Source organism: Castellaniella sp., assembly GCF_049650445.1.
In the GTDB taxonomy this organism is placed as follows: domain Bacteria; phylum Pseudomonadota; class Gammaproteobacteria; order Burkholderiales; family Burkholderiaceae_B; genus Castellaniella.
The window spans coordinates 113,662-171,332 of sequence record NZ_JBASAD010000017.1 but is presented as its reverse complement, the minus strand read 5'-3'; the positions used below and the strand labels follow the sequence as shown (position 1 = coordinate 171,332).

The window sequence follows — 57,671 nt, the reverse complement described above, 5'->3', positions numbered from 1 at the left end:
GAACGTCACGGAAATCTCGACCCCCGGGATGAAACCCAGGCTCAGCTCGCGCGCCGCAGCGGCTGCCTCGGCCAGTCCGGAGGTCTCGTCGTGGTCGCTCAGCGCCCACCAGTCCACCCCCTGCGCATGGGCGCGGGCAGCCACCTGCGCAGGCGGCAGGACCCCGTCAGAGCAGGAGGAATGACTGTGCAGGTCGACGTTCAAAGGCATGGACTACCGGTACGCAGGCTGCCCGCCGGGTTCGTGCGGGCTCGACAATCAGGGCGCAAGCAGGAAATCGCGCACCATCGCGATCTGCGCCTCGTTGCGCAAGGTGGGCGCATGCCCCACGCCATCGAATTCGATCAGGCGGGTGCGCGTATTGCATTCCAGCATCCGCTGCGCGGTGGCCTGTGTCAACAGATCGGACTGCGCACCGCGCAGGATCAGGGACGGCACGGGCAGGTGGGTCCAGGCCTGCCACAACAGGGCTTCGGCGGCAACCGTGGCTTCGGGTGTCTGCAAGGCAAAGGGCTGGGCCAGGCGCAGATCGTAATGCTTGACCCAATGGCCGTCCTGTTCGTGGAACACGTGCTCGGTCAGCGCATTCCAGCCCTCGGCGTCGTGCGGCCCAAAACTGGCGGACACCGTCCGCACATAGTCCACCGCCTGCTCGTAGCGGTCAAAGCGCAGGTCCTGGCCGACGTACTCGCCGATCCGTGCCAGGCCGTCCGCATCCAGCGCGGGCCCGATGTCGTTGAACACCATGCGGCCCAGCGGCAGATCGGGCATGGAGCCCAGGCCCCACGCCCCCCGGGCGGGACGCAGGACGGGCGACACCGTCGCCATGCCCGCCAAGCCCAGTCCGATCAAGCCCCCCATGGAGGTCCCGACCCAGTCCAGCCGCGCCGGCCGCAGACGGGCGATCAGAGTCGTCAGATCCGCTACGTATTGAGGAATCACGTACGCCAGCGGATCGATCAGCCAGTCCGAGCGCCCCCGTCCGACGACGTCGGGGCAGACCACGCGGTATTCCTGGCTGAGCGCGCGCGCCAGCGGATCGAAATCCCGTCCGGTACGCGTCAGCCCGTGCACGCAGACCAGCACCCGGTCATTGTCCGGATCGCCCCATTCCCAGTACGCCATGCGGTGCAGGCCCGACGGACTGGCACAGGCGACAAAATCCAGGCGGGGCTCGTCGACCGGATCGAATTGAACGGCGGGGAAAGCGGAAGGCATGGAGCACCTCGAGTCGAACGGACTCCTTATTTAAACATGGTGCCGTCCGGACGCATGGAATCAGGCCGCGCCGCCGGTCCGGCGGCGCGGCCAGGGCTTCGGCTCGTCAGATATGCAGCGCCTGCCCCAGCGCCCGCAAGGCGGCTTCCTGGATCGCCTCGCCCTGGGTCGGATGGGCGTGGATCGTGTGGCCGACATCTTCCAGCCGCGCGCCCATCTCGATGGACTGGCCGAAGGCGGCGGCGAATTCCGACACGCCCCGCCCCACGGCCTGCCAGCCCAGGATCAGGTGGTTGTCGCGCCGCGCCACCACCCGCACGAAGCCGTCGGTGGACTCCAGCGTCATCGCCCGGCCGTTGGCTGCCAGCGGGAAGGACGCGTCGATGGCGTCGATGCCCGCCTGGGCCGCCTGCTGCGGCGACAAGCCCGCCGTGACGACCTCCGGGTCGGTGAAGCACACCGCCGGGATCGCCGCCGGCACGAAGCGCCGCGTATGGCCGGCGATCTGCTCGGCCACGCACTCGCCTTGTGCCATGGCGCGATGCGCCAGCATGGGCTCGCCCGTCAGGTCGCCAATGGCCCAGACCCCGCTCATGGAAGTGCGGCAACGGTCGTCCACACGCACCGCCAGACCGTCCATGTCGAGCATCAGGGAACTGAGCCCGAAGCCCCGGCTGCGGGGCTTGCGGCCGACGGCCACCAGTACTTGCTGCGCGGGCAGGACGCCTTCTGTCTTGCCCGACTGGACCCGCAGGCCCTTGACGTCCTCGGCCAGGCCCAGGACCTGGGTCTGCAAGTGCAGGCCGACGCCCAGGGATTTCAGCGCGGCATGCACCGGCCTGACCAGATCGGCATCGTAGACGGGCAGGATGCGGTCCTGGGCCTCGATCACATCGACCTTCACACCCAGCTTGCGGTAGACGATGCCCAGCTCCAGGCCGATGTAGCCCGCGCCGACGATGGCCAGGGATTTCGGCAATTTTTTGGGCGACAGGGCCTCGGTCGAGGAAATCACCGGGCCGCCGAAGGGCATGAAGGGCAGCGCAACGGGCTCCGAACCCGTGGCGAGCAGCAGGTGTTCGCAGCGGATGCGCTGGGGCGCGCCGGCCTTGCCCTTGACGACGGGATCGACATCCACGGTCTTGCCGTCGACGATGCGCGCCCAGCCCTGGACGACCGTGACCTTGTGCTTTTTCAGCAGCGCGCCCACGCCCGTGGTGAGTTTCTTGACGATGCCGTCCTTCCAGGCAACGCTGCGCGCCAGGTCGAGTTCCGGCGCCTGGGCGCGGATGCCCAGCGGCGAATCGCCGGCATAGCCTTGCAGAGCGTGGAACTGCTCGGCCACATGGATCAACGCCTTGGACGGGATGCAGCCGATGTTCAGGCAGGTGCCGCCCAGGGCGGCGCCTTCGACCAGCACGGTGGGAATGCCCAACTGGCCGGCGCGGATGGCGGCCACGTAGCCGCCGGGGCCGCCACCGATGATGAGCAAAGTCGTATTGATGGGATTGGACATGCTGCTTACTCCACGAACAAGAGCGCCGGGCACTCCAGATAACGCCGGATGCACTGGATGAACTCGGCGGCATGCATGCCGTCGACCACGCGGTGATCGAAAGACGAGGACAGGTTCATGAGCTTGCGCGCCACGACCCGGCCTTCCTGGAAGACCGGGCGTTCGACCACGCGGTTGACGCCGACGATGGCAACCTCCGGATGGTTGATGACGGGCGTGGACACGATGCCGCCCAAAGGCCCCAGGCTGGTCAGGGTGATGGTCGAACCCGTCAGTTCGTCGCGCGCCGCCTTGCCCTGTCGGGCAGCCTCGGCCAGGCGCGCGACTTCCGCCGCGCAAGACCAGAGATCCAGCGTCTCGGCATGATGCAGCACCGGCACCATCAGGCCCGACGGCGTCTGCGCCGCCACGCCCAGGTGCACCGCCCCATACTGGGTCACCACCCCCGCCTCATCATCGTAGCGGGCGTTGATCTGCGGGAATTCGCGCAGAGCCAGCACCATGGCGCGCGCCAGGAACGGCAGCAGGGTCAGCTTGCCGCGCCGGGTGCCGTGCAGGGCGTTCAGACGCGCGCGCAGCGATTCCAGTTCGGTCACGTCGATTTCCTCGACGTAGGTGAAATGCGGAATGCGTCGTTTGGATTCCTGCATCTTCTGGGCGATCTTGCGCCGCAGGCCGATGACGGGGACTTCGGTTTCCTCGTCGTGGGATGCGTAGAGCGCCCCGGTGGTGCGGTTCGAGGTCGCATTGCGATCGCGCGCCAGCCAGGCGTCCAGATCGCCGTGCGTGATCCGGCCGGCGGGGCCGGTGCCCGGCACGTACTGCAGGGTGATGCCCAGGTCCCAGGCACGGCGGCGCACGGCCGGTGAAGCCAGCGGACGCTGCCCTTCGGGCCGCGACGGAGCATGCGAGGCCGCATGCATGGCCTGACCGCCGCGCGCAACGGGCACCGAATCGGACTCATGTTCGGCCCCCGCCGGGGCCGACGCCCGATCTGCGGGACGGGACTCGACGAATTCAGGCCGGGGTTCGGGCCGGAATGCAGGCTCGGGTTGCGGCGCGGCGGGCGCCGAGGCTGCAACGGCCGCAGGCGCCGAGGCCGCCCGGGACGTCGCCCCGATCATGCCTTCATTGCCCTCGCCCTCGACCTCCAGGCGAATGAGTTCCGAACCCACCGCCATGACGTCGCCGACCTTGCCGCCCAGAGACACGACACGCCCATGCACCGGGGACGGCACCTGGACGGTGGCCTTGTCGGTCATGACGTCGGCCAGGATCTGGTCCTCGACCACGGCATCGCCCGCTTGGACGTGCCATTCAACCAGTTCGACTTCTGCGATGCCTTCGCCGATGTCCGGCATCTTGATGATGTGGATACCCATTATGCCTCCCGGAACACGCGCTTGAACGCCTCCGCGACCCGCTTGGGGCCGGGAAAATAAGCCCATTCGTGCGAATGGGGATATGGCGTGTCCCACCCCGTGATGCGTTCCACCGGGGCCTCCAGATGATAGAAACAATGCTCCTGGACCAGGGCGCACAGTTCGGCGCCGAAGCCGCTGGTGCGGGTGGCCTCGTGCAGCACCACGCAGCGGCCGGTCTTGCGCACCGAATTCAGGATCGCGTCCATGTCCAGCGGCCAGAGGCTGCGCAGGTCGAGGATGTCGGCCTCGATGCCGGCCTCGCGGGCGGCGACCTCGGCCACGTACACCATGGTGCCGTAGGTCAGCACGGTCAGTTCCCGGCCTTCGCGGTAGAGCGAGGCCACGTCCAGCGGCACGGTGTAGTAGCCCTCGGGGACATTGCCCAGCGGGTGCTTGGACCAGGGCACGACGGGCTGGTCGTGATGGCCGTCGAAGGGGCCGTTGTACAGGCGCTTGGGCTCCAGGAAGATGACCGGATCGTCATTTTCGATGGAGCTGATCAGCAGGCCCTTGGCGTCGTAGGGGTTGGACGGCATGACCGTGCGCAGGCCGGCGACGTGCGTGAACAGGGCCTCCGGACTCTGGCTGTGGGTCTGGCCGCCGAAGATCCCGCCGCCGCAGGGCATGCGGATCGTCAGCGGCGCGGTATAGCCGCCCGCCGAGCGGTAGCGCAGACGCGCCGCCTCGGAGAAGATCTGGTCGGCTGCCGGGTAGAAATAGTCGGCGAACTGGATCTCGACCACCGGCCGCAGGCCGTAGGCCCCCATGCCGATGGCCGCCGCCACGATGCCGCTTTCAGAAATGGGCGCGTCGAACACACGCGAAGAGCCGTACTTGGCCTGCAGGCCTTCGGTGCAGCGGAACACGCCGCCGAAATAGCCCACGTCCTCGCCGAAGACGACGACGTTGTCATCCCGTTCCAGCATCACGTCCATGGCCGAGCGCAAGGCCTGGATCATCGTCATGGGACGGGTCTTGCCCTTTTCCTGTGCCATGCTCATACCCCCAGTTCCTGGCGCTGCCGGCGCAGGTGCTCCGGCATGTCCTTGTAGATGTCCTCGAACATGGTCGCGACGCTGCTGGTGCGCCCCGTCGCCATCGTGCCATGGGCTTCGGCCCTTTTCTGTGCGGCGACGACCTCGGCCTCGCAGTCTTTCTGCAGCGCCTGGTGTTCCTGTTCAGACCAGATGCCGCGCTTGATCATGTATGCCTTCAAGCGCGTGATCGGGTCGCCCAGCGGGAAGCGCGACCAATCGTCGGCCGGCCGGTATTTGGACGGATCATCGGAGGTGGAGTGCGGCCCGGCCCGGTAGCTGACCCATTCGATCAACGTGGCGCCGTGGTTGTTGCGCGCCCGTTCGGCGGCCCAGCGGGACACGGCGTACACGGCCAGGAAATCGTTGCCATCCACCCGCAGCGAGGCCACGTTCGAGCCGATGCCGCGCGCCGCCAGGGTGATGCCCTCGCCGCCCGCGACGGACTGGAAGGTGGAGATGGCCCATTGGTTGTTGATCACGTTGAGGATCACCGGTGCCCGGTACACGTGTGCAAACAGCAGCGCCGTCTGGTAGTCGGATTCGGCCGTGGCGCCGTCACCGATCCAGCCGCAGGCGATGCGGGTGTCACCCTTGATCGCCGAGGCCATGGCCCAGCCGACCGCCTGGGGCATCTGCGTACCCAGATTGCCCGACAAGGTGAAAAAGCCTTTTTCCGGCACCGAATACAGCACCGGCAACTGGCGGCCTTTCAGCGGATCCTTGTCGTTGGAAAAGATCTGGCACAGCATGTCGAACAGGGGATAGTCCTGCGCGATGAGCAGGCCCTGCTGGCGATAGGACGGAAAATGCATGTCGCCGTCGCGCAGCGCCAGCGATTGGCCGATGGCGATGGCCTCCTCGCCCAGACACTGCATGTAGAACGAGGTCTTCTTCTGGCGCTGGGCGATGACCATGCGGGCATCGAAGATGCGCGTCTTGACCATGGCGCTCAAGCCCCGGCGCAGCAATTCGTCGTCCGGCGGGTCTTCGGCCCAGGGGCCCTGAGCCTCGTCCTGATCGTCGAGCACGCGGATCAGCCCCATGGCCAGGTCGCGGGTGTCGTAAGGGGTGATGTCGATGGGAGGTTTGCGCGCGGCCCCTGCAGGCTGCAGGCGCAGATAGGAAAAGTCGGTTTCCTGACCGGGACGCCCCGAGGGCTCGGGCACGTAGAACTTCAGAGGTGTCTGTGTCATGGTCGCAAAAATCTTTTGGATTTTTCACAAGCCCTTTGAACCCCCCTGGATGCCAGGCGTTTTCACAAGGACCACAGTCGTCTTATGGACGGCTGCCGGATCATCGCCGATCCCGCGCTCTCGCGCAAGACCGCGAAAACCACTAGGGATCCGTTCACGATATCCCTACGGGCGCCGTCCGTGCCAATAACGACGGGACGACTCCAGAACACTGTACATCGTCAAGCCGGTGCCGCGCGACCGGGCATTTACCCCGCCTTGCACATCCGTGCGCCAGAGGGCCGAACCGGATCGATGCCAGCGATCCAGCACGGCGGCGTCCGGATGACCGTGGCGGTTCCAGGCGCCCGCCTGGAAGATCACGTGCCGCGTCGCCACGGTATCGACGAAGGCGGCGGACGAGGACGTGCGCGAGCCGTGGTGCGCGGCCACGACCACGTCCACCGGCGTCAGGCCGCGTTCGACCAGGGCCATCTCGGTGCGCAGTTCGATGTCGCCGGTCAGCAGCACGCTGTGATGCGCGCCTCGCACCCGCAGCACACAGCTTCCGGCGTTGGCCTCGACACCCGTGCGGCGGGCGCGCACGTCCAGTGGCCAGAGAAATTCGAATTCGACTCCATCCATGCGCCAACGGTCACCGAAGCGGCACGGGACCGCCGCCTGAGGCAGTGGCGTGTGCTCCGCACCCAGCTTGCGGGTTTCGGCATTCAACCAGGGCTCCAGATCGAAGGAACTGAAGGCCTGCACCACGGGCACCGCCGCCAGTGCGCTGCGCACCCCGCCGGCATGGTCCAGGTCGGCGTGAGACACGACCAGCGCATCCAGGCGGCGCACCCCCAGGGCTTTCAGGGCCGGAACGATCGTACGGGCGCCCTCGTCGGCATCCCGCGCATGGCGCGCACCCGCGTCGAACAGCAGGGTGTGCCGCGCCGTACGGACCAGCAGCGCACTGCCCTGTCCGACGTCCAGCGCGTGCAGATCCCATTCCCCTTCACCGGGGCTGTCCTGCGGCCACAGCAGCATCGGCAGCAGCGCCATCCAGGCCCAGGCACGATGGCGGCCGCACAGGGCCATCCAAAACGACGCTGCCCGATGCCCGCCCCGCTTCCAGCCGACGAGGGCCGCCGCCCCGTGCCCGCCCCCTGGCCAGAGCGCCACCGCCACGCCGGCCATCGCCAGCGCATACACCCACGCAGGCCCGGCGGGCACGGGCCAGGCGGGCAAGGCGGCCAGCCATTCGGTCGGCCACATCATCAGGCTCAGCGCCCCATGCGCCAGCCAGGACAGGCCGGCGGCGACGGGCTCCAGGCCCGGTGCGAGCGCCACGGCGGCCAGCAGCAGCGACAGGGGCGTGACCAGCAACTCGATGACCGGAATGGCATAGGCATTGGTCAGCGGAGAAATCAGCGAGACTTCGTGAAAGGTCCAGGCCAGCAGCGGCGCCAGGGCCCAGGTGACCGCCCACTGCAAACGCGCCGCGAGTTTCAGGCCGCGCAACCAGCGATCGCGCCGCCGCTCGGGCCCGGGCGCAGGCTGCACCGCGTTTCCCGACGTGCCCTGCGCCGGATCGGCGCGGGCCGCCGCACCGGATTCGACCACCGCTTGCGCCCTCGCCCCAACCGCCAACAGCACGGCCACCGCCAGAAACGACAGCCAAAACCCGCCTGCCAGCACGGACCAGGGATCCGTTGCAACCACGGCCACGGCTGCCAGGGCCAGCACCCGCGAACCGCTGATGCGCAGTTGCAGTGCCTGGGCGCCCGCCACCACCGCCAGCATCATGAAGGTGCGCCGCGCGGGGACCCCCCAGCCCGCCAGCAGGCAATACAGCCAGGCGACCAGCAGCGCCGCAACGGCACCCGCCCGGCGGGCCGGCCAGCGCTCTGCCAGGCAACGGCCGCGCCAGCGCAGACGGCGCCACAGGGCCGACACCGCCAACGCACCCGCTCCGGCCAGCAGGGTGATGTGCGAACCGCTGATGGAAACCAGATGGGTGATGCCAGTGCGGTTGAAGACCGTCCAGTCGGCATCGTCCACGCCGTCCTGGTCGCCGATGGCCAGGGCCCGCAGCACCGGCCCGTAGCGCAGGTTCTCCAGGTAAGGGGCCATGGCCACGCGCACCGCATGGCGCGCGCGCCCGGCAACGACGGACAGGCCGGCCCAGTCTTCATCCCGCAGCCACTCCGGCGCACCCCGCACCGTGCCCTGCGCGCGAATACCGGCAGCGAAGGCATGGGCCTCGTAATCGAAAGCATGCAGATTCTGCGCGGCGCGCACTGGCCGCAGCACCAGGGCCATGCGCCAGACCTGGCCGGGGCGCACCTCGGGAAACGGCGGATCGGGCGGCCGCGCAGGCGCATAAGGACCGCGCCAGCCACCGGCCGGCCAGCGCACCCGGATACGCTCCGGGACACCACCAGGCCGGGCGTCCAGCACCACAGCCTCGAAAGCCAACTGGTCCGGCTGCAACCGGGGCAAGCTGTCGACGCGCAACGTCACGCGCGATACCCGGTCCACATTGCCATCGGCCAGCGTCTGATCCAGGCGCGCCTGGGCGCACCATACCGTCAACACGAAACCCGCCCAGGCGCTCAACAGGCACAGGATAGCCACACGCAGCAGGACGAATCCACGCGCTGGACCTGACCCGCTTTCTTCGACCGGCCCCGCCGGATCGATCCGGCGGCCGGCCACCCCCAGCCGCCCCGCTGCGCGGCGCCCTGCGCGCCACATCCCCCACGAGGCCAGCCCCAGCAGACCAGACACCAGTGCCAATGTGCCGCCACCCGGCAGATCGGCCAGACGGTGGGCACCGAGCACACCAGTCAGCCCCGCCGCCGCCATCGCGCGCCCAAGCATGCGATCCCCCCGAAACGAACCCTGCTTCAGCTTAGGGGGTGAACAGACCGCCGCGACGCCTCACGCGCATTGCTGTCCAGGCGGGAAACTACGCAGTGCCGGCTTCGCCCAGCACCATCGCCAGCCGGGGCAGTACCCGGCGGGCATTGGCGGCGCACTGCGCGGTCAATGCCTCGGCATCGAGGCCGCGCAACTCGGCCAGGACGCGGGCGATCCCGGCCACTTCCGCCGGTTCGTTGCGCGCCGGTTGCGGCCGACCATCCGGGCCGCGCCCCAACCAGGCGGGCGGGATGTCGGGCGCATCGGTCTCCAGCACCAGGGCCCCGGCGGGCAACTCAGTCGCCAGACGGCGGATCTGCAGGGCGCGCTCGAAGGTCATGGCACCACCCAGCCCCAGCGCGAAACCCAGCCCGAGGAACTGCCCGGCCTGCTGGAAACTGCCGTTGAAGGCATGGGCGATGCCGCCGATCTGCGGGCGGCGGCGCAAGTGCTTGAGCAAGGTGTCCTGGGACCGGCGCACGTGCAGCAGCACCGGCAGGCCGTGACGTTGCGCCAGGTCGAGCTGGCGTGTGTAGAACTGTTCCTGGCGCACGCGCAGCTCCGGCGTATTGACCGCCGCAACAAAAAAATCCAGCCCGATCTCGCCGATTGCCACCAGCTTGGGGTCGTCCCGCGCCGCCGCCAGCGCCGCGTCCAGCGCGTCCAGATCGTCCTCGCTGGCCCGATCGACGTACAGCGGGTGGATACCCAAGGCATAGCAGACGCCCGGCGTGGCATGCGCCAGGTCCCGCACGACCGTGAAGTTGGCGCGCATGACTGCCGGGACCACGATACCCCGGACACCCGCCCGCCGCGCCCGTTCGATCACGGCCGCCCGGTCCGCGTCGAATTCAGGGGCGTCCAGATGGCAGTGGGTATCGATCAGCATGGGAACTCCGTGTGAACAGCCCGCGCCCTACCCGGCCTCTGCCGTGTCTTCGGCGAGCCGCCCCGCCTCCATGTGGAAGCGCCGGTGCGCCAGGGCCGCCAGCGCCGGATCGTGGGTGACGATGACGAAGGCCGTACCCAGGTCCTGATTGATACGGGCCAGCAGATCGAACATGGCGGCGGCCGTATGGCGGTCCAGATTGCCGGTCGGTTCGTCGGCCAGCACGCAGGCCGGCTGCGTCACCAGCGCCCGCGCCAGGGCCACACGCTGGCGTTCACCGCCCGACAACTGGCCCGGGAAGTGCGCGGCCCGAGCGGACAGACCGACCTGATCGAGCATCGCGGCCGCCTGCTCCCGGGCCTCGGGGCGCGTGCAGCGACGCACGATCAGGGGCATGGCCACATTGTCCAGCGCGGTGAATTCCGGCAGCAGGTGGTGGAACTGATAGACGAAGCCCAGGGCCTGGTTGCGCAAGCGGCTGCGGCGACGCTCGTCCAGCCCCGTGGCGGCCTGGCCGGCAATCCACAAGCGCCCTTCGTCCGGCTCGTCCAGCAGGCCCAGCACGTGCAGCAGCGTGCTCTTGCCCGATCCCGAGGCCCCGATGACGGCGACCATTTCATGGGCATGGACGGCCAGGCTGACGTCCCGCAGGACCTCGACCCGTCCGGCGCCCTCGTCATAGGTCTTGGCCAGGCGCTCGGCGCGCAGCACGGCGTCGGCGACAACGGAATCAGTCATGGCGCAGCACTCGGGCGGGTTGCAGACGGGATGCCCGCCAGCTGGGGTACAGCGTGGCCAGCAGGGACAGGATCAGGGACGTGCCGCCGATCACGGCGATGTCGCCCAACTGGGGGTTGGACGGCAGTTCGCTGATGAAATAAATCTGCTGCGGCAGGAACTGGATGCCCAGCAGGCCCTCGATCCAGGGAACGATCACGTCCACGTTGTACGCAATCAGCGTGCCCAGGGCGACGCCCGCCAGTGTGCCCACCACACCGATCAGGGCGCCCTGGATCAGGAAGATGCGCGCGATCTCGGCCGGCGTGGCTCCCAGGGTACGCAGGATGGCGATGTCCGAACGCTTGTCCTTGACCGCCATCACCAGCGAGGACAGCAGATTGAAGGCCGCCACCGCCACGATCAGCGTCAGGATCAGGAACATCATGCGCTTCTCGGTCTGCACGGCGGCGAACCAGGTGCGGTTGTTCTGGGTCCAGTCCATGGCCCGCACGCCCGCCGGCATCCGGCCCAGCAGCGCATGCGCCACCTGGGGCGCGCGCTGCATGTCGGCGATGCGCAGGCGCACACCGCTGACGCCGCTGTCGCGGAACACCTTGGCGGCATCCTGCACGTCGACGAACACCAACGAGGCGTCATATTCGTAATAGCCCGAGGAAAAGATCCCCGACACGGTGAACTGGCGCATGCGCGGCGAAAAACCGGCCGGCGAGATCGAGCCCTGAGGCGCAAGCAGCAAAGCCGTGTCGCCGACGTTCAGGCCCAGGGACTGGGCGATCTGGCTGCCCACCACCATGTTGAAGGAACCCGGCGTCAGGCTCTTGAGCGTGCCTGTGCTCATCTGGCCGGCCAGATCGGACACCTCCGGCTCGATGGTCGGATCGATGCCACGCACCTGGACGCCGCTCAGGCCCTGTCCGCGCGCCAGCATGCCCTGGGCCGCGACGAACGGTGCCGCGCCCCGGACCGCCGGGTCCTGGCGGGCGGCGTTGGCCAGGTCGTGCCAATGTTCCAGCACCTGCTCGTGACCGGTGCCCGGCACGTACAGTTCGATGTGCGGCAGCACCGACAGCATGCGGTCGCGCACCTGGGTCTGAAAGCCGTTCATCACCGACAGGACGATGATCAGGGCCGCCACCCCCAGCCCAATGCCCGCCATGGAACTGGCCGCCACGAAGGACACGAAGCGGTCGCCCCGGCGTCCGCCCCGTCCCGCGCGGGCCAGGCCCGCGTAGCGCGCCCCTATCCACCATTCATACGCCATGCGTATCGTCATCCTTGTCCGATTGACCCTACAATTCCGCCATGCACATCGTGATACCCGGGGCCTTGCCCGAACCCGAGGTGGCCGCCGAGCTGGCGCCTCATCTGGCGCAACGCGCCCCCACCCTGGCCCGCTGGCTGGGCCTTGGCACGCCCCGATCGACGGCCTGTCCGGCCGCCGAATCCTGGTGTATGCCGCTGGAACACTGGCTGCTCCAGGCGCGCGGATTCGCGCCAGCACAAGAGGAGCATATTAGCGCAGGTCTGGGGCCGCTGCGCCTGTCCGGCACGGATGACGCACCGGTCTGGCTGGCGGAATTGATCCATATGGCGCCCTCGCGCGACGGCGCAGCCCTGCTGCCGGCCGACACACTGGCGATCACGGCCGAACAATCCGCCGCCCTGCTGGAATCGGCCCGCGAACTGATCGAGGACAGCGGCATCATCCTGACACCGGACACCCCCGACACCTGGCGGGTGCGCTGGCCCGAACCCATCCATCTGGCCTGCGCCAGTCCGGCGCTGGTCGCCGTCAGCGCCGTCAACGACTGGTGGCCGCAGGACCCGGTGGCACGGCCCTGGCGGCGCCTGGTCAACGGCCTGCAGATGGCCTGGTTCGAACATCCGGTCAACCAGCAGCGACAACAGGACGGTCTGGCCCCGATCAACAGCCTGTGGCTGTACGGCGGCGCGCGGCGCAGCCAGTTGAGCCGTCCGTTGCCGGACGATCTGAGGATCGAAACCGCGCTGCAGCCTTACGCCGCCGCCCAGGACTGGGGTGGCTGGATCGAGGCGCTGGCGAACCTGGAACAACACCGCTTCGCGCCCCTGGCCGGCACCGCACCGACCCTGGTGCTGACCGGACGCGAACAGACTGTGGAACTGGACACGCGCGCAGGCTGGCTGCGGCGCCTGCGTCCGCTCGACTGGAGGCGCTGGTGGTGCAACCGCTGATCCTTGCGCGTGCCGCCGATGCGGCCCGGACCCGGGCCCTGATGCAAGCCGGCGCCCATCCTCTGCTGGCTCGCCTATGGGCCGCCCGCGGGCTGGAGCAGGCCGGCCCGACCGAATGGGCCGCGCTGATTCCTCCGAACAGACTCAGTCATGTCGCCCAAGCCGGCGAACTGCTGGCCGACGCCATCCAGGCCGGACAACGGCTGCTGATCGTGGCCGACTACGACTGCGACGGCGCCACGGCCTGCGCCGTGGCCGTGCGCGCCCTGCGCGACATGGGCGCGCGGGTCGACTTCCTGGTCCCCAACCGCTTCGAGACCGGCTACGGCCTGTCCCCGGCCGTGGTTGAACTGGCCTGCCGCCATCCGGCCGGCAAGCCCGATCTGCTGGTGACGGTGGACAACGGCATCGCCAGCCTGGAAGGCGTCGCAGCGGCACGCGCCGCCGGGATCGAGGTCATCGTCACCGACCACCACCTGCCCGGTCCCGAACTGCCCGACGCCCTGGCCATCGTCAACCCCAACCAGACGGGCTGCGGCTTTCCCTCCAAGCATCTGGCGGGCGTGGGGGTGATCTTCTATGTCATGCTTTCCCTGCGCGCCGCGCTGCGCGCGCGCGGCGCCCTGCCGCCCAAGGGCGGACCCAGGCTCGAATCCTACGCCGACCTGGTGGCCCTGGGCACGGTGGCCGACGTGGTGCGCCTGGACGCCAACAACCGGCTGCTGGTCGGCCAGGGGCTGCGGCGTATCCGCCAGGGCCGGATGCAGGCCGGGCTGGCCGCGCTGTTCGAAGTCGCCGGCCGCGATCCGTCTCGGGCCGGCACGGACGATCTGGGCTTCGCCCTGGGGCCGCGCATCAACGCCGCCGGCCGCATGGCCGACATGAGCCTGGGTATTCACTGTCTGCTGGAAGACGACCCCGGCCGCGCGCTCGAACTGGCCCGGGCGCTGGACGAAATCAACCGCGAACGCAGAGTCCGGGAAACCGTCATGCGCGACGAGGCCCTGGCGCACCTGGACACGCACGCTCAGGAAACCCGCGCCGCCAGCGTCTGCGTCTGGCAACCCGGCTGGCACCCGGGCGTGATCGGCCTGGTGGCCTCGCGCCTGAAGGAAACCTACTGGCGCCCTGCACTGGCCTTCGCGCCGGACGATGGCGACACCCTGCGCGGCTCGGGCCGTTCGATCCCCGAGATCCATCTGCGCGACGTGCTGGACCTGGTCAGCAAACGCCTGCCGGGCGCCATCCTGCAATTCGGCGGCCACGCCATGGCGGCGGGCCTGACCCTCAAAGCTGCCGCCTTCGACGATTTTGCGCAGCAGTTCGATGAGGCCGTCCGCACTCTGGGCGGACGCGAATCCTTCGAACCGCGTCTGGACACCGACGGGTCGCTGGAACCGGACTACCTGACCGTGGAAACCGCCGGGCTGCTGGCCGACCAGATCTGGGGCGCCGGATTTCCGCCACCGTTATTCCAGGATCGTTTCCGTGTCCTGCATCAACGTCTGCTGAAGGACAAGCACCTGAAGCTGTTCCTGGAACGCGACGGCCTGCGCCTCGACGCCATCTGGTTCAATCACGCGGAACCCTTGCCGGACACCATCGAAGCCGTCTACCGGCTGGATTGCAACACCTGGGGGGGCCACAGCAGCGTGCAACTCCTGATCGAGGATGCCCGGGACGCGGCCTGACAAGGCCCGCCAGACCGTCGGCGGCCTGGCTCAGCCCGCCGCGCGCCCCGACTGCGCAGGCCAGGCGGCCAAGAGCAGACCCGCCAGGGCCAGGCCGAAGGCCAGGGCCTGCGGGCCGCCGAAAGGCTCGCCCAGCATCCAGACACCGACGCAGGCCGAACCGATTGGCAACATCACGGTGAACACCCCGGCCCGCGAGGCCTGCACCCGGCGCAGGCCCGTCATCCACAGCCAGACGGTCCAGCTCGACGCCAGACCGTAGAACAGCAACAGCCCCCACACCGCCCAGGACACCATGCCAAAATCGAAACGCCAGGCCGCCCAGGCGCCTGCCGGCAGCATCAGCACGAAGCCCCACAGATTCATCAAAGCGCTGATGCGCCGCGCCGACAACACGGCCGTCAGGCGCTTGCCGATCACGGCATAGCAGGCTTCGCACAAAACCGCACCGAACAGCAACGCATAGCCCAGCCAGTGTTCAGATCCGACACCTGGCCCCAGACTGTCTCCGGATTCGGGCCGGATCAAGGCCAGCAGTGCAATGCCCGACACTGCGCAAGCAATGGCCACCAGCACCCGGGGGCGGATCGCCTCGCGCAACACCACCCGGCTGAGCACCGCAATCGCGGCCGGGATGGCCGACATCACGACCCCGGCGGCCACGGCGCCGCTGTAGCTGACACCCAGCACCATGAAGACCGTGAACAGAAAGCTGCCGATGAAGGCTTCCAGAAACACCAGCAGACGCACACGCGGCGTGGGCGCAGGTTCGGCGGCCGGCCGGCGCAGCCAATGCAGCATGCTCGCGCCACCGATGCCGAAGCGCAGCCACCCCAGCAGGAAAACGGGAAACACCGCAGCCAAAGGTTTGCTCAGAGCCACGCAGGCACCGACCACGAACATGCTGGCCGCCAGGCAGCCGTAGGACAGCAGCGGCGCCCCTTCGCTCTCCCGGGCACTCACACTCATGCGCGCGGCTGCCGCGACGACAATACGATGCCGCCGATGATCAGGGCGAAGGCCAGCGCATGGAAAAGCCGGGGTGTTTCGCCCAGCAGGCTCAGCGACAACACGGCCGCGAACAAGGGCGTCAGGTTGTTGAAGAAGCCCGCCAGCGTCGGGCCGACGCGCTGCACCCCCGCGCCCCAGCAGCGAAAGGCGATGATGGCCGGGCCGATGGCGACGAAAGCCACGGTCAGCGCCAGGGGCCAGCCCCAGTCGATCCGCCAGTCCGTCAGCCCCCACTCCAGCACCGCGAACAGGCCCGACCAGACCGCGCCGTAGAGCACTTGTCCCAGCAGAAAGCCGGCCCAATGCGCCCGCACGGGCGCATCCGCCGGGACCCGGGTCAATTGCCAGCTATAAAAAGCCCAGATGATGGTGGCCAGCACCATCAGCAGATCCCCGGCCACGAAACGCAGCGCCAGCAACTGATTCCAATCGCCCTGGGACAGCACCACGGCGACCCCCACCAGAGACAGCGCCGATCCTGCCACCTGAGCCGGCCGGATCGCCACGCCGTGAAACACCCGGCCCACGATCAGCATCCACACGGGCATGCTGGCCGCCACCAGCGTCACGTTCATCGGCGTCGAGGTGTGCAAGGCCAGATATTGCAACGAGTTGTAGAGCCCCACCCCCAGCAGGCCCAGCACGGCGTAGCGCCGCCATTCCCGCCAGATGGTGCTGCCGGCGCGCAACACCTCATGGCCCAGGGGCAGGAGCAGCAGCAGCGCCAACGCCCAGCGCAGGAAGTTCAGGGTCAGCGGCGGCACCATCTCGGCCACCGCCCGGCCGACGACTGCGTTGCCCGCCCACAACAGGGGCGGAACCAGCAGCAAGGCCACCGTGCCGGGGCTCAATCGTTCGTTCATGCGGACTTGGAAAACAGAGGGTCAGCGGGAATTCTAACCGCACCGGTTCCCCGCACGACCGTACAGCCCCTGATTGAGTCCTGATTCAGTCCTGATTTCTTGACATGATGATGCTTCAAGCCTTATCATTAAGTGTTTGATAATCAGCGGTTTTCAATGCTGGCTTTTTCTTTTGCCAGTCTACGCGGGATTCATTCCGCCGTCCCCTCGGGGGGTTTCACCCCTGCCCGGATCTGATCGTCTTCAAGACCCCATCCGCATGCCACGCCTGGCCACCGGCGAAGCGCATGCCCGCTGATCTTTTGTCCCCTCACCGGAGCACACACAATGGCTAAAGAAGAACTGCTCGAAATGCACGGGTCCGTGACGGAAGTCCTGCCGGACTCCCGTTTCCGCGTGACCCTGGACAATGGGCATCCGGTCATCGCCTACACCGGCGGCAAGATGCGCAAGCACCACATCCGCATTCTGGCGGGCGACCAGGTCACCCTGGAAATGTCGCCCTACGACCTGACGAAAGGCCGCATCACCTTCCGTCACCTGAACCGCGGTCCCGGCACCGGCAACGCTCCGGCTCCCCGCCGCCGGTCCTGATCCATCGCCGGTCCTGATCCGGCGACACCCGGCGCGGCCGATCCAGGTCCGCGCCCTGCGCATACGGCGGCGCGTCAGCGTCCACCCGCTTTCCCAGAAAATTTCAGTGGCAGTCCGGCACCGTCTGGTCCAGGTAGACCTCGAAGGCGATGTCCCGGGCCTGCTGGCGCGCCAGTTCGCGCACGCGCTCGGCCGAGGTGGCCTGGCGCACGGCCGCCTTGCGCGGCGCCGACAGGTCGTCGCGCATCAGCCGCGTCAAGGCCTGAGTCCGATAAGGCGCCAGTTGCGCCGAAAACTTGCGCCACTCCGGAAACGTCAGCAACTGCTTCATGAAGTCTTCGTCCTGCACCGCCGCGTCGCACTGACCAACCCGCAGGGCCAGCAAGGCATCAGCCGCCGAAGCGTAGATCTGCTCGATCGCGCCAAAGCGCGCCGACAGTTCGCCGGACACACGGCCGTCCGCGCTCAGGCACACGGTCCGACCGCTCAGGTCGGACCAGGCATGAATATCGGTATCGGTACGCATGATCGCCATGGGGGCGGCCGACCAGGCCAGCCGCGTGGCGCGCACACCCTCTGGCGACGCGTCTTCATCGGGCCACACGCCCACCCAGGCATCCAGCGCACCATCGGCGAGTTGCTGCGCGGCTTGCGCCGCAGCCACCGCCTGCAGGGGCGCACCGCCCTGCCCCAGTTGCCCCGCCAGGACCTCGATACGGGCCGTGGTGCGGACCTTGGCGCCTGCCGCATGAGGCGCAGGCACCTCGGCCACGCCCAGACGCCAGCCATCGCCCGCGGCGGGCAGGGGCGCGGGATCCGTGGACGCCGCAGCGGCGGCCCCGGGCATCGCCAGCGTAGCGGCCACCAACCCGGCCAGCAGGCCGGACCTAAGAGATGAATGGGCTAAGTCCTTCATGACGTTGCACGCCCCGGCGGCCTGCCGGTCCTCACACGTATTGATAGCGCAGCACTTTGCGCTTGATGTTTTCCAGGAAGACCTGATCGATCAGCGTCGCCAGGATGGCGATGGTCAGGATGTTGGCCATCACGCCCACCATGTCCGCGGTTTCACCCGCGTAGGCCAGCGAACGCCCCAGTCCCTGACCGAAACCGATCAGCATTTCGGCCGAGATCAGCGCCCGCCAGGCGTTGCCAAAGGCCAGTTGGGCGCCGGTGATGAGTTCGGGCATGACGGCGGGCAGATAGACACGCCGCACCATGTCCCAGGGGTTGGCCCCCATGACGCGCGCAGCCGACACATGGGTCTGCAACACGCTCTCGGTCGCATTCATGACCGACAGGGCCGCCGGGAAGAACGCCGCCAGCGCAATCACGACGATGATGGGCACGTTGCCAAAACCCATCAAAATGAGGAACAACGGCACCCAGGCGATCGACGGAATCGATTGCAGGATGATGATGGCGGCCTTCAGAACCTCGCGGAAGAACAGCAGCAGCCCGCCGGCCAGGCCAAAGCCGATGCCGAACAGCAACGCAAAGCCGTAGCCCACGCCCAGCCGACCCATGCTGCCGGCCAAGGTGGCGCGGAACTCGGCGGTCTGGATGTCCTGCCACACGCGCTCCAGCACTTTGGGTACGCCCGGCATCAGAAAGTCCGGCAGGGTCCAGGCGGCCATCTGCCAGAACAACAGAATGGCTGCAATGGCGATCAGCATGGCCAGCTTGCGGGCAGCGGGAGAAAGACGTTGTTTTTTACTCATGGATTCCAGGCATGACATGGCCGGGTATCAGGGAATCCCTGACCCGGCCATCGGGATATTCAGGTCTGCTCACGCGCTGCTGCAAACGGCATGACGCGGACAAGACCCTGGTGGCGGGGTGCCATTATCGCACCCGGCCGCCCCACACATCACAGCTTGCGGGCCTGCTGCCAGTCCAGATCGACGATGGACTTCACCTCGTAGGGCTTGCCGTCCTGGGTCTTCAAGGCGCCCTGGGCCTGCATGATGTCAGCCACTTCCTGCATGCGCGACAGGTCCTGCGGTGTCAACGCAGCGTTGAAGGTCTGGGTCTGGATCGCCTTGCTGATGATCTGTTCGCGCGGCACCTCGCCGTGCTTCAGTGTCTTGAGCGTCGGCTCGGCGATGAAGTAACCGGCAATCAGCCTGGCGGCTTCATCGGGCTTTTTCTGCAGCAGATCGATGGCCTCGCGCTGGGCGTCCAGAGACTTCCAGACCAGATCCTTCTTGTTCTTCAGGGTCTCGCCAGAGGTGATCGTCACCATGCAGGGAAAGGGCCAGACTTCGCCGATCTCGTAAATCTGCTTCACCGGCGCGATCAGTTGGGCGATGCTGGCCTGGGGCTCGAACAGAAAGGCCGCATCCACGCGCTTGCCGACCAGGGACTGCACGGCCACCTGCGGGCTCACCCCCATGACCGTCACGTCTTCGGGTGTCAGACCCGCGTTCTTCAGCACCACGCCGCGCAGCACCGTATCGGCCGTGCTGCCTTCTTTCTGCGAGGCCAGGGTGTGGCCCTTCAGGCCGGCCACGTCCTGGATGCCCGTGTCTTCACGCACCACCAACGCATGAAAGCCCTGCTGCGCACCGCCCACGACCTTCAGATCCGCGCCACGCGAGGACCAGGAAGCCGCGTTGGTGAAGCCCAGCACGCCGGTGTCGAGCTGGCCGCCGACGATGGCCTTGATCAGGTCGGTGCCCGACTTGAACTCGACCAGTTGCACGTCCAGCCCCTGCTTTTCATAGAACTTGCCTTCGTAGGCAGCGATGGCCTGGGCGTCGTCCATGACACGGATGTAGCCGACCTTGAAGGGTTCGGCGGCCTGCGCCTGGGACGCCAGCGCCAGCGCAGCGGCCAGGGGAATCAGAAAACGATTCAGTTTCATGCTGCAAGTTCCTCGGGGATGAAAGTGGAGTGTCCGGTGTCGTCGACGATACCCAGCAGGCCCAGGATTTCCCGGCGCATGGCGGAAAAGTTCGACAGGTCGTGGGTCTTTTCAGCGTCCGACAGGTGAAATTCCTTCAGCACGCGCGACGGCCGGGCGCTGAAGACCAGGATACGGTCGGCCAGGAACAGCGCCTCGTCCACATCGTGGGTCACCAGCAGCACCGTGGGCCGGGTTTCACGGATCAAGGTGCGCAGCGCGTCCTGCAGCGTCATGCGGGTCAGCGCGTCCAGCGCGCCGAAAGGTTCGTCCAGCAACAGCACCTCGGGGTGCGTGATGAACGCACGCGCCAGGGCGCAGCGCTGACGCATGCCGCCCGAAACCTGATGCGGGAAATAATCCTCGAAGCCCTTGAGCCGCACCTTGTCGAGCCACAGCCGTGCCTGGCGCTGAGCCTCGGTCCGGCCCACCTTCTGCAATTCCAGCGCCATGGCGACGTTCTGGACCAGGGTCAGCCAGGGATACAGTGCGTTTTCCTGAAACATCAGCATGCGGCTGGGATCGGGCTTGCGCACCGGCTGGCCGTCGACCAGCACCTGGCCGGACGAAGGCTTTTCCAGGCCTGCCGCCATGTGCAACAGGGTGGACTTGCCGCACCCCGACGGGCCGACCAGCGCCACCAGTTCCCCCGGGGCGATCTCACGCTCGAAGCGTTCGACCACCCGCAGATCGCCGAAGTGCTTTTCAACCTGTTTGAAGGAAAGATTCATATGCAGAAAATCGCCGGAAAGGAAGCGGTTTAATAATGTTCGATACTTTAACGACCCACCTTAATGAGCAACAACGATTTGTTCACCATTTCATTATTCCTTATGGAAATATAAAGATTCGGGACCGAGCGGAATGAGTCCGGACACAGTGCCGTCCCTGCAAGAGCGCTACGATAAGGAACCCACACTCCGGAGGCCCCCAATGTCCAGCCCGTCCTCCCCGGACCCGATCGCCCGGTTGCTGGCCGTCCACGCCGAAACACGCACGCGTCTCCAGGCTCTCGCCGCCGGCGGCGCGGCCGTCCCGGCCGACTTCGCCGCCCTCGCCGCCTGGGTCGACGGTCCGGCGCACATCGCCCACGACATCCTGGAACAGCGCCTGTTTCCTGCGCTGATCGAATCCATGGCGGGATCGGACGCCGTCTGCCTGAAAGGCATGACCGGCGGCCTGGCTCAGAGCCGCACCGATCTGGACCGGCGCTGGCACCAGGCAGCCCGCCTGCTGGAGCGCACCGCCCCGGACGATCCAGCCAATCCGGCAGCCCGGGACGCTCTCGCCGCCTGGGCGGACGACACCCTGGCCTGGCTGAAACGCGCAGACGAGGAACTGCTGCCGATGGCGGACCGCCTGTTGGACGGCACCGCCCTGGCCGAACTGGCCGCTGATTGCGCCCGGCTCGATGACGGCGCATGAGGCCATCATGCGCAACCTGATCCTCATTCGACACATCAAGAAACAACCAGTCTTCCCGCGCTTATCCAGGCATGCCTGCCCCGAGAAGCGCGCTGTGCCTGAACATTTGAGGCCTCATCTTCCAAGCCCCTGTCTCCACGGCCTTGACCCGACACAAAGCAAGGTCACTTCTAATGGTTTGCCCGTGTCGACGGTGCCATTCGTTTCTGTCTATACTCCGCACGTTCAACTGCCGTTCAGTCAGTCGGCCATCAGCCAGACGCCATGAATTTTCAGCATGACGCATCCCAACCCCGGAGATATCCCCAATGAAATTTGCGACCACCCGCATCGCCACCGCTATCGGCCTGTCCCTGACCCTGGGACTGGCCGCCGCCACCGCTCACGCCGCCCCCATCGTCGTCAAGTTCAGCCACGTCGTCGCTGAAAACACCCCCAAGGGCCAGGGCGCGCTCAAGTTCAAGGAACTGGCGGAAGCCGCTCTGCCGGGCAAGGTCGAGGTGCAGGTGTTCTCCAACTCCCAGCTCTTTGGCGACGGCAAGGAAATGGAAGCCCTGCTGCTGGGCGACGTGCAGATCATCGCCCCCTCGCTGGCGAAATTCGACCGCTACACCAAGAAGATCCAGATCTTCGACCTGCCCTTCATGTTCGACGACATGGCTGCCCTGGACCGCTTCCAGAGCGGCCCCAAGGGTCAGGAACTGCTGGATTCGATGAAGTCCAAGGGCATCAAGGGCCTGGCCTACTGGCACAACGGCCTGAAGCAACTGTCCACCAACAAGGACAAGCTCACCCGCCCCGAAGACGTCAAGGGCCTGAAGTTCCGCATCCAGTCCTCCGACGTGCTCGAAGCCCAATTCCGCCAACTGGGCGCCAACCCCCAGAAGCTGGCCTTCTCCGAGGTCTACCAGGCGCTGCAGACCGGTGTGGTGGACGGCGCGGAAAATCCCTGGTCCAACATCTATTCGCAAAAGATGCATGAAGTCCAGAAGACCATCGCGGTCACCAACCACGGTGCGCTGGACTATATGGTGATCACCAACTCCGGCTGGTGGGACGGCCTGCCCGAAGACGTGCGCGCCGGCCTGCAAAAGGCCATGGCGGGCGCCACGGAACACGCCAACAAGCTGGCCGCCGACATCAACGACCGCGACCGCCAGCGCATCGCCGATGCCGGCAAGGCGAAAATCCAGGAACTGTCCAAGGAAGACGTCGCCGCCTGGCGAACCACCATGCGCCCGGTCTGGGACAAGTTCCAGGATCAGATCGGCAAGGACATCATCGACGCCGCCGTCGCCTCGAACCAGCAATAAGGCACGGGGATACACCCCTCGTCCATTCACGGCCGCTCTCCAGCGGCCGTTTCACGTCCACCTCGCCGCTTGCATGCGGCTCGGATTCGTCAGGCACCGGGCAGTCCGCAGGGACTACCCAGTGTCCGGACCCATCCTGAAAAGGAGATCCTTCCATGCTGAAAAAATGGCTGGAACACATCGAGGAAGGCCTGATCGCCTTCCTCCTGGCCGCGATGACCGTGGTGACCTTCGCCCAGGTCGTGGCCCGCTACGTCTTCAACTACAGCTTCGTCTGGGCGCTGGAACTGACCATGTTCTTCTTCGGCGCCCTGATCTTTCTGGGCATCTCCTACGGTGTGCGCGTGGGCGCGCACATCGGGGTCGACGCCCTGGTGCGCGCCCTGCCCGCCCGCGCCGCCCACAAGCTGGCCATCGTCAGCACCCTGCTGTGCATCCTGTACGCGGCCATCGTCATCTACGGCGGCTGGATCTACGTCGACAAGATCTACACCATCGGCATCATGGCGCAGGACCTGCCGATTCCCCAATGGGTGCCACGCGTCGTGCTGCCGCTGGGCTACGCCCTGCTCATCTGGCGCCTGGGCGAGGTGCTGTGGAATCTGTTGCGCGGGGGCAATGCCTCTCTGCTGGGCGACGAAGTCGCTGACGCCATGAAACTCCTCGACGAGAACGATTCCAAGGGAGACGCCGCATGACCACGCTAGCCCTTTTCATTCTGCTGTTCGTCTTCATGTTCATCGGCATGCCCGTGGCCGTGGCCCTGGGCCTGTCGTCCCTGTTGACCATCATGACCTTCGGCCACGACTCGCTGGCCTCGCTGTCTCTCAAGCTCTACGAGACCTCCGAACACTTCACCCTGATGGCCATCCCCTTCTTCATCCTGGCCGGCGCCTTCATGACCACCGGCGGCGTGGCCCGACGCATGATCCGCTTCGCCATCGCCACGGTCGGCCACCTGCACGGCGGCCTGGCAATCGCCTCGGTGATGGCCTGCGTGCTGTTCGCCGCGGTCTCGGGCTCATCGCCTGCCACCGTGGTGGCCGTGGGTTCGATCGTGATCGCCGGCATGGTGCGCGCCGGTTACTCGCAGTCCTTTGCTGCGGGGGTGATCTGCAATGCCGGCACCCTGGGCATCCTGATCCCGCCGTCCATCGTCATGGTGGTTTACGGCGCGGTCACGGAAACCTCGGTCGGCGCGCTGTTCATGGCCGGTGTGATCCCCGGGCTGCTGCTGGGCCTGGTGCTGATGGTGGCGATCTACATCGTCGCACGCGTGCGCAACATGCCACGCCAGCCGCGCGCCAGTCTGGGCGAGGTCCTGGTCGCCGGGCGCGACTCGATCTGGGGGCTGCTGCTGATCGTCATCATCCTGGGCGGCATCTACGGCGGGGTCTTCACCCCGACCGAGGCCGCCGCCGTGGCCGCCGTCTACGCCTTCGCCATCGCAGTGTTCGTCTACCGCGACATCGGCATGAAGCAGGTGCCCGAAGTCCTGATCGACGCGGCCAAGGTGACCATCATGCTGATGTTCATCATCGCCAACGCGCTGCTGTTCGCCCACGTGCTGACCACCGAACGCATCCCGCAGGCCATTGCCGAACAGATCATCGCCTGGAACATGAGCGACTGGCAGTTCCTGATCGTGGTCAACATCCTGCTGCTGGTGGCCGGCGCCTTCATGGAGCCGACCGGCATCATCCTGATCCTGGCGCCGATCCTGTTTCCCATCGCCATGCAACTGGGCATCGATCCGGTGCACCTGGGCATCATCATGGTGGTCAACCTGGAAATCGGCATGATCACCCCACCCGTGGGCTTGAACCTGTTCGTGACGGCGGGCATCACCAAAATGAGCATCGGCCAGGTCATCCGCGCCGCTCTGCCCTGGCTGATGATCCTGCTGGCCTACATGGTCTTCATCACCTACGTGCCGATCGTCAGCCTCTGGCTGCCGAATCTGCTGGGCTGAGCCCCCGGCCGCCCCGGTGGCCGACATACAACTGTCACACGCGACCGCCATAATCCCTGCGCAAGCCCGGGCCTCCAGGCCCGGGCGTCTCAATCAAAGGGATTTGTCCGCATGCGGTTTGCGTTCACACTCAAGACCCGTTTCATCCTGTTCATGACCGTGCTGGCGCTGTGCGCCGGCCTGGTCATGGGTGCCGTCACCCATCTGCGGCGCACGACCGACACCTTGCGCGACGCGGAGGCCGCGCGCTACCAGGCCAGCCAGTTGGCCGGCTGGTACCAGGCTCAGGCCGCCGCCCTGTCCCGGGACGCCGCCGCCTTCGTCGCCAGCGAGCAGCCGGAATTCGAACAGCGCTATCTGGACCACCTGGCCGTTCTGGAGGGCCGCGCACCCGACGCCCGAGGCGTCCAGGCCGATGCCCGCGCCCGCTTCCAGCAGGCCGGCCTCGACGGAGACGAACTGGCCCTGTTCGAAGACGCCCATGCGCGGCTGCTGGCTCTGGCCGCCACCCAGCGCGAAGCCATCGGCACCGCCAAGGGCGAATTGGACGATGGCCAGGGCGGCATCCGCATCGCCCTGCCCAACGCCCTGCTCGCCAAGGCACTGGTCTTCAGCCAGCAATATACCCAGGCGGAAGCAGACATCACCACCCTGATCGACGCCTTCGACACTCGACAGGCGCAGCGCATGGAACAACGGGTCGCCCGGGCCTCGGCCGACGGCGGCATGGCCGGGCGCATTGCCGTCGGCGCGGTGCTGGCGCTGCTGCTGTGCGGCATGCTGGCCCTGCGCAGCCTGTACCGCTCGGTCAAACGCCCCCTGGACCGGAGCGTGGCGCTGGCCGGCCATCTGGCGGCCGGCGATCTGTCCATCCCCATCGAAGGCGCAGGCCGCGACGAGATGGGACACCTGATGCACGCACTGGAAGGAATCCGTCAGGGCCTGAACCGCACGCTCTGCCGGGTCTCGGACCACTTCGCGCACGTCAATGCCGGTGTGGACGTCCTGTCCTCCGGCCAGGAAATGGCGCTCGGCGACAGCCACGACCAATGCGCCATGGCCGGACAGATGGCCTCGGCCATGGACAGCCTGGACGACACCGTCCGCCTCAACCACGACCGGGCGATCGAGGCCCGGAACCTGAGCGAGCAAGGCGACCGCGAGGCCCGGACGGGCGCCGAGACCGTCGCGCGGCTGGCGCAAGCCATGGACGGCATCGCACAAGGCGGTCTGCGCGTCGAGAAGGCCGCACGGCAGATCGGCGAGATCGCCTTCCAGACCAACATCCTTGCCTTGAACGCCGCCGTCGAGGCCGCCCACGCAGGCGCCCATGGGCGCGGCTTCGCCATCGTCGCGGCCGAGGTCCGCTCGCTGGCCCAGCGCTGCGACCAGACCGCCGGACTGATCCAGTCCACGATCGAGGAAGCCATCCGCGACAGCCGCCGGGGGGCCGATCTGGCCGCCGAAGCCCGCGCAGCCATGGACCGGGCCGTCCAGGCCACCGGTCGCGGCCGCCAGATCATGGACGAAGTCGCCGCCGCCACCGAATCCCAGGCCCAGGCCATTCACGAAACGGCGCAGGCGGCGCGTCGCCTGGAGGCCATCGGCGCACGCGGCGCGCGACAGGCCAAGGCCGCGTCGCAAGTGATGGCCGAACAGCAGTCCCGCGTCACGGATCTGCACCGGACGCTGACGCAATTCAGGCTGGAAGCGGCCGAGGCCCCCGCCAGACTGGCGGCCTGATTCAGGCCTGTGGCGCCCTCGGGGGCCTCAGGAGAGATCCGCTCGCCCGCACGCCCGGCGCAGCAGGCGGCGGACCATGGCCGCGAAGGTCAGGAGCCAGCCCAGCCAGGCGGCATACAGGAAGGTGTACGGCAGGAAATCCAGAAAGCCGAAACCCATCACATGATTCATCTGCCAGGTGCAGGCCGCGTACATGCCCAGCGGGAAGATCGCCCCCCAGTACAGCGGATCGTAGCGGAACGGAAAGCGCTGGAAACCGTAGCGCCAGACACCCAGCAGGAGCAGCATCGGAATCCACCAGGTCCCGGTGGCCCAGTAGAACACGGTGAACCCCTTCAGAAAGGGCAGCATGGACTCCAGGTACGGCGCCTGAGGCGCATTCAGGATCAGCAGCGAACCGGCCAGGGTGGAAATCGCCATGGCGCCCATCGTGATCCAGGTCGGCGGCAGCAAATCACCCGGCGACAGCGCAAAGAAACTGTAGCGGTAAAAGATCAGCGACATCATCCAGATGTACAGCATCCCGCCCCACAACCACATCGACAGCGCCACCAGATTCAGTTCCAGACGATAGGGTGGCCCGCTGTGCGCCGCCAGCAGTGCGCTGGACACCGCCAGCGCCTGGGTCGCCACCACCGCCAGCAGCCAGCCGCCGTTGATGCTGCGATCCAGCGACGGCTTTTCTTTCTTGACCGTGAAGGCGGTGAAGATCGTATAGGTCAGCCCCACCCACAACACCACGGCCAGCACCCACAGGGCAAAACCCACGGTCAGGTCACCACGCAGCAGGATGAACTGACTGGCCAGAATGCCGGTGGCTGCCACCAGCGTGAAATAACCCGGCCCCCGGGCATGGTCAATCATGTCACCGAAAAAGCGCCGGGGAAACCGCCCCGCGCGCCACAGATAGGCCAGCCACAAGACGAGGTACTGGACCGCGTTCAAGGCGAACAGGATCCGCGCCAGCAGCGGATGGCCCATCATGTCCGAGGCCAGCGAGACGATGCCGGTTGCCATCACCAGACCGAAATACGCCGGCGACAGTTCGCGCAGGGACGCGTGCCACCACGGCGGCACGACGGCTGCGGGGCTCAGACCCCGAGGGGGGGCGGGCGCGGGCACGCTGCGATCCGGTTCCGGTGCTTGCATGACGGAGGCTCCTGTGGCGATGCACCGCCCTCCGGCGTCTCTGTCCCGGGCGCGCTAAAATGGCGGATTGACCCGCATTTTAATGCGTGCGCCCGCCACAGGATTCGAGGCGTGCCTAATACACACAGACACACAGGACACCACCATGGAAGCCGAACGCCAGAACCAGCTCATCGCCCGCATCGACGACTACACCGAGCGCCAGGATCTGCTTCGGAGGTATCTTTGACTACGATGCCAAGTCCGAACGCCTGATCGTCGTCAACGCCGAACTGGAAAGCCCGGACGTCTGGAACGATCCGACGCATGCCCAGGAACTGGGCCGTGAAAAGAAATCCCTGGAAAACGTCGTCGGCACCCTGACCGATCTGGAACAAGGCCTGAACGACGCCCGCGACCTGTTCGAGCTGGCCAGCGCCGATGACGACGACGCCACCCTGCACGCCATCGAGCAGGACTGCGCAGCCCTGGGCGAGCGTCTGGAAGCACTCGAATTCCGCCGCATGTTCAACAACCCGGCCGACCCCCTGAACTGCTTCGTCGACATCCAGGCCGGCGCCGGCGGCACCGAGGCCCAGGACTGGGCCTCCATGCTGCTGCGCCAGTATCTGCATTACGGCGAACGCAAGGACTTCAAGGCCGAGATCCTGGAAGAATCCGAAGGCGAAGTCGCCGGCCTCAAATCGGCCACCATCAAATTCGAAGGCGAATACGCCTATGGCCTGCTGCGCACCGAAACCGGCGTGCACCGCCTGGTGCGCAAAAGCCCCTTCGATTCATCCAACGGTCGGCACACGTCCTTTGCCAGCGTCTTCGTCTACCCGGAAATCGACGAGTCCTTCGAGGTCGAAGTCAACCCGGCGGATCTGCGCATCGACACCTACCGCGCCAGCGGCGCCGGCGGCCAGCACATCAACAAGACCGACTCGGCCGTGCGCATCACCCACCAGCCCACCGGCATCGTCGTGCAGTGTCAGAACGACCGTTCCCAGCATCGCAACCGTGCCGAAGCCATGCAGATGCTGAAATCACGCCTGTACGAGCTGGAAATGCGCCAACGCATGGCCGAACAGCAAAAACTGGAAGACGCCAAGAGCGACGTGGGCTGGGGCCACCAGATCCGTTCCTACGTTCTGGACCAGAGCCGCATCAAGGACCTGCGTACCGGCGTGGAAATCTCCAACACCCAGAAGGTCCTGGACGGCGATCTGGACCCCTTCATCACGGCCAGCCTGAAACAAGGCGTCTGAGCACCGCACGGGGTCGTGCCCAGCATGGCACGCCCCGGCTTTCTCCCCCGACGCCCTCGCCTCTCTTTCCTCAACAGCACGACATGACCTCGCAGACCGACATCCAAGCCCCCGACGAGAACCGCCTGATCGCCGAGCGCCGCGCCAAGCTGGACGCGCTGCGCCAGGTCGGCCCCGCCTACCCCAACGACTTCCGCCCCGATACCCACGCCGCCGACCTGCACCGCGACTGCGGAGAACTGGACGAAGACGCGCTGCTGGCCTTGGGCCGGCAGGCTCGCGTCGCCGGGCGCATGATGCTCAAGCGCATCATGGGCAAGGCCAGCTTCGCCACCCTGCAGGACAGCAGCGGTCGGCTGCAGCTCTATCTGGACCGGGGCGTGCTGGGTGACGAGGCCTACGCCGCCTTCAAATCCTGGGACATCGGTGATATCGTCGGCGCCGAGGGCGAGGTCTTCAAGACACGCAAGGGCGAACTGTCGCTGCGGGTGCAGTCCCTGCGCCTGCTGTCTAAATCCCTGCGCCCCCTGCCCGACAAGTTCCACGGCGTGGCCGACCAGGAATTGCGCTACCGTCAGCGCTACGTCGACCTGATCATGACCGAAGGCACGCGCGAGACCTTTCTGGCGCGCAGCCGTATCGTCACCTCGATCCGCCAGATCATGTCGGAAGCCGAGTTCCTTGAAGTCGAAACCCCGATGCTGCACCCCATTCCCGGCGGCGCGGCGGCCAAGCCTTTCATCACCCACCACAACGCGCTGGACATGGACATGTACCTGCGCATCGCGCCGGAACTGTATCTCAAGCGCCTGATCGTCGGCGGCTTCGAACGCGTCTTCGAGATCAACCGCAATTTCCGCAACGAGGGTGTCAGCCCGCGCCACAACCCGGAATTCACGATGATGGAATTCTATGCGGCGTACACGGACTACCGCTGGCTGATGGACTACACCGAGTCCCTGATCCGCGAAACCGCGCAGCGCGTGTGCGGCACCGCCAGCCTGAACTACCAGGGCCAGCCCCTGGACCTGGACCGCGCCTTCGACCGCCTGACCATCGTCGAGGCCATCCTCAAATACGCTCCGGGCTACGCGCCCGCCCAGTTGGCGGACGAGGCCTGGCTGCGCGGCGAACTGCGCCGCCTGGGCGCAGACGTGAACGGCCCGGCCCTGGCCCACGCCGGCCTGGGCGCGCTGCAACTGGCGCTGTTCGAGGAAACCGCCGAAGCCAAGCTCTGGCACCCGACCTTCATCATCGACTACCCAGTCGAAGTCTCGCCGCTGGCGCGGGCCTCCGACACGCAGGCCGGCATCACGGAACGCTTCGAACTATTTGCCTGCGGGCGCGAAATCGCCAACGGTTTTTCCGAACTGAACGATCCGGAAGACCAGGCCGCGCGCTTCCAGGCCCAGGTGGCCGCCAAGGACGCCGGCGACGAAGAAGCCATGTACTACGACGCGGACTACGTGCGCGCCCTGGAGTACGGCATGCCCCCCACAGGCGGTTGCGGCATCGGCATCGACCGCCTGGTCATGATGCTGACCGACAGCCCCAATATCCGCGATGTGATCCTGTTCCCGCACCTGCGCCGGGAAGACTGAACCGGATCGCGCATGAAAAAAGCCGGGTAACCGGCTTTTTTCATGCGCCGTGGCGAGACGCCGACCCTGGCCGCCAGAATTTCGATGGACAAGGCTGCCAGCCCGCCTTCGCAGGCCAGGTCATAGGCATTGTCGAGGATGCGATCGCGTGGAGACGCGAGGCGGCGCCCCCACGCGATCGACGAGACGAGCGTCTCAGACCGTGAACGATTCCCCGCAGCCGCATGCGGCTTTTTCGTTGGGATTGTTGAAGCGGAAGCCTTCGTTCAAGCCTTCGCGGGCGTAGTCCAGTTCCGTGCCCTGCAGATACGGCAGGCTGTCGGACGGCACATACAGGCGAGCGCCGAACTGCTCGAAGATCTGATCTTCGGCGACCGGGTCGTCCACGTATTCCAGTTGATAGGACATGCCCGAGCAGCCCGAAGGTTTGACCCCCAGGCGCAGGCCCAGGCCCTTGCCGCGTTTTTCCAGATGGCGCTGAATGTGTTCAGCAGCGCGTTGTGTCAGCGTGATTCCCATGATGTACCTCAGGAACAGTATGTTTGTCGGTGTAATCGGCCACGGCCGCGCGGATCGCATCCTGGGCCAGCAGCGCGCAGTGCAGTTTTTCGGCGGACAGGTCCAGCGCCTGGACGATGTCCTGGCTGCGGATCGCCAGCGCCTGTTCGAGATCGCGCCCGCGCAGCCATTCGGTTGCCAGGGAACCGGCCGCGATGGCTTCGCCGCTGCCGAAGGCCCGGAAGCAGGCAGACTCTATGGTAGCGCCATCCAGACGGATCTGCAGTTTCAGGATCTGACCCAGTTCGGGCGAGCCCACCAGCGCGGTGCCCACCCGGGGATCGCCCGCGTCGAAAGAGCCGACGTTGCGCGGATGCAGGTAATGTTCCAGGACCTGCGGCCCGTACGACGGACCGGTCATCAGCAATGCTCCGCCCAGGCGCCCAGAGTGCCCTGCTGGCGCATTTCCCACAACGGGGACAGATCGCGCAGCCGCCCGATCTGGGCGCGCAGCAGCCGTACGGCGCGATCCACCTCGTCCTGCGTGGTATAGCGCCCCAGGGTCAGGCGCAGCGAGCCGTGCGCCAGGGTGTCGCTGCGCCCCAGGGCACGCAGCACGTGGGACGGTTCCAGGCTGGCCGAGGTGCAGGCCGAACCCGAGGACACGGCCAGTTCCGGCACCGACATCAGCAGGGCTTCGCCCTCGATGTGGGCCACGCTGAGGTTCAGGGTGTGCGCCACGCGCCTTTCCGGATCGCCATTGAGATAGACATCCGGGAGATCGCGCAGACCGTCCCACAGACGGTCGCGCAACGCGCGGATGCGCGGAATTTCGGTCTCCATCCGTTCGCCCGCCAGCGCATAGGCTGCGCCCATGCCGACGATCTGGTGGGTCGGCAGTGTGCCCGAGCGCAGACCGCGTTCGTGGCCGCCGCCGTGAATCTGGGCCTCCAGGCGCACACGCGGCTTGCGGCGCACGTACAGTGCGCCAACCCCTTTGGGGCCATAGGTCTTGTGGGCCGACATGGACATCAGGTCCACACCCAGCGCCTGGACGTCGATCGGCAGCTTGCCGGTAGCCTGGGCCGCATCGGTATGAAACAGGATGCCGCGATCGCGGCACAGCGCCGCCAGCGCGGCAATGTCCTGAATGACGCCGATTTCATTGTTGACCAGCATCACCGACACCAGGATCGTATCGGGGCGCAGAACGGCGGCCAGCGCATCGGTGCCGACCAGGCCATGGGCGTCCACATCCAGCCAGGTGATCTCGAAGCCCTGGCGTTCGAGTTCCAGACAGGGGTCCAGCACCGCCTTGTGCTCGGTGCGGACCGTGACGATGTGTTTGCCCCGGCCGGCATGGAAATGCGCCACACCTTTGATCGCCAGATTGTTCGACTCGGTGGCGCCGGAAGTCCAGACGATCTCACGCGGGTCGGCATGGATCAACGCCGCGACCTGAGCACGAGCCCGCTCGACGGCTTCCTCGGCATCCCAGCCCCAGGCGTGGCTGTTCGAGGCCGGGTTGCCGAAGCGTTCGCTCAGCCAGGGCAGCATGGCCTGGAGGACGTGTTCGTCGACAGGCGTGGTGGCGGAATAGTCCAGATAGATGGGGCGATCCGTGGGCAGATCCTGTTGAGGCATTGAAACTCCGGTAAATCAGACCGATAGGGGCTCCTGGGCCTGGGAATCGGCCGCCACCGGCGTGATCGGGATGGTCGTGCGGCCGTTGCGCATGTGACCGGATTCCTGCCATTCGCGCAAGCGTTGCTGATCGACCAGATCCTGCAGCGAGACCGAGTCCAGGTATTCCAGCATTTTACGACTCAAAGTCGCCCACAGGTCGTGAGTCATGCACTTGCCGCTGTGGCCGTTGCGGCCGATGTCGCAGTTTTCCTTGCCGCCGCAACTGGTCGCGTCCAGCGGCTCATCGACGGCGAAGATGATGTCGGCCACGGAAATGTCGCGCGCATGCCGGGCCAGCGTGTAGCCGCCCCCCGGGCCGCGCACACTGTCGACCAGTTCGTGCCGGCGCAGCTTGCCGAACAACTGTTCCAGATAGGACAGAGAAATGTTCTGGCGCGCACTGATGGCGGCCAGCGTCACCGGCCCACTGTGATGGCGCATGGCCAGATCGATCATGGCCGTGACGGCGAAACGCCCCTTGGTCGTCAAACGCATGGTGAAGTCCTCTGTGGATGCGGAGCATTCCCGAATGTGGCGAATACCCGACTGTTCGAGTCAAGTGTACCCCTTTACCCGACTAAAACACTCGGTTTTAATGCACGAAAATTGACGAAACTTGATGCTTGTCAATTTTGACCCTCTTGCCGGGAGGGGATGACCCGCACAATGTGTCCAGAGGAGCCCTGGAAACACAAAGGGCGCCTGAGGCGCCCTGCACACGAGAAAGAGAAGGATCAGGCAGCCTGATATTGCAACGCGCGCTTGCGCACCAGTTCGAGTACGCCCTGGCAGGAGTCTTCGATGTAGTCCAGAACCTTGTTGAAGCCTTCGGGGCCGCCATAATAGGGATCGGGCACGGTGGCTTCCTCGAATTCGTTCGAGAAGCGCATCAACAGCATGAGCTTGTGCTGGTAGATCTTGGGGCACTGCTGCTGCAGCGCGGACAGGTTTTCCCAGTCCATGGCCAGGATCAGGTCGGCATCGCGGAAGTCGTCAGCGCGGATCTGGCGAGCCACCAGCGCCGACAGATCATAACCACGCTTGCGCGCAGCGGTCTGGGCGCGCGCGTCCGGGGCCTCGCCCACATGGAAGTGATGGGTCGCGGCGGAATCGACGGAAATCGCGTCGGACAGGCCGGCCTCATCGACGATGTGCTGGAAGACACCCTGGGCGGTGGGAGAACGGCAGATATTGCCCGTACAGACAAAAAGTACCTTATGCATGATAGGTGAAAGTGTGCGGGAAAACCCGGAAGTTGGCAAGCATTTTCTGTGGAAAACTACAAAAAAACCTGATACTTGAAGCACTTCCGAAACAGCCCTTCGGGCGTCCCGTCATTCCATCAAGGCGCGGGCCTTCAGGGCGCGCAGGGTGTCGCGCACCGCAGCCGCCTGCTCGAATTCCAGGTTGCGGGCATGCTCGTTCATGCGCTGCTCCAGGCGGCGCATTTCCCGCGCCAGGGATTTCTCGTCGTGCAGGGCCGACTCGTCGTACCCGGCCTCGGCGGGCGCCGCCGCTGTCACGGCCACCCCGTCGATCAGGTCGCGCACCGCCTTGCTGACGCCCCGGGCCGTGATGCCATGTTCGAGGTTGAAGGCCTGCTGCTTTTCCCGGCGGCGAGCCGTCTCGTCCATGGCCCGACGCATGGAATCGGTCACCCGGTCGGCATACAGGATGGCGCGCCCATGCAAATTGCGCGCCGCCCGACCGATGGTCTGGATCAGGCTGCGTTCCGAACGCAGAAAGCCTTCTTTGTCGGCATCCAGGATCGCCACCAGAGAGACCTCAGGGATGTCCAGACCTTCGCGCAGCAGGTTGATTCCGACCAGCACGTCGAAAGTCCCCAGGCGCAGGTCACGGATGATCTCGACCCGTTCCACCGTATCGATGTCGGAATGCAGGTAGCGGACCTTGAGGCCGCTTTCGTTCAGGTATTCGGTCAGATCCTCGGCCATGCGCTTGGTCAGCGTGGTGACCAGCACCCGTTCGTGGCGCGCGATGCGCAGCTTGGCCTCGCCCAGCAGGTCATCGACCTGGGTGACGGCCGGACGCAGATCGACTTCCGGGTCCACCAGGCCGGTCGGGCGCACGACCTGCTCGACCACCTGATCCGCATGCTCGGCCTCGTAGGGGCCCGGAGTGGCGGACACGAACACGCATTGCGGCATGCGCGCCTCGAATTCCTCCAGGCGCAAGGGCCGGTTGTCCAGCGCCGAGGGCAGCCGGAAGCCGAACTGCACCAGCGTATCCTTGCGCGACCGGTCGCCCCGGAACATGCCGCCCAACTGACCGATCGTGACGTGACTCTCGTCGATGAACATCAGGGAGTTGGCGGGCAGGTAGTCGATCAAGGTGGGCGGCGGCTCACCCGGCAAGGCACCCGAGAGGTGTCGCGAATAGTTTTCGATGCCCTTGCAAAAACCCAGTTCCTGCAGCATTTCCAGGTCGAAGCGGGTGCGCTGTTCCAGCCGCTGGACTTCGACCAGCTTGCCGGCCTCGGTCAGTTCGGCCAGGCGCTCGCGCAGTTCCACCTTGATGGTCTCGATGGCGCGCAGCACGGTTTCGCGCGGCGTCACGTAGTGCGAACTGGGGAAGATCGTGAACCGCACCAGGCTCTGGACCGGCTTGCCCGTCAGGGGGTCGAACAGGTCCAGGGATTCGATCTCGTCGTCGAACAGGGTGATGCGCAGGGCATGTTCGGCGTGTTCGGCCGGGAAGACATCGATGACCTCGCCGCGCGCCCGGAACGTCCCCCGGGAAAATTCCATGTCGTTGCGTTCGTACTGCATGGACACCAGCCGCGCCAGGACTTCCTGGCGGCCGACCCGGTCGCCGGTGCGCAGCGTCAGCACCATCGCGTGGTAGTCGCCCGGATTGCCGATACCGTAGATGCAGGACACGGTGCCCACGATGATGGTGTCGGGTCGCTCCAGCAGACTTTTGGTGGCTGACAGGCGCATCTGTTCGATGTGCTCGTTGATGGACGAGTCTTTTTCGATGAACAGGTCGCGCGAAGGCACATAGGCCTCGGGCTGGTAGTAATCGTAGTAGGAGACGAAATACTCCACCGCATTGCGGGGGAAGAATTCGCGCATTTCCGCGTAAAGCTGGGCGGCCAGGGTCTTGTTGGGGGCCAGCACGATGGCCGGGCGCCCGGTACGGGCGATCAGATTGGCCATGGTGTAGGTCTTGCCCGAACCCGTCACCCCCAGCAGGGTCTGGCACATGAGCCCGTCGCGCACGCCCGCTTCCAGCGCATCGATCGCAGCCGGCTGGTCACCGGCCGGCGGATAGGGCTGGAACAACTGAAACGGGCTGTCCGGGTACTGGACAAACCCCGGTCCGGCCTCGGGGGCATCCGGGGACCGGGTTTGCCGGAGGGGTTGCCGGGTTTCGGGCTGGGTTTCGTGCTGGGTTTCGACCTGATGGGACATGGGCTCAACTAGACACTGTTCGGGTAAACCCCTTATTATCACATTGTTGGCCCACGTGACCAAGACCTCCTCCTTTGTCCTCCCGGTAACCATGTCCTCCATATTCGCAGCTGTCGAACTCGCTCCGCGCGACCCCATCCTGGGCCTGAACGAACAATTCAAGGCCGACACCCGGTCCACCAAGGTCAATCTCGGCGTCGGTGTCTACTATGACGACGCGGGCCATATTCCCCTGCTGAAGGCCGTCCGCCAGGCCGAAGCCCGCCTGTTCGAACGGGCAGAACCGCGCAACTACCTGCCGATCGACGGCATCCCCGGCTACAATACGGGCGCCCGCACCCTGCTGCTGGGCACCGGCTCGCCGCTGATCGCCGAGCATCGCTCGTTGACGGTCCAGACCCTGGGCGGCACCGGCGCACTGAAGATCGGCGCCGACTTCCTGAAGCGGATTCTGCCTCAGGCCCAGGTCGCCATCAGCAACCCCAGTTGGGACAACCACCAGGCCCTGTTCAGCGCCGCCGGCTTCCCGATCATCAGCTACGACTACTACGACGCCGCCACGCACGGCCTGAACTTCGACGGCATGCTGGCCTCGCTGCGCGCCCTGCCCGCCGGCACCGTCGTGGTGCTGCACGCCTGCTGCCACAACCCCACGGGTGTCGATCCCACCATGGATCAGTGGCAGGAAATCGCCCGCACGCTGCAGGCCGGCCAACTGGTGCCCTTCCTGGACATCGCCTACCAGGGCTTCGGCAGCGGTATCGAAGAAGACGCCGCCGTGGTGCGCCTGTTCGCGGACCTGGGCATGACCATGTTCATCAGTTCCTCGTTCTCCAAGTCCTTCTCGCTGTACGGCGAGCGCGTCGGCGCCCTGACCCTGGTGACCGGCGGCGACGAGGAAAGCACCCGCGTGCTCAGCCAGCTGAAGCGCGTCATCCGCACCAACTACTCCAACCCGCCCACCCACGGCGGCGCCATGGTTTCGACCGTGCTGAACACGCCCGAACTGTACGCCCTGTGGGCCGAAGAACTGGCCGGCATGCGTGACCGCATCCGCACCATGCGCCACCAACTGGTCGAAAAAATCCAGGCCCAGGGCGTGGATCAGGACTTCAGCTTCGTCAAGGCCCAGCGCGGCATGTTCTCGTTCTCCGGCCTGACCAAGGCCCAGGTGGACCGCCTGCGTGAAGAATTCGGCATCTATGCCGTGGGCAGCGGCCGCATCTGCGTGGCCGCCCTGAACAGTGGCAACATCGACTACGTCGCCCAGGCCGTGGCAAAGGTGATCAAGCACTGATCGCCCCTGCGCCTGCTTCGGCCGGCGCGTTCGACGAACAGTCACCGACGACGGGACCCTTGCAAGGGTCCCGTCGTCGTTCACGCCCTGCCTGCTTCCGGTGCGGCGTTCTGCAGCGGCTTTCCGCTTGCGCCGCACGCATCCTTCCGTCACAATACGGGCTGTGTTTCCATCCAGTAGCGCGACATGGCCCTGAAACTCACCGCCCGACAGTCCCAGATCCTGGATCTCATCCAGCAGTCCATTCAACGGACGGGCCGCCCCCCGACCCGGGCCGAGATCGCCCGCGAACTGGGTTTTCGTTCAGCCAATGCGGCCGAAGACCATTTGCGCGCGCTGGAACGCAAGGGCTACGTCCTGCTGTCGGCCGGCACCTCGCGCGGCATCCAGCTCACCGAACAGGCCCAGTCCGCCTCCCTCGCTGACGAGGCCGATGCGGCTGGCGCCTCCGGGACTCCCGACGCAGCCGGGCAGACCGCCCGCCCCCGTCCGGCCTCGGGCAATACACCCGGCCCTCTGCCCGGCGCTCCGACCTGGATCGAACCCTCCGACAGCCGCCTGGTGCCGCTGGTGGGTCGTGTCGCCGCCGGCAGCCCCGTCCTGGCGGCCGAACACGTCGAACGCGAAATCCCCCTGGCCCCGCACCTGTTCGAAGCCGCACCCGACTACCTGCTGCGCGTGCGCGGCAGCAGCATGCGCGACGCCGGCATCCTGGATGGCGACCTGCTGGCCGTACGCAGCACGCCCCAGGCCCGCCATGGCCAGATCATCGTCGCCCGCCTGGGCGACGACGTCACCGTCAAACGCCTGGACCACCAGGGCCGCCGCATCCGCCTGCTGCCCGAAAACCCCGACTTCCAGCCCATCGACGTCGGCCCGGGCGATGACTTCGCCATCGAAGGCATCGCCATCGGCCTGATCCGCACGACCGCGCTGCACTGAACGTCGAACGTCGGGCGCCGCCCTTGCCTGAAAACACAAGGGCTCCCTGAACAGGGAGCCCTTGTCACATCGACCGAGGCACGGTTCAGTGCTTCATCACCCCGCCACTGCCGGACTCGGCCGGCTTGGCGGCAGCCACCGCCTCGGCCGCCAGACGGGCGACTTCCTCGTCCGACAGCGGCACGGGCATGCGCTGCAGGGCGACTTCCAGCACCCGGTCGATCCAGCGCACCGGGATGATCTCCAGGTGGTTTTTCACGTTGTCCGGGATTTCAGCCAGATCCTTGACGTTTTCCTCGGGGATCATCACGGTCTTGATGCCGCCGCGATGCGCCGCCAACAGCTTTTCCTTCAGGCCGCCGATTTCCAGGACCTCGCCGCGCAGGGTGATTTCCCCGGTCATGGCGACGTCGGCGCGCACGGGGATGCCGGTCAACGCCGACACCATGGCCGTCGTGATCGCAGCCCCGGCCGAGGGACCGTCCTTGGGCGTGGCGCCTTCCGGAAAGTGGATGTGCAGGTCACGCTTTTCAAAGGTCTGGTCGGCGATGCCCCACTGGCGGGCGCGGGCGCGCACCACCGTGCGGGCGGCTTCGACCGATTCCTTCATCACGTCGCCCAGCGAGCCCGTGCGCAGGACCACGCCTTTGCCCGGCATGTCGGCCGCCTCGATGGTGAGCAGGTCGCCGCCGACTTCCGTCCAGGCCAGGCCGGTGACCTGGCCGACCTTGTCTTCCTTTTCGGCCACGCCGAAATTGTAGCGACGCACGCCCAGGAAATCGGCCAGATTGGCGGCATCCACCACGATCGCCGCCTGGTCGTTGGTCTTGCGGGCCGATTCGGCAGGGTTGCTGAGCAGACGCTTGACGGCCTTGCGGCAGATCTTGGAGATTTCGCGCTCCAGTGCGCGCACCCCGGCTTCGCGCGTGTAGTAGCGCACGATGTCGCGGATGGCGTCCTCGGCGATGCTCAGTTCGCCGTCCTTCACGCCGTTGTTCTTCATCAGCTTGGGCAGCAGATGGTCAAAGGCGATGTGGACCTTTTCGTCTTCGGTGTAACCCGACAGGCGGATGACTTCCATCCGGTCCAACAGGGCCGGCGGAATGTTCAGCGTGTTGCTGGTGGCCACGAACATCACGTCCGACAGGTCGAAATCGACCTCGATGTAGTGATCCTGGAAGGTGTGGTTCTGCTCCGGATCGAGCACTTCGAGCAGGGCCGAAGACGGGTCGCCACGGAAATCAGCACCCAGCTTGTCGATCTCGTCGAGCAGGAACAGCGGATTGCGCACGCCGACCTTTGCCATGTTCTGCAGGATCTTGCCCGGCATGGAACCGATGTAGGTGCGCCGGTGACCGCGAATCTCGGCCTCGTCGCGCACGCCGCCCAGCGCCATGCGGACGAACTTGCGATTGGTCGCACGGGCCACGGACTGGCCCAGCGAGGTCTTGCCCACGCCCGGGGGCCCGACCAGGCACAGAATCGGCGCCTTGAGCTTGTCCACGCGCTGCTGCACCGCCAGGTATTCGACGATGCGCTCCTTGACCTTTTCCAGGCCGTAGTGGTCGGCGTCGAGGACTTCCTCGGCGTTCTTCAAGGCGTTGTTGACGCGGCTCTTTTTACGCCACGGCAGGCCCACCAGCGTGTCGATGTAGTTGCGCACCACGGTGGCTTCGGCCGACATGGGCGACATCAGCTTGAGCTTCTTCAGTTCGGCGTCGGCCTTCTTTCGGGCTTCCTTGGGCAGATGCGCCGAGGCGATGCGACGTTCGAGTTCCTCGATGTCGGCGCCTTCCTCGCCCTCGCCCAGTTCCTTCTGGATGGCCTTGACCTGCTCGTTCAGATAGTAGTCGCGCTGGCTCTTTTCCATCTGCTTCTTGACGCGGCCACGGATGCGCTTTTCGACCTGCAGGATCTCGATTTCCGATTCGAGCTGGGCCAGCAGCGCCTCCAGGCGCTGCGCGGCGCCGGGCATGTCGAGCAGGGACTGCTTTTGCTCGATCTTCAGGGGCAGATGAGCTGCGATGGTGTCGGCCAGCCGGCCGGCGTCCTCGATCCCCGACAGAGAGGTCAGAATCTCCTGGGGGATCTTCTTGTTCAGCTTGACGTACTGTTCGAACTGGGCCACCACGGCGCGGCGCAGGGCCTCGGCCTCGGCCTGACCGGACTGGTCCTCGTCGATACCGGAAACACGCGCCGCGAAATGGGTTTCAGCGTCGGTGACTTCGTGGATGCGGGCGCGCTGCAGGCCTTCGACCAGCACCTTGACGGTGCCGTCGGGCAGTTTCAGCATCTGCAGGATGTTGGCCGCGCAACCGATCTCGTACAGATCGTCAGGCGTGGGCTCATCCTTGCCGGCGGATTTCTGGGCCACCAGCATGACACTGCTGCCGGCCTCCATGGCCAGCTCGAGTGCCTTGATGGAACGCGGCCGCCCCACAAACAGCGGGATGACCATGTGGGGAAAGACCACGACGTCACGCAGCGGCAGCAACGGCAGTTCCACAGGTTCCTGGGTCAGAATCTGGCTAGCAGACATGGTTGATTCCTCAAACGATTGAATCTGAAAGAAAAAGGAAGCGCGGGCTTCCTTTTTCGTATAGTGCCTGCTGATGAATATGGTGCCGTACGGGCGCTTTTCAAGAGCCGGGGCACACTGCCAGTATACGGGAACCGGCTCCGGGCCGCCCCCGCCCGGAGGACAGGAACGGCGCCGGATGCAGGATCAGGCGGCGGCCGAGCGCAGGGGCTTTTCTTCGACCTGGCGTTCGGGCCGGGGGCCCTGAACCAGCGTCGGCGTGTCCTGGCCCTCGACCGCGTCCTTTTCCAGGACCACGCGGTTGATGTCCTGACGCGAAGGCAGTTCGTACATCGTGCCCAGCAGGGACTGCTCCATGATGGAGCGCAGGCCCCGGGCGCCGGTGCGGCGCTTGATGGCCCGGCGGGCGATCGCCGTCAGGGCCTCGGGGGTCACGTCGAGTTCGACGTCTTCCATTTCGAACAGCTTCTGGAACTGCTTGACCACGGCGTTGCGCGGCTCGGTGAGGATGCGCACCAGCGTGTCCTCGGTCAGCTCTTCCAGAGTGGCCACCACCGGCAGACGGCCGACCAGTTCCGGGATCAGACCGAACTTGATCAGGTCTTCGGGCTCGACCTCGGCGAACAGTTCACCCACACCACGCTCGGAGCGCGCGCGCACCGTGGCGGCAAAGCCGATGCCGGAGCGCTCGCTGCGATCGCGAATGATCTTTTCCAGACCATCGAAGGCGCCGCCCACGATGAACAGGATGTTGGTGGTGTCGACCTGGACGAAGTCCTGGTTGGGATGCTTGCGCCCGCCTTGCGGCGGCACCGAGGCGACCGTGCCTTCGATGAGCTTCAGCAGCGCCTGCTGCACACCCTCGCCCGACACGTCGCGGGTGATGGAGGGGTTGTCGGACTTGCGCGAAATCTTGTCGATCTCATCGATGTAGATAATGGCGCGCTGGGCCTTTTCAACCTCGTAGTTGCAGTTCTGCAGCAGCTTCTGGATGATGTTCTCGACGTCCTCGCCGACGTAGCCGGCCTCCGTCAGGGTGGTGGCGTCGGCCATCACGAAAGGCACGTCCAGCATGCGCGCCAGCGTCTGGGCCAGCAGGGTCTTGCCCGAGCCGGTCGGCCCGATCAGCAGGATGTTGCTCTTGGACAGCTCGACGTCGCCGTCCTTGGCGTCCTGATAGCGGATGCGCTTGTAATGGTTGTAGACCGCCACCGCCAGGTTGCGCTTGGGCGTTTCCTGGCCGATGACGTAGCCGTCCAGAAAGGACTTGATTTCCTGCGGCGTGGGCAGTTCCTTGCGCACGGCGGCCCGCGCCGCGTCCTGGGACTCTTCGCGGATGATGTCATTGCACAGGCTGATGCATTCATCGCAGATGAAGACGGAAGGACCAGCGATCAGCTTGTGGACTTCATGCTGGCTTTTATTGCAGAAGGAGCAATGCAGCGCCTTGTCCTCGCTGGAACCCTTTTTTTCGGTCATAGCTATCCAATCACTTGGTGTCGTCAGTGCGCGAAACCAATACTTTGTCGATCAGTCCGTATTCCCGCGCTTCGTCGGCGGACATGAAATTGTCACGTTCAGTATCCACACCGATACGCTCGATGTCCTGGCCGGTGCGTTCGGCCAGAATGCCGTTCAGGCGCTCGCGCAGGCTGAGGATTTCCTTGGCCTGGATCTGGATGTCCGACGCCTGGCCCTGGGCACCGCCCGAGGGCTGATGAATCATGATGCGCGAATTGGGCAAGGCGTAGCGCTTGCCCTTGGCACCTGCAGCCAGCAGGAACGCGCCCATGCTGGCAGCCAGACCGGTGCACAGGGTGGAGACCTCGGGCTTGACGAACTGCATGGTGTCGAAGATCGCCATGCCGGCGTAGACCGAGCCGCCCGGGGAATTGATGTACAGCGAGATATCCTTGTCAGGGTTCTCCGATTCCAGGAACAGCAGCTGTGCCACGACCAGATTGGCCGACTGGTCGTTGACCGGACCCACGAAGAAGATCACCCGTTCGCGCAGCAGGCGCGAATAGATGTCGTAGGACCGTTCGCCACGACCGGACTGTTCAATGACGATGGGCACGTAGCCCAGGCCGGTGGGGACGACCGAGTCCCCGCCGTACATCGACGCGTAGAAATCGGTGAACCGGTTCATCTCAGCGGGCACCCATCAAAGTATCGAAATCAACGGCTTCGTCAGCCACCTGGGCAGCCGCCAGAACGTGTTCAACCAGATTGTCCTCCAGGACCAGCGATTCGATCTCGGCGCGGCGCTGGCGGTCGGACAGGTAGTAGGCCACGACCTGAGCGGGCTGCTCGTAGCTCTTGGCGAACTCTTCGATGCGGGCGCGGACCTGTTCCGGCTTGGCCTTGAGGTCGGCGGACTGGACGAGTTCGCTGACCAGCAGGCCCAGGCGCACGCGGCGCTCGGCTTCCGGACGGAAGGTGTCTTCCGGGATGGGGATGCTGTCGGCGTTGGGCAGGCCACGCTGCTTCAGTTCCTCGCGGGCGGCAGCAGTGCGGTTGGCGACTTCGCCGTCCACCAGAGCCTTGGGCAGGTCGAAATCGCAGGCGGCCGCCAGGGCGTCCATGACGCTGGCCTTGGTGCGGTTTTTCGCGCGGGCCTGGGCCTCGCGTTCGACGTTGGCGCGCACGTCGGCCAGCAGGGCGTCGACGTCGCCTTCGGCCTGGCCCAGGGCACGGGCGAAGTCGGCGTCGATTTCGGGCAATTCGGGCTCGGCGACTTCCTTCACGGTGATGGTGAATTCAGCCTGCTTGCCGGCCACGGCGGGGCTGCCGTAGTCTTCCGGGAAGGCCAGCGGGAAGACCTTGGTCTCGCCGGCTTTCATGCCGGTGGCGGCGGCTTCGAATTCGGCCAGCATGCGGCCCTGACCCAGCACGAAGGGGAAGTCCTGGGCGGTACCGCCCTCGAAGGCTACGCCGTCGATGGTGCCGGCGAAGTCCAGGGTGACGCGGTCACCGTCCTGGGCGGCGCGGTCGGCGGCCGGTTTGAAGATCGTGCGCTGGCGGCGCAGGATGTCGATGGTCTGCTGCACTTCGGCATCGCCCACCTGCACGGTGTTGCGGGTGATCTTCAGGGAAGCCAGGTCAGGCAACTGGATCTCGGGATAGACCTCGAAGGTGGCGGAAAACGACATCACGCCTTCTTCGGTCTCGTCGACCTTGGGTTCCAGGCTGGGGGTGCCGGCCACGCGCAACTTGGCGTCCTCGATCACCTTGTCCAGGGATTTGCCGATCTGGCTGTTGATCACGTCATAGCGGACCGACGGGCCATGGCTGCGTTCTATGACCGACAGGGGCGCCTTGCCGGGACGGAAGCCCTGCACCTTCGCCGTCTTGGCGACGCGCTTGAGCTGCGCCTGGACTTCTTTTTCGATGTCGGCGACCGAGACGGTCAGCTCAACGCGGCGCTCCAGGCCGGACAATTTTTCAACCACGGGCTGCATTCGGAACCTATTGAAAGATGGACAATAAACGGGGTATTTTAGCGGAAAGTGAAGAGCCCCGTAGGCGCCCCGAAAGACCCGTCAAATCACGTTATAATGATCGGCTTGTCTGGCGAACGTGGCGGAATTGGTAGACGCACCAGATTTAGGTTCTGGCGCCGCAAGGCATGAGAGTTCAAGTCTCTCCGTTCGCACCACGCGGCTTCCATCCCATCACTCGGGCTACGCCCCCTCCCCCCCGATCCCATCGGCTGAAAACCCCGGCCTAGAACGCGCTTTCCAGCAGGTTCTGCCGCTCCATGATTTCCTGCAGCCCGTTGGTCATCTCCCCCTCGCACGCGAACCGGCAATCCTGATCCAGCGGATAGTTGCCCCGGCACTTTTCCATCAGCACACACCCCTGGAAGACCTCGGTGATCCAGTCGACGAACACGTGGACCTTGGACGACAGATGCCGGCTCTGCTGATAGACGATGGAAATCGGCATCGGCGGCGGTGCCCAGGGTTCCAGCACCTCGATCAGCTCACCAGAGTCCAGATAGGGCTCGACCATGTAGCGCGGCGGCTGGATCATGCCGAACCCGCTGAGCCCGGCACTGACGCAGGCCTCGGCATCGTTGACGGACAGTGAGCTTTTCATCGGCAGATTCACGATTTCGCCATCCACCTGGAAGCTCCAGTCCACCGTGCGCCCCGTCCGCGCCAGGAAATAGTTGACCGCCCGATGTCGGCCCAGATCCTCGATGCGTTCCGGTTTCCCGTAGCGTTCGATATAGGAAGGCGCCGCGCACGTCAGCGTCCTGAAGACGCCGATGCGCTTGGCGATCAGGGTGGAATCCCGCAGCTCGCCGATGCGCAAGACGCAGTCGACGGCCTCCTGCACCATATTGACCACCCGGTCGCTCATGCCGACCACCAGCTCGATATCCGGGTAGCGGCGGTGAAATTCGCACAGCCGAGGCATCAACACCAGCCGGGCCAGATAAGGCGGCGCATCGATGCGCAGACGGCCGCGCGGGCCGCGCGCGCGGTCGCGGAAGGACGACTCCGCATCATCAACGTCGGCCAGGATACCGGTGCAACGCTCGTAGTAGGACGCCCCGTCCGGCGTCAGGCTCAGACGGCGCGTGCTGCGGTTCAACAGCCGCGCGCCCAGGTGCTTTTCAAGCTTGCGGATGATCGTGCTCACGGTCGCCCTGGGCATGCCCAGGCTGTCGGCGGCCAGGGTGAAGCTGTTGGCGTCGACGACCCGCGTAAAGACACGCATGGCTTGCAGATGATCCATTTCAGTGCTCCTGGCATGTGACAAGAGGGCCACACCGCCATTGTTTGCTGAATTTGAACAGTGATAACAAAAATTGTGTATTTATCCAAATTTGCGAATAACAAATAATAGCGCACTCTTCAAAAGGAATCCCGCCATGCCTTCTTTCCACGCACGACACGTCGCTCTCGCGCTGGCCGGACTGCTGCTCGCCGGCGGTGTGCTGCTGATGCGCGAAAGCGTCGGCACACCCGCCGCCGGCGGCAAGCCGTCTACGGCGCCCGCGATCCAGGTAGACGTCGCCACGATCCAGTATCAGGCCATCACGGACTGGCATGAATATTCCGGACGCCTGGAGGCGGTGGACCGGGTCGAAATCCGGCCCCTGGTGTCCGGCACCCTGACCCAGGTCCACTTTCAGGACGGTGCACTGGTCCAGCGAGGCGACCCGCTCTTTACCATCGACCCGCGTCCCTACCAGGCCGCCGTCGACGAAGCCCAGGCGCAGTTGACGGCGGCTACGGCGCAGGCCGCCTACACCGGGGCGGATCTGTCCCGGGCCCAGCGTCTGCTGGCCGGCAACGCCATCGCCCGGCGGGACTTCGAGGAAAAGCGCAACGCGGCGCGCGAGGCTTCTGCCCGCGTGCAGGCCGCGCAAGCCACGCTGCAGTCGGCGCGTCTCGATCTGGAGCACACCCGCATCGTCGCCCCCATCAGCGGACGCGTCTCGAAGGCTGAAGCGACCGAGGGCAACGTCGTCGGCCTGGGCAGCGCACAGCCCCTGACCACCGTGGTCTCCGTCTCACAGCTCTACGCTTCGTTCGAAATGGACGAACAGGCCTTTCTGGACATGAACGGCGCGGCAGCCACGAACGCCGGGACGACCATCCCCGTGTCCATGGGACTGGCCAATGAACAGGGATACCCTCGTCAGGGCCGGCTGGCATTCCTGGACAACAGCCTCGACCCTCAGACCGGAACGATCCGCGTGCGAGCGCTATTCGACAACCCGGACGGCTTGCTGCGGCCCGGGCTCTACGCCAGGGTCCGCCTGGGCGCGGGCGCGCCTCACCAGGCCGTACTCCTGCGAGAACAGGCCATCGGCACCGACCAGTCCAAGCGTTTCGTCATGCTCGTGGACGACGCGAACACCGTGAGCTACCGGGAAGTGACCCTGGGCGCCAGCCGGGAAGGCTGGCGAGTCGTCCAGGCCGGCCTGACGGCCGGCGACCGGGTCGTCGTTAACGGCCTGCAGCGCGTCCGCCCTGGTGTCACGGTCGCGCCGACCCCGGTCCGCGAAGATGACGCACTCGCGGCGGGCGACGCCTCCACCCTGCCCGGCCCGGCGCCGGATGCACAGCACCGATCTTGAGCCGCTTCTCATGAACATTTCCAAATTCTTCATCGACCGGCCGATCTTCGCGGCGGTCCTCTCCGTCCTGATCCTGCTGGCCGGCCTGCTCGCCGTCTTCCGCCTGCCGATTTCCGAATACCCGGCGGTCGTGCCGCCCTCGGTCGTCGTGCGCGCGCAGTTTCCCGGCGCCAACCCCAAGGTGATCGCCGAAACGGTGGCGGCGCCACTGGAGGAAGCCATCAACGGGGTCGAAAACATGCTGTACATGCAGTCACAGGCCAACAGCGACGGCAACCTGGCGGTGACGGTCAATTTCCACCTGGGCATGGACCCCGACAAGGCCCAGCAACTGGTGCAGAACCGGGTCGCGCAAGCCCTGCCGCGCCTGCCCGAGGACGTCCAGCGCCTGGGAGTCACCACGGTGAAGGCGACCCCCACCCTGACCATGGTCGTGCACCTGGTCTCGCCCGACCAGCGCTATGACCTGACCTATCTGCGCAACTACGCCGTCCTGAACGTCAAGGACAAGCTGGCGCGCATCCCGGGCGTGGGCGAAGTGCAGCTCTGGGGCGCGGGCAACTACGCGATGCGGGTCTGGCTGAATCCGGAAAAAATCGCCGAGCGAGGCCTGACCGCCAGCGACGTGGTCGCCGCCATCCGGGAACAGAACGTGCAGGTGGCCGCAGGCGTCATCGGCGCATCCCCCAGCAGTCCCGACGTCGCCATGCAATTCTCGGTCAATGCGCAGGGCCGCCTGCGCACGGAGGAGGAATTCGGCGACATCGTGCTGAAGTCCTCCTCCGACGGCGGCATCACCCGGCTGCGGGACGTGGCGCGCATCGAGCTCGCGGCATCCGAATACGCCCTGCGCTCCCTGCTGGACAACAAGCCGGCGGTCGCCATGGCGATCATGGAAGCCCCGGGCGCCAACGCCCTGGCCATTTCCGATGCCGTGCGCGCAACCATGCAGGAGCTGTCGGCCGATTTCCCGGCTTCGCTCGAAAGCCGCATCGTCTACGACCCCACGCAATTCGTCCGGTCGAGCATCGAGGCGGTGATCTCGACCCTGCTCGAGGCCATCGCCCTGGTCGTGCTCGTCGTCATCGTCTTCCTGCAGACCTGGCGCGCATCCATCATCCCGCTGCTGGCGGTGCCCGTCTCGATCATCGGCACATTTTCCCTGATGCTGGCGTTCGGCTACACCATCAACGCACTGTCCCTGTTCGGCCTGGTACTGGCGATCGGCATCGTCGTGGACGACGCCATCGTGGTCGTCGAAAACGTCGAGCGCAACATCGAGGCCGGCCACAGCCCCCGCGATGCCACCTATCGCGCCATGCGCGAAGTCAGCGGCCCGATCATCGCCATCGCGCTGACGCTGGTCGCCGTATTCGTGCCGCTTGCCTTCATGACGGGGCTGAGCGGTCAGTTCTTCAAGCAGTTCGCCATGACGATCGCCCTCTCGACGGTCATCTCGGCGTTCAATTCCCTGACGCTGTCACCGGCGCTCGCGGCCCTGCTGCTGAAACCCCATGGCGCCAGGCCGGATGCGCTGACCCGGGGGATGGACCGTGTTCTGGGCGGCTTCTTCCGTACCTTCAACCGCGCGTTCGGGCGGGCTTCGGACGGCTATGCGCGCGGCGTGGGCGCAGTCGTGCGGCGCAAGGGCACGACTCTGGGCGTCTACCTGGTCCTGCTTGCGCTGACGGCGGGAGTCGCCTATAGCGTCCCGGGCGGTTTCGTACCTGGCCAGGACAAGCAGTACCTGGTCAGTTTCGCGCAACTGCCCAGCGGTGCCTCGCTGGAACGCACGGACGCCGTGGTCCGGCGCATGAGTGACATTGCGCTGGCCCAGCCGGGCGTCAAGAACGTCGTCGCCTTCCCGGGCCTGTCGATCAACGGCTTCACCAACAGTTCGAGCGCGGCCGTCGTCTTCATGACGCTCGATGATTTCGACCAGCGCCGGGACGAGGCCACGTCCGCGCAGGCCATCACGACCGCGTTGAGCCGGCAATTCTCCGGCATCCAGGAAGCCTTCATCGCGGTATTCCCGCCGCCGCCGGTGATGGGCCTGGGAACGGTCGGCGGCTTCAAGCTGCAGATCGAGGACACGGCCGGCCTGGGCTACGACCGCCTGAACGACGCGGCCCAGGCCTTCATGGAAAAAGCGGCGCGCACGCCTGAACTGGGGCCGGCGTTTTCCAGCTACCAGATCAATGTGCCGCAGCTCGACGTGGATCTCGACCGGGTCAAGGCCAAGCAGTTGGGCGTGCCTGTCACGAACGTGTTCGACACCATGCAGATCTACCTGGGCTCGCTCTACATCAACGACTTCAACCGCTTCGGGCGCGTCTACCAGGTCAAGGCTCAGGCCGACGCGCCCTTCCGGTCCAGCCCCGAGGACATCCTGCGGCTGAAAACGCGCAGCACCTCGGGCGCCATGGTGCCGCTGGGCTCTCTGGTGTCGTTGACGCCGACCTACGGGCCGGAGATGGTGGTGCGCTACAACGGCTATACGGCCGCCGACATCAACAGCGGCCCCGCGCCCGGCTATTCGTCCGGCGAAGCCCAGGCGGCAGCCGAACGCATTGCAGCGGAGACCCTGCCCAAAGGCATCAAGTTCGAGTGGACGGACCTGACCTACCAGCAGATCCTGGCCGGCAACGCCGGGATCTGGGTGTTCCCCATCAGCGTTCTGCTGGTCTTTCTGGTGCTGGCCGCACTATATGAAAGCCTGACCCTGCCCCTGGCGGTCATCCTGATCGTGCCCATGAGCGCGCTGGCCGCCCTGGCCGGTGTCTGGCTGACCCGGGGCGACAACAACATCTTCACCCAGATCGGGCTCATGGTCCTGGTCGGCCTGGCCTGCAAGAACGCCATCCTGATCGTCGAGTTCGCGCGCGAACTGGAGGCGCAGGGCCTGTCTGCGGCACAAGCAGCCCGGGAAGCCAGCCGTTTGCGCCTGCGTCCCATCCTGATGACCTCCATCGCTTTCATCATGGGCATCGTGCCTCTGGTGCTGTCCACCGGCGCAGGCGCGGAAATGCGCCATGCGATGGGCATCGCCGTCTTCTTCGGCATGCTGGGCGTCACGCTGTTCGGCCTGTACCTGACCCCGGTGTTCTACGTGCTGTTGCGCCGTCTCGCCAGTCGATCCAGACCGGCCCGGCACGCCGGGTCGGAAACCCCCGACACCCTCGTTTCCGCCGCGAACCCCCACGTGGAATATCACTCATGATCACACGCCTCTCTCATGCCGCCGTGTCGGGCCTGCTGGCCACTCTGCTCGCCGGATGCGCCGTCGCCCCCAAATACGAGCGGCCTGCCGTCGAAGTACCCGGTGCCTTCAAGGAAGCCCGTCTGAGCGCCGACGAACAGCAACGCTGGAAGGCGGCCCAACCGGCCGACGATCTGGCGCGAGGCCGCTGGTGGGCCATTTTCAAGGACCCGGCACTGGATGCCCTGCAGGAACACGCCATGCAGGCGAACCAGGACCTGCAAGCCGCCGCCGCGCGCGTGAAGCAGGCGCGCGCGATGCAAAAGAATGCGCGCGCCGACCGCTTTCCAGAGCTGACGGCCGGCCTGGGCGCCAACCGCCAGCGGACCTCCGAGGCCGCCGGGGACCCCGCCAACGCAGGCAGCACGGCCACGCTCTGGCGCGCACAGGCCGGCCTGTCCTACGAGGTCGATCTGTTCGGCCGCGTGGCCTCCGAGGTCGACGCCGCCGGCGCCGACACCCAGCGGGCCCAGGCTCTGTATCACTCTGTGCTGCTGGCGCTGCAGGCCGACGTCGCGCAGGCCTATTTCCTGATCCGGCAACTGGACGGCGAAGCCCTGCTGTATGCACACACGATCACCCTGCGCCGTCTGAGTCTGGATCTGGTCGAAACCCGTTTCCGGGAAGGTGACATCAGCGAACTCGACGTCGCGCGGGCCCGGTCCGAACTCGCGGCGGCGCGCGCCGAGGCGCTGGGTGTCGAGCGGCAGCGCGCCGCCGCCGAACACGGACTGGCGGTATTGCTGGGACGGCCGCCCGCCGATTTCTCCCTGTCGCATCAGCCGCTGACCCGGATCGCGATGGCGATTCCAGCCGGACTGCCTTCATCCCTGCTTGAACGGCGTCCCGACATCGCCGCCGCCGAAAGAGCCCTGGCTGCCGCCAATGCCCGGGTCGGCGCCGCCCGGGCCGCCCTGTTCCCGCAGCTCGCCCTGACCGGCTCCTTTGGTTTCGAATCCTCCGAACTGGACGAACTGCTGCGCTGGTCGAGCCGCAGCTTTCTGCTGGGCCCGTTGATTGGCACAGCCCTGACCTTGCCGATCTTTGACGGGGGCCGACGCCAGGCCGGCGTGGACCGCGCCCGCGCCCGCTACGAAGAAGACGTGGCCCTGTACCGGCAGAGCGTGCTCAAGGCCTTCGGGGAAGTCGAGGACGGTCTGTCTGCGCTGCGCCTGCTGGGCGAGCAGACCGAAGTGCAGGACACGGCCGTGGCCGCCGCAGCCCGCGCGGCAGAGCTGTCCAGAACGCAATACGAGGCCGGGTCCGTGAGCTATCTGGAAGTCATCGACGCCGACCGCGAAGTGCTGCGGCATCGGCGTGCCGTCGTGCAACTGGACGGCCTGCGCGCACACGCCGCCGTGCAGCTCATCCGCGCGATCGGCGGCGGCTGGGAGGATCGCCTGGGGTGATCGTCCCAGCCGCCGCCAGACGCCCGGAATCAGTCCAGCATCAGCCAGATGCCGATGCCGGCGATCAGGGCGCCCGAGATGCGATTCATCAGCCGCACATTGGAGCGGCTGGCCAGCAGCCTGCGGGCGACCGAACCACCCATGGCATACAGGATCAGGCAGCACAGTTCCATGCTCAGGATGATGGCCAGCAGCAGGCTCAGTTGCGGGGCCATCGGCTGGTCGAAATTCAGGAAAGGCGGCAGCAAGGCGATGAAAAAGGCCCAGCCCTTGGGGTTGGCGATGGCCGTCACCAGCCCCTGAATGGCCAGTTGCATGCGGCCTGGGGGCCGAGCGCCATCCGCCATTTCCGGGATGGCCAAAGACCCCCTGGAGCGCCACATCTCGATGCCCAGCCACACAAGATAGGCGCCACCGCCCCATTTGAAGGCCGTGAACAGCGGCGGATATTGCAGCAGCACCGTGGCCACGCCCAGCACGGACCCCGCCGCCACGATGCCGACACCGATCAGTTCCCCCGCCCACATCCAGGCGGTGCGCCGCACGCCGACGCTCATCCCCAGGCTGAGCGACAGCATCATGCACATGCCCGGTGTGAGCGACACCAGAAAAAAGGTCAGCAGAAAAAGCGAGAATGTCGCCGATGTCATGATGAGGTGGCCTTTGAATCCGGACCCGCGCTCCCACAGGACGACAGGTATCCGCAACGAGCCGGCCGCACAGGGCGAGCAGGCCGGCTCAGAATGGATCAGTGTACTGCCGCCACGCGGTCCTCGGCACTGAACCATCAACACGCACGGGATGCGCTGATAAAATTCCAGATTCCGCTTTTCTCCGTGATCCAGGATCTCGCCCGTCATCATGCACTCCACCCTCCAGAGCCTCATCGACACCGCCTGGGAAGACCGCGCGGCCCTGAATCCCGGCCAGGCGCCGGACGCCCTGCGCCTGGCCGTTGATCAAGTCATCGCCGGCCTGGACGACGGCACGCTGCGCGTCGCGGAAAAAATCGACGGCCAATGGCAAGTCCATCAGTGGATCAAAAAAGCCGTACTGCTGTCTTTCCGTCTGGCGGACAACCGCGTCATGGGCCAGGCGCCCCAGCTGTATTACGACAAGGTGCCGCTGAAATTCCAGGATTACGGCCCGGACGACTTCCAGCGCGGCGGCTTTCGCGTGGTGCCGACCGCCACGGTGCGGCGCGGCGCGTACATCGCGCCCGACGCGGTGCTGCTGCCCTCCTACGTCAACATTGGTGCGCGCGTGGGCGAAGGCACGATGGTGGACACCTGGGCGACAGTGGGTTCGTGCGCGCAGATCGGCCGCCACGTCCACTTGTCGGGCGGCGTGGGCATCGGCGGGGTACTGGAACCGCTGCAGGCCGGCCCCACCATCATCGAGGACAACTGCTTCATCGGCGCGCGCTCCGAAGTCGTCGAGGGCGTCATCGTCGAAGAAAACTCCGTGCTGGCCATGGGCGTCTTCATTTCCCAGAGCACGCGCATCTACGACCGTGCCACCGGCGAGATCCACTATGGCCGCGTACCGGCGGGCTCCGTAGTGGTGCCGGGCGCCCTGCCCGCCGCCGACGGCAGCCACAGCCTGGCCTGCGCGGTGATCGTCAAGCGGGTGGATGCGAAGACCCGCGCCAAGACCAGCATCAACGATCTGCTCCGGGCCTGAGGCCCGGCCACCCACTCAAGGAACCGCGCACCATGGCAGACGCCGACGTCCGCGCACTGGCCTGCGCACTGATCACCCGCCCCTCCGTCACGCCGGACGACGCGGGCTGCCAGGAACTGATCGCCGAGCGCCTGCGGCCGCTGGGCTTCGTCTGCGAGTCGCTGCCCAGCGGGCCGGTGAGCAATCTCTGGGCGCGGCGCGGCACGGCGGCCCCGCTGCTGGTGTTCGCAGGCCACACGGACGTCGTCCCCACCGGGCCGGAGACCGAATGGCCCAGTCCCCCCTTCGTTCCCACGGAAACCGGCGGCCTGCTGGTGGGCCGGGGCGCCGCCGACATGAAGACCTCGATCGCGGCCTTCGTGGTCGCGGCCGAAGAATTCATCGCCGCTCATCCCGATCATCCGGGCTCGATCGCCCTGCTGATCACCTCTGACGAGGAAGGCCCGGCGACCGAGGGCACGGTCCACGTCTGCCGCACCCTGGAAGCACGCCATGAACGGCCCGATTACTGCATCGTCGGCGAACCGACCTCGGTGAAAGCGCTGGGCGACACGATCAAGAACGGCCGCCGGGGCTCGATGTCGGCCCGGATCACGGTACGTGGCGTCCAGGGTCACGTGGCCTACCCGCACCTGGCCCGCAACCCGATCCACGAACTGGCGCCCGCCCTGGCCGAACTGGCCGCGACCCGCTGGGACGAGGGCAATGAATACTTTCCGCCCACCACGTTCCAGGTCTCGAACCTGCATGCGGGCACCGGGGCGGGCAACGTCATCCCCGGCACCGCGACGATCGACTGCAATTTCCGCTTCTCGACCGCCAGCACGCCGGACGTGCTGCAGGCCCGCGTGACGGCCCTGCTGGACCGCCATGGCCTGGACTACGACATTGCCTGGACGATCAGCGGCCTGCCCTTTCTGACCCCCCGGGGTACACTGTGCGCGGCTTTGCAGGCCGCCATCGCCGAAGAAACCGGCGTCCAGGCGGAACTGTCCACGACCGGCGGCACCTCGGACGGACGCTTCATCGCCCGAATCTGCCCGCAAGTCGTCGAATTCGGCCCGCTGAATCAGACGATCCACCAGACAGGCGAACACATTCCCCTGGACAGCCTGGCACCGCTGAAAAACATTTACCGCCGCACGCTGGAAAAGCTGCTGGCCTGACCACCACGCCTGTCCGCCGGACCGGCACGGCCGAACACATCTCTTGCACACCATGCCCTCTCCCCACACCGAACTCCTGACCCTGCGTGACCTGCTGCGCTGGTCCATCAGCCGCTTTCACGCCGCCGACCTGGTCTTCGGCCACGGCAGCGACAATGCCTGGGACGAGGCGGTCTACCTGCTGCTGCACGGTCTGCATCTGCCGCCCGACACGCTCGACCCCTTTCTGGACGCGCGCCTGCTGGAACGCGAGCGGCAACGCTGTGTCGACCTGATCCACGAACGCATCAATACCCGCAAGCCCGCCGCCTACCTGACGGGCGAAGCCTGGCTGCAGGGTGAACGCTTTCTGGTGGACGAGCGGGTGATCGTGCCGCGCTCGCCGATCTCGGAACTGCTGGCTGAGGGCCTGGCCCCCTGGATCGACGACCCGGACGCAGTCGAACAGGTGCTGGACCTGTGCACCGGCTCGGGCTGCCTGGCGATTCTGGCGGCCCACACCTTCGGCAACGCCGCCGTGGACGCGGTGGATGTGTCCGCCGACGCCCTGGCCGTCGCACAGTCGAACATCGACCTGCACGGCCTGCGGGATCGCGTCCAGGCGCTGCGCAGCGATCTGCTGTCCAAGGTGCCGCCAGACCGCCGCTACGACCTGATCGTCTGCAATCCTCCGTACGTCAATGAACAGTCGATGAGGGCGCTGCCGCCCGAATACAAGCACGAACCCCGGCTGGCGCTGGCCGGCGGCAACGACGGCATGGACCTGGTGCGCCGCATTCTGGCCGATGCGCCCGCGCTCATGGCGCTCGAGGGCCTGCTGGTGCTGGAAATCGGCCACGAGCGGGCGCACTTCGAGGCCGCCTTCCCCGGACTGGAACCCATCTGGCTGGACACCGACGCCACCACCGACCAGATCCTGCTGCTGCGCCGCGCGCAGCTCGCCTCGTGATCCGCGCCAGTGGCCTGACCCTGCGGCGCGGCGTCAAGGTCCTGCTGGACGACGCCGAATTCGTCGTCCACCCCGGCGAGCGCGTCGGTTTCGTCGGCAAGAACGGCGCGGGCAAGTCCTCGCTGTTCTCTCTGTTGCAGGGGCAGATCGACCCCGACGCCGGCACGCTGGACATGCCCGCGTCCTGGCGACTGGCCAGCGTCGAGCAGATTCTGCACGACACCGACCGCCCGGCGCGCGAGTTCGTCATCGACGGCGACCGCCACCTGCGCGAACTGCAGGCGCGCCGCGCCGCGCTGGACCCGGAACAGGGTCAGGCGATCGCCGAACTGGAATCCGCCCTGGTCGATGCCGAAGCCTGGAGCGCGCCCTCGCGCGCCGAACAGCTTCTGGCCGGCCTGGGTTTCGCCCCCGACGAATGGGCGCGCCCGGTCGCCAGTTTTTCCGGCGGCTGGCAGATGCGGATCGCCCTGGCGCGCGCGCTGATGGCGCCGTCCGACTTGCTGCTGCTGGACGAGCCCACCAACCACCTGGACCTGGACGCCATGCTGTGGCTGGAGCGCTGGCTGGCAGGCTATCCGGGCACGGTGCTGCTGATTTCTCACGACACCGAATTCCTGGATGCGGTCGCGCGCGTCATCCTGCATTTCGAACAACAGTCGCTGGTGCGCTACAAAGGCAGCTATGAATCCTTTCTGGAACAGCGCGCCGAGCGCCTGCGCCAGAACCGCCTGACCATCGAACGCCAGTCGCGCGAGGCGGCCCACCTGCAGTCCTTCATCGACCGCTTCAAGGCCAAGGCCAGCAAGGCCAAGCAGGCGCAAAGCCGGGTCAAGGCCCTGGCGCGCATGCAGACCCTGGCGCCTCTGACCGCGGAATCAGGCATCGACATCCGCCTGCCCGAACCCGTGCAGACGCCCGACGTGCTGCTGACCCTGGAAGACGCCGTCCTGGGCTACCCGGCAGGCGGCACCGGCACCGCGCGCACCATCCTGGAAGATGTAAGTCTGATGGTGCGCGGCGGCAGCCGCATCGGCATCCTGGGCGTCAACGGCGCCGGCAAGAGCACCCTGGTCAAAACCCTGGCACGCGAACTGCATCCTCTGGCAGGCGGCTACCGGCCGGCCAAAGGCCTGGAGATCGGCTACTTTGCCCAGCAGCAACTGGACGTGCTGGACCCGGAACTGAGCCCGCTGCAGCACTTCGTGCGCATCGCCCCCGACACGCGCGAACAGGAACTGCGCAATATGCTGGGCGGCTTCGGCTTTGGCGGCGACATGGTGAGCCAGCCGGTGGCGCCCTTTTCCGGCGGCGAGAAGGCCCGTCTGGCCCTGGCCCTGATCGTCTGGCGCAAACCCAATCTGCTGCTGCTCGACGAGCCCAGCAACCACCTGGACGTGGACACCCGCGAAGCCCTGGCACGGGCACTGGCGGAATTCCCCGGCAGCGTGCTGCTGGTCTCCCACGACCGGCACCTGCTGCGCACCACCGTGGACAGCTTCTGGATCGTCGCCGACGGCCGGGTCCAGCCCTTTGACGGCGACCTGGAGGATTACCGCGACTGGCTGCAGCAACGCCAGGCGCAGCGCAACCAGACCGCACGCGCGGCGAGCGGTCCGGCCCCGGGCCAGGACCGCAAGACCCAGCGCCGCGAGCAGGCCCAGGCGCGCCAGGAACTGGCCGCTCACCGCAAGCCGCTGGAGACGCGTCTGAAAAAGATCGAAGACGCCATGGCCAAGGCCCAGGCCCGCTTGAAGGAACTGGATACGCTGATGGCTGACCCGGACTTCTACACCGACGCCCACAAGGACACCCGCCCCGGCCTGATGGCCGAACATGGTGAGCTGAGCAAAGCCTTGCAGACCCACGAGGAAGACTGGCTGGAAATCCAGACGGAGATCGAAGCGCTGGAAGCTTCATATTCCAAGGCTGAATAATTTAATACTCTTATATTCGTTCGGTATGAGGATGGCGATCCTTAGAATGGGCAGGTCTTATAACCTCCCGTTCAGAAGATCTGCACCATGAGCCGCCTCCCCATCCAATCCGTCGAATCCGCTCCTAC

General features: G+C 66.2%; 49 protein-coding genes and 1 tRNA gene (2 of these 50 only partly in view). 21 read left to right on the top strand and 29 right to left on the bottom strand.

The window, feature by feature from the left end; all coding sequences use genetic code 11:
• The 10 genes from WA983_RS06385 to WA983_RS06340 form a co-directional block, all read right to left on the bottom strand.
• Positions 1-204, bottom strand: the 5' portion of a protein-coding gene (locus tag WA983_RS06385; protein ID WP_424250903.1) for a PHP domain-containing protein. The gene continues 627 nt to the left of window position 1, outside the view; 204 of the gene's 831 nt are visible here — the first part of the coding sequence; its start codon is at positions 202-204; its stop codon lies beyond the left edge, outside the window.
• A gap of 54 nt (positions 205-258) precedes the next feature.
• Entirely contained in the window at positions 259-1,218 is a 960-nt protein-coding gene (locus WA983_RS06380; RefSeq protein WP_424250901.1) for an alpha/beta fold hydrolase, read from the bottom strand.
• Positions 1,219-1,324: 106 nt separating this feature from the next.
• On the bottom strand, positions 1,325-2,734 hold the full coding sequence (gene lpdA / locus WA983_RS06375) for a dihydrolipoyl dehydrogenase (protein ID WP_424247666.1): 1,410 nt from the start codon (positions 2,732-2,734) through the stop codon (positions 1,325-1,327).
• A 5-nt stretch (positions 2,735-2,739) separates the two neighbouring features.
• On the bottom strand, positions 2,740-4,116 hold the full coding sequence (locus tag WA983_RS06370) for a dihydrolipoamide acetyltransferase family protein (protein WP_424311750.1): 1,377 nt from the start codon (positions 4,114-4,116) through the stop codon (positions 2,740-2,742).
• Entirely contained in the window at positions 4,116-5,159 is a 1,044-nt protein-coding gene (locus WA983_RS06365; protein ID WP_424247670.1) for an alpha-ketoacid dehydrogenase subunit beta, read from the bottom strand. Before WA983_RS06365 ends, WA983_RS06370 begins: the two co-directional genes overlap by 1 nt.
• Entirely contained in the window at positions 5,156-6,388 is a 1,233-nt protein-coding gene (locus WA983_RS06360; protein WP_424247672.1) for a 3-methyl-2-oxobutanoate dehydrogenase (2-methylpropanoyl-transferring) subunit alpha, read from the bottom strand. Before WA983_RS06360 ends, WA983_RS06365 begins: the two co-directional genes overlap by 4 nt.
• A 165-nt stretch (positions 6,389-6,553) precedes the next feature.
• Complete coding sequence (locus tag WA983_RS06355) at positions 6,554-9,247, bottom strand: ComEC/Rec2 family competence protein (protein WP_424311749.1); 2,694 nt, start codon at positions 9,245-9,247, stop codon at positions 6,554-6,556.
• A gap of 88 nt (positions 9,248-9,335) precedes the next feature.
• Positions 9,336-10,175: a TatD family hydrolase gene (locus WA983_RS06350; RefSeq protein ID WP_424311748.1), complete on the bottom strand. Its 840-nt coding sequence runs from the start codon at positions 10,173-10,175 to the stop codon at positions 9,336-9,338.
• 27 nt (positions 10,176-10,202) lie between these two features.
• Complete coding sequence (locus tag WA983_RS06345; RefSeq protein ID WP_424251265.1) at positions 10,203-10,913, bottom strand: ABC transporter ATP-binding protein; 711 nt, start codon at positions 10,911-10,913, stop codon at positions 10,203-10,205.
• The gene (locus WA983_RS06340) at positions 10,906-12,177 is read right to left on the bottom strand and encodes a lipoprotein-releasing ABC transporter permease subunit (protein WP_424251271.1); all 1,272 of its coding nucleotides are present in this window, start codon (positions 12,175-12,177) and stop codon (positions 10,906-10,908) included. The genes WA983_RS06345 and WA983_RS06340 overlap by 8 nt, the downstream gene beginning before the upstream one ends.
• A gap of 41 nt (positions 12,178-12,218) precedes the next feature.
• On the opposite strand from WA983_RS06340, the gene WA983_RS06335 reads away from it, so the two are divergent.
• Both WA983_RS06335 and recJ read left to right on the top strand, forming a co-directional pair.
• Positions 12,219-13,130, top strand: coding sequence for a hypothetical protein (locus tag WA983_RS06335; RefSeq protein WP_424251267.1), 912 nt, complete (start codon positions 12,219-12,221; stop codon positions 13,128-13,130).
• Positions 13,115-14,821: a single-stranded-DNA-specific exonuclease RecJ gene (gene recJ, locus WA983_RS06330; protein ID WP_424311747.1), complete on the top strand. Its 1,707-nt coding sequence runs from the start codon at positions 13,115-13,117 to the stop codon at positions 14,819-14,821. The genes WA983_RS06335 and recJ overlap by 16 nt, the downstream gene beginning before the upstream one ends.
• Before the next feature lie 30 nt (positions 14,822-14,851).
• Here recJ and WA983_RS06325 read toward each other — a convergent pair whose 3' ends face one another.
• The gene (locus tag WA983_RS06325; RefSeq protein WP_424251406.1) at positions 14,852-15,790 is read right to left on the bottom strand and encodes a DMT family transporter; all 939 of its coding nucleotides are present in this window, start codon (positions 15,788-15,790) and stop codon (positions 14,852-14,854) included.
• Complete coding sequence (locus tag WA983_RS06320) at positions 15,787-16,695, bottom strand: DMT family transporter (RefSeq protein ID WP_424311746.1); 909 nt, start codon at positions 16,693-16,695, stop codon at positions 15,787-15,789. Before WA983_RS06320 ends, WA983_RS06325 begins: the two co-directional genes overlap by 4 nt.
• Before the next feature lie 327 nt (positions 16,696-17,022).
• Between WA983_RS06320 and infA the strand changes: the two genes are divergently transcribed.
• Entirely contained in the window at positions 17,023-17,289 is a 267-nt protein-coding gene (gene infA / locus WA983_RS06315; protein WP_424246972.1) for a translation initiation factor IF-1, read from the top strand.
• Positions 17,290-17,392: 103 nt separating this feature from the next.
• Here the strand turns inward: infA and WA983_RS06310 are convergent, their stop codons facing one another.
• The 4 genes from WA983_RS06310 to WA983_RS06295 form a co-directional block, all read right to left on the bottom strand.
• Complete coding sequence (locus WA983_RS06310; RefSeq protein ID WP_424311745.1) at positions 17,393-18,205, bottom strand: ABC transporter substrate-binding protein; 813 nt, start codon at positions 18,203-18,205, stop codon at positions 17,393-17,395.
• A gap of 31 nt (positions 18,206-18,236) precedes the next feature.
• Entirely contained in the window at positions 18,237-18,965 is a 729-nt protein-coding gene (locus WA983_RS06305; RefSeq protein ID WP_424246975.1) for an ABC transporter permease, read from the bottom strand.
• A gap of 194 nt (positions 18,966-19,159) precedes the next feature.
• Entirely contained in the window at positions 19,160-20,155 is a 996-nt protein-coding gene (locus WA983_RS06300; RefSeq protein WP_424246969.1) for an ABC transporter substrate-binding protein, read from the bottom strand.
• Positions 20,152-20,925, bottom strand: a complete 774-nt coding sequence (locus WA983_RS06295) for an ABC transporter ATP-binding protein (RefSeq protein WP_424246967.1) — start codon at positions 20,923-20,925, stop codon at positions 20,152-20,154. The genes WA983_RS06300 and WA983_RS06295 overlap by 4 nt, the downstream gene beginning before the upstream one ends.
• 202 nt (positions 20,926-21,127) lie before the next feature.
• Here WA983_RS06295 and WA983_RS06290 point away from each other — a divergent pair, with 202 nt between their 5' ends.
• The 5 genes from WA983_RS06290 (at position 21,128) to WA983_RS06270 (ending at position 26,647) form a co-directional block, all read left to right on the top strand.
• Positions 21,128-21,619, top strand: a complete 492-nt coding sequence (locus tag WA983_RS06290; RefSeq protein WP_424311744.1) for a hemerythrin domain-containing protein — start codon at positions 21,128-21,130, stop codon at positions 21,617-21,619.
• 308 nt (positions 21,620-21,927) lie between these two features.
• On the top strand, positions 21,928-22,932 hold the full coding sequence (locus WA983_RS06285; protein ID WP_424246964.1) for a TRAP transporter substrate-binding protein: 1,005 nt from the start codon (positions 21,928-21,930) through the stop codon (positions 22,930-22,932).
• Between the two features lie 155 nt (positions 22,933-23,087).
• The gene (locus WA983_RS06280; RefSeq protein ID WP_424246962.1) at positions 23,088-23,630 is read left to right on the top strand and encodes a TRAP transporter small permease; all 543 of its coding nucleotides are present in this window, start codon (positions 23,088-23,090) and stop codon (positions 23,628-23,630) included.
• A complete protein-coding gene (locus WA983_RS06275; protein ID WP_424246960.1) occupies positions 23,627-24,904 on the top strand; it encodes a TRAP transporter large permease in 1,278 nt (425 codons plus the stop codon). The genes WA983_RS06280 and WA983_RS06275 overlap by 4 nt, the downstream gene beginning before the upstream one ends.
• Positions 24,905-25,015: 111 nt before the next feature.
• On the top strand, positions 25,016-26,647 hold the full coding sequence (locus WA983_RS06270) for a methyl-accepting chemotaxis protein (protein WP_424246958.1): 1,632 nt from the start codon (positions 25,016-25,018) through the stop codon (positions 26,645-26,647).
• A 27-nt stretch (positions 26,648-26,674) separates the two neighbouring features.
• Here WA983_RS06270 and WA983_RS06265 read toward each other — a convergent pair whose 3' ends face one another.
• Complete coding sequence (locus WA983_RS06265) at positions 26,675-27,796, bottom strand: tellurite resistance/C4-dicarboxylate transporter family protein (protein ID WP_424246956.1); 1,122 nt, start codon at positions 27,794-27,796, stop codon at positions 26,675-26,677.
• Between the two features lie 145 nt (positions 27,797-27,941).
• On the opposite strand from WA983_RS06265, the gene prfB reads away from it, so the two are divergent.
• Both prfB and lysS read left to right on the top strand, forming a co-directional pair.
• Positions 27,942-29,046, top strand: a protein-coding gene (prfB, locus tag WA983_RS06260; RefSeq protein ID WP_424246955.1) for a peptide chain release factor 2 whose coding sequence is annotated in 2 segments (ribosomal slippage) — positions 27,942-28,022 and positions 28,024-29,046 — 1,104 coding nt in all. Because the reading frame shifts where the segments join, the coding sequence is not laid out codon by codon here.
• 83 nt (positions 29,047-29,129) lie between these two features.
• Positions 29,130-30,647: a lysine--tRNA ligase gene (gene lysS, locus WA983_RS06255; protein WP_424246953.1), complete on the top strand. Its 1,518-nt coding sequence runs from the start codon at positions 29,130-29,132 to the stop codon at positions 30,645-30,647.
• A gap of 195 nt (positions 30,648-30,842) precedes the next feature.
• Here the strand turns inward: lysS and iscA are convergent, their stop codons facing one another.
• From iscA to uvrB, 6 genes are all read right to left on the bottom strand, one after another.
• The gene (gene iscA, locus WA983_RS06250) at positions 30,843-31,166 is read right to left on the bottom strand and encodes an iron-sulfur cluster assembly protein IscA (protein WP_424246919.1); all 324 of its coding nucleotides are present in this window, start codon (positions 31,164-31,166) and stop codon (positions 30,843-30,845) included.
• Positions 31,135-31,566, bottom strand: a complete 432-nt coding sequence (locus WA983_RS06245) for an iron-sulfur cluster assembly scaffold protein (RefSeq protein ID WP_424246920.1) — start codon at positions 31,564-31,566, stop codon at positions 31,135-31,137. The genes iscA and WA983_RS06245 overlap by 32 nt, the downstream gene beginning before the upstream one ends.
• Positions 31,566-32,789: an IscS subfamily cysteine desulfurase gene (locus tag WA983_RS06240; RefSeq protein ID WP_424246922.1), complete on the bottom strand. Its 1,224-nt coding sequence runs from the start codon at positions 32,787-32,789 to the stop codon at positions 31,566-31,568. Before WA983_RS06240 ends, WA983_RS06245 begins: the two co-directional genes overlap by 1 nt.
• 15 nt (positions 32,790-32,804) lie before the next feature.
• Positions 32,805-33,326 carry a Fe-S cluster assembly transcriptional regulator IscR gene (gene iscR, locus WA983_RS06235; RefSeq protein ID WP_424246924.1) on the bottom strand — a complete coding sequence of 174 codons (522 nt, stop codon included), beginning with the start codon at positions 33,324-33,326 and terminating at the stop codon, positions 32,805-32,807.
• Positions 33,327-33,565: 239 nt separating this feature from the next.
• Positions 33,566-34,057, bottom strand: a complete 492-nt coding sequence (locus tag WA983_RS06230) for a low molecular weight protein-tyrosine-phosphatase (RefSeq protein WP_424246942.1) — start codon at positions 34,055-34,057, stop codon at positions 33,566-33,568.
• 108 nt (positions 34,058-34,165) lie between these two features.
• Positions 34,166-36,265, bottom strand: a complete 2,100-nt coding sequence (gene uvrB / locus WA983_RS06225; RefSeq protein ID WP_424246926.1) for an excinuclease ABC subunit UvrB — start codon at positions 36,263-36,265, stop codon at positions 34,166-34,168.
• 91 nt (positions 36,266-36,356) lie between these two features.
• Here uvrB and WA983_RS06220 point away from each other — a divergent pair, with 91 nt between their 5' ends.
• Positions 36,357-37,562 (top strand): aromatic amino acid transaminase, encoded by a 1,206-nt coding sequence (locus tag WA983_RS06220; protein WP_424246928.1) that lies wholly within the window; start codon positions 36,357-36,359, stop codon positions 37,560-37,562.
• A 186-nt stretch (positions 37,563-37,748) separates the two neighbouring features.
• Positions 37,749-38,504 (top strand): transcriptional repressor LexA, encoded by a 756-nt coding sequence (lexA, locus tag WA983_RS06215; RefSeq protein ID WP_424311743.1) that lies wholly within the window; start codon positions 37,749-37,751, stop codon positions 38,502-38,504.
• An 85-nt stretch (positions 38,505-38,589) separates the two neighbouring features.
• On the opposite strand, the gene lon is transcribed toward lexA, so the two are convergent.
• The 4 genes from lon to tig form a co-directional block, all read right to left on the bottom strand.
• Positions 38,590-41,043: an endopeptidase La gene (gene lon, locus WA983_RS06210; RefSeq protein ID WP_424246932.1), complete on the bottom strand. Its 2,454-nt coding sequence runs from the start codon at positions 41,041-41,043 to the stop codon at positions 38,590-38,592.
• 186 nt (positions 41,044-41,229) lie between these two features.
• A complete protein-coding gene (gene clpX, locus WA983_RS06205; RefSeq protein ID WP_424246934.1) occupies positions 41,230-42,522 on the bottom strand; it encodes an ATP-dependent Clp protease ATP-binding subunit ClpX in 1,293 nt (430 codons plus the stop codon).
• 10 nt (positions 42,523-42,532) lie between these two features.
• Entirely contained in the window at positions 42,533-43,192 is a 660-nt protein-coding gene (clpP, locus tag WA983_RS06200) for an ATP-dependent Clp endopeptidase proteolytic subunit ClpP (protein WP_424246936.1), read from the bottom strand.
• A 1-nt stretch (position 43,193) separates the two neighbouring features.
• Positions 43,194-44,504 (bottom strand): trigger factor, encoded by a 1,311-nt coding sequence (gene tig / locus WA983_RS06195; protein ID WP_424246938.1) that lies wholly within the window; start codon positions 44,502-44,504, stop codon positions 43,194-43,196.
• Between the two features lie 112 nt (positions 44,505-44,616).
• Between tig and WA983_RS06190 the strand changes: the two genes are divergently transcribed.
• A tRNA-Leu gene (locus WA983_RS06190) sits at positions 44,617-44,701 on the top strand.
• A 68-nt stretch (positions 44,702-44,769) separates the two neighbouring features.
• On the opposite strand, the gene WA983_RS06185 is transcribed toward WA983_RS06190, so the two are convergent.
• Positions 44,770-45,789 (bottom strand): LysR family transcriptional regulator, encoded by a 1,020-nt coding sequence (locus WA983_RS06185; protein ID WP_424311742.1) that lies wholly within the window; start codon positions 45,787-45,789, stop codon positions 44,770-44,772.
• Positions 45,790-45,925: 136 nt separating this feature from the next.
• Here WA983_RS06185 and WA983_RS06180 point away from each other — a divergent pair, with 136 nt between their 5' ends.
• From WA983_RS06180 to WA983_RS06170, 3 genes are read left to right on the top strand one after another with little or no spacing between them, the layout of a single operon-like run.
• A complete protein-coding gene (locus WA983_RS06180) occupies positions 45,926-47,140 on the top strand; it encodes an efflux RND transporter periplasmic adaptor subunit (protein WP_424248523.1) in 1,215 nt (404 codons plus the stop codon).
• 10 nt (positions 47,141-47,150) lie between these two features.
• Positions 47,151-50,360, top strand: a complete 3,210-nt coding sequence (locus WA983_RS06175; RefSeq protein ID WP_424311741.1) for an efflux RND transporter permease subunit — start codon at positions 47,151-47,153, stop codon at positions 50,358-50,360.
• Complete coding sequence (locus WA983_RS06170) at positions 50,357-51,808, top strand: efflux transporter outer membrane subunit (protein WP_424248527.1); 1,452 nt, start codon at positions 50,357-50,359, stop codon at positions 51,806-51,808. Before WA983_RS06175 ends, WA983_RS06170 begins: the two co-directional genes overlap by 4 nt.
• Positions 51,809-51,837: 29 nt before the next feature.
• On the opposite strand, the gene WA983_RS06165 is transcribed toward WA983_RS06170, so the two are convergent.
• A complete protein-coding gene (locus tag WA983_RS06165; protein WP_424251185.1) occupies positions 51,838-52,458 on the bottom strand; it encodes a LysE family translocator in 621 nt (206 codons plus the stop codon).
• Between the two features lie 211 nt (positions 52,459-52,669).
• Here WA983_RS06165 and dapD point away from each other — a divergent pair, with 211 nt between their 5' ends.
• The 5 genes from dapD to WA983_RS06140 form a co-directional block, all read left to right on the top strand.
• Positions 52,670-53,491 (top strand): 2,3,4,5-tetrahydropyridine-2,6-dicarboxylate N-succinyltransferase, encoded by an 822-nt coding sequence (gene dapD, locus WA983_RS06160; protein ID WP_424251187.1) that lies wholly within the window; start codon positions 52,670-52,672, stop codon positions 53,489-53,491.
• A gap of 32 nt (positions 53,492-53,523) precedes the next feature.
• The gene (dapE, locus tag WA983_RS06155; protein WP_424251189.1) at positions 53,524-54,657 is read left to right on the top strand and encodes a succinyl-diaminopimelate desuccinylase; all 1,134 of its coding nucleotides are present in this window, start codon (positions 53,524-53,526) and stop codon (positions 54,655-54,657) included.
• A gap of 52 nt (positions 54,658-54,709) precedes the next feature.
• Positions 54,710-55,606, top strand: a complete 897-nt coding sequence (gene prmB, locus WA983_RS06150; protein ID WP_424251191.1) for a 50S ribosomal protein L3 N(5)-glutamine methyltransferase — start codon at positions 54,710-54,712, stop codon at positions 55,604-55,606.
• Positions 55,603-57,543: an ABC-F family ATP-binding cassette domain-containing protein gene (locus tag WA983_RS06145; RefSeq protein WP_424311740.1), complete on the top strand. Its 1,941-nt coding sequence runs from the start codon at positions 55,603-55,605 to the stop codon at positions 57,541-57,543. Before prmB ends, WA983_RS06145 begins: the two co-directional genes overlap by 4 nt.
• A gap of 87 nt (positions 57,544-57,630) precedes the next feature.
• Positions 57,631-57,671 carry the 5' end (the start) of a carboxymuconolactone decarboxylase family protein gene (locus WA983_RS06140; protein ID WP_424251195.1) on the top strand. The gene runs 502 nt beyond the window's last position, so the window shows 41 of its 543 coding nt (coding positions 1-41); it begins with the start codon at positions 57,631-57,633; its stop codon lies off the right edge, out of view.

What these genes read in the sequence shown, in the direction of transcription:
- WA983_RS06380 (WP_424250901.1), bottom strand. Translation starts at nt 1,218, where the DNA reads ATGCCTTCCGCTTTCCCCGCCGTTCAATTCGATCCGGTCGACGAGCCC.
- lpdA (WP_424247666.1), bottom strand. Translation starts at nt 2,734, where the DNA reads ATGTCCAATCCCATCAATACGACTTTGCTCATCATCGGTGGCGGCCCC.
- WA983_RS06370 (WP_424311750.1), bottom strand. Translation starts at nt 4,116, where the DNA reads ATGGGTATCCACATCATCAAGATGCCGGACATCGGCGAAGGCATCGCA.
- WA983_RS06365 (WP_424247670.1), bottom strand. Translation starts at nt 5,159, where the DNA reads ATGAGCATGGCACAGGAAAAGGGCAAGACCCGTCCCATGACGATGATC.
- WA983_RS06360 (WP_424247672.1), bottom strand. Translation starts at nt 6,388, where the DNA reads ATGACACAGACACCTCTGAAGTTCTACGTGCCCGAGCCCTCGGGGCGT.
- WA983_RS06355 (WP_424311749.1), bottom strand. Translation starts at nt 9,247, where the DNA reads ATGCTTGGGCGCGCGATGGCGGCGGCGGGGCTGACTGGTGTGCTCGGT.
- WA983_RS06350 (WP_424311748.1), bottom strand. Translation starts at nt 10,175, where the DNA reads ATGCTGATCGATACCCACTGCCATCTGGACGCCCCTGAATTCGACGCG.
- WA983_RS06345 (WP_424251265.1), bottom strand. Translation starts at nt 10,913, where the DNA reads ATGACTGATTCCGTTGTCGCCGACGCCGTGCTGCGCGCCGAGCGCCTG.
- WA983_RS06340 (WP_424251271.1), bottom strand. Translation starts at nt 12,177, where the DNA reads ATGGCGTATGAATGGTGGATAGGGGCGCGCTACGCGGGCCTGGCCCGC.
- WA983_RS06335 (WP_424251267.1), top strand. Translation starts at nt 12,219, where the DNA reads ATGCACATCGTGATACCCGGGGCCTTGCCCGAACCCGAGGTGGCCGCC.
- WA983_RS06325 (WP_424251406.1), bottom strand. Translation starts at nt 15,790, where the DNA reads ATGAGTGTGAGTGCCCGGGAGAGCGAAGGGGCGCCGCTGCTGTCCTAC.
- WA983_RS06320 (WP_424311746.1), bottom strand. Translation starts at nt 16,695, where the DNA reads ATGAACGAACGATTGAGCCCCGGCACGGTGGCCTTGCTGCTGGTTCCG.
- infA (WP_424246972.1), top strand. Translation starts at nt 17,023, where the DNA reads ATGGCTAAAGAAGAACTGCTCGAAATGCACGGGTCCGTGACGGAAGTC.
- WA983_RS06310 (WP_424311745.1), bottom strand. Translation starts at nt 18,205, where the DNA reads ATGAAGGACTTAGCCCATTCATCTCTTAGGTCCGGCCTGCTGGCCGGG.
- WA983_RS06305 (WP_424246975.1), bottom strand. Translation starts at nt 18,965, where the DNA reads ATGCTGATCGCCATTGCAGCCATTCTGTTGTTCTGGCAGATGGCCGCC.
- WA983_RS06300 (WP_424246969.1), bottom strand. Translation starts at nt 20,155, where the DNA reads ATGAAACTGAATCGTTTTCTGATTCCCCTGGCCGCTGCGCTGGCGCTG.
- WA983_RS06295 (WP_424246967.1), bottom strand. Translation starts at nt 20,925, where the DNA reads ATGAATCTTTCCTTCAAACAGGTTGAAAAGCACTTCGGCGATCTGCGG.
- WA983_RS06290 (WP_424311744.1), top strand. Translation starts at nt 21,128, where the DNA reads ATGTCCAGCCCGTCCTCCCCGGACCCGATCGCCCGGTTGCTGGCCGTC.
- WA983_RS06285 (WP_424246964.1), top strand. Translation starts at nt 21,928, where the DNA reads ATGAAATTTGCGACCACCCGCATCGCCACCGCTATCGGCCTGTCCCTG.
- WA983_RS06280 (WP_424246962.1), top strand. Translation starts at nt 23,088, where the DNA reads ATGCTGAAAAAATGGCTGGAACACATCGAGGAAGGCCTGATCGCCTTC.
- WA983_RS06275 (WP_424246960.1), top strand. Translation starts at nt 23,627, where the DNA reads ATGACCACGCTAGCCCTTTTCATTCTGCTGTTCGTCTTCATGTTCATC.
- WA983_RS06270 (WP_424246958.1), top strand. Translation starts at nt 25,016, where the DNA reads ATGCGGTTTGCGTTCACACTCAAGACCCGTTTCATCCTGTTCATGACC.
- WA983_RS06265 (WP_424246956.1), bottom strand. Translation starts at nt 27,796, where the DNA reads ATGCAAGCACCGGAACCGGATCGCAGCGTGCCCGCGCCCGCCCCCCCT.
- lysS (WP_424246953.1), top strand. Translation starts at nt 29,130, where the DNA reads ATGACCTCGCAGACCGACATCCAAGCCCCCGACGAGAACCGCCTGATC.
- iscA (WP_424246919.1), bottom strand. Translation starts at nt 31,166, where the DNA reads ATGGGAATCACGCTGACACAACGCGCTGCTGAACACATTCAGCGCCAT.
- WA983_RS06245 (WP_424246920.1), bottom strand. Translation starts at nt 31,566, where the DNA reads ATGACCGGTCCGTCGTACGGGCCGCAGGTCCTGGAACATTACCTGCAT.
- WA983_RS06240 (WP_424246922.1), bottom strand. Translation starts at nt 32,789, where the DNA reads ATGCCTCAACAGGATCTGCCCACGGATCGCCCCATCTATCTGGACTAT.
- iscR (WP_424246924.1), bottom strand. Translation starts at nt 33,326, where the DNA reads ATGCGTTTGACGACCAAGGGGCGTTTCGCCGTCACGGCCATGATCGAT.
- uvrB (WP_424246926.1), bottom strand. Translation starts at nt 36,265, where the DNA reads ATGTCCCATCAGGTCGAAACCCAGCACGAAACCCAGCCCGAAACCCGG.
- WA983_RS06220 (WP_424246928.1), top strand. Translation starts at nt 36,357, where the DNA reads ATGTCCTCCATATTCGCAGCTGTCGAACTCGCTCCGCGCGACCCCATC.
- lexA (WP_424311743.1), top strand. Translation starts at nt 37,749, where the DNA reads ATGGCCCTGAAACTCACCGCCCGACAGTCCCAGATCCTGGATCTCATC.
- lon (WP_424246932.1), bottom strand. Translation starts at nt 41,043, where the DNA reads ATGTCTGCTAGCCAGATTCTGACCCAGGAACCTGTGGAACTGCCGTTG.
- clpX (WP_424246934.1), bottom strand. Translation starts at nt 42,522, where the DNA reads ATGACCGAAAAAAAGGGTTCCAGCGAGGACAAGGCGCTGCATTGCTCC.
- clpP (WP_424246936.1), bottom strand. Translation starts at nt 43,192, where the DNA reads ATGAACCGGTTCACCGATTTCTACGCGTCGATGTACGGCGGGGACTCG.
- tig (WP_424246938.1), bottom strand. Translation starts at nt 44,504, where the DNA reads ATGCAGCCCGTGGTTGAAAAATTGTCCGGCCTGGAGCGCCGCGTTGAG.
- WA983_RS06185 (WP_424311742.1), bottom strand. Translation starts at nt 45,789, where the DNA reads ATGGATCATCTGCAAGCCATGCGTGTCTTTACGCGGGTCGTCGACGCC.
- WA983_RS06180 (WP_424248523.1), top strand. Translation starts at nt 45,926, where the DNA reads ATGCCTTCTTTCCACGCACGACACGTCGCTCTCGCGCTGGCCGGACTG.
- WA983_RS06175 (WP_424311741.1), top strand. Translation starts at nt 47,151, where the DNA reads ATGAACATTTCCAAATTCTTCATCGACCGGCCGATCTTCGCGGCGGTC.
- WA983_RS06170 (WP_424248527.1), top strand. Translation starts at nt 50,357, where the DNA reads ATGATCACACGCCTCTCTCATGCCGCCGTGTCGGGCCTGCTGGCCACT.
- WA983_RS06165 (WP_424251185.1), bottom strand. Translation starts at nt 52,458, where the DNA reads ATGACATCGGCGACATTCTCGCTTTTTCTGCTGACCTTTTTTCTGGTG.
- dapD (WP_424251187.1), top strand. Translation starts at nt 52,670, where the DNA reads ATGCACTCCACCCTCCAGAGCCTCATCGACACCGCCTGGGAAGACCGC.
- dapE (WP_424251189.1), top strand. Translation starts at nt 53,524, where the DNA reads ATGGCAGACGCCGACGTCCGCGCACTGGCCTGCGCACTGATCACCCGC.
- prmB (WP_424251191.1), top strand. Translation starts at nt 54,710, where the DNA reads ATGCCCTCTCCCCACACCGAACTCCTGACCCTGCGTGACCTGCTGCGC.